The organism is Halobacillus sp. GSS1, assembly GCF_017307035.1.
GTDB classification, from domain to species: Bacteria; Bacillota; Bacilli; order Bacillales; family Halobacillaceae; genus Halobacillus; species Halobacillus litoralis.
The window spans coordinates 1-57,371 of sequence record NZ_JAFLHE010000001.1 but is presented as its reverse complement, the minus strand read 5'-3'; the positions used below and the strand labels follow the sequence as shown (position 1 = coordinate 57,371).

General features: G+C 44.6%; 62 protein-coding genes (1 of these 62 running past the window's edge). 19 read left to right on the top strand and 43 right to left on the bottom strand.

The features are described from left to right. From J0K78_RS00310 to J0K78_RS00290, 5 genes are all read right to left on the bottom strand, one after another. Positions 1-16: the 5' portion of a pyruvate oxidase gene (locus J0K78_RS00310; protein ID WP_206944931.1), read on the bottom strand. 1,706 nt of this gene lie to the left of the window's left edge; the window shows 16 of its 1,722 coding nt (coding positions 1-16); its start codon is at positions 14-16; the stop codon falls past the left edge of the window. 200 nt (positions 17-216) lie between these two features. Further along, positions 217-1,599 (bottom strand): coiled-coil domain-containing protein, encoded by a 1,383-nt coding sequence (locus tag J0K78_RS00305; protein ID WP_206944930.1) that lies wholly within the window; start codon positions 1,597-1,599, stop codon positions 217-219. Positions 1,600-1,626: 27 nt separating this feature from the next. Further along, on the bottom strand, positions 1,627-1,902 hold the full coding sequence (locus tag J0K78_RS00300; protein WP_206944929.1) for a hypothetical protein: 276 nt from the start codon (positions 1,900-1,902) through the stop codon (positions 1,627-1,629). Position 1,903: 1 nt separating this feature from the next. Further along, on the bottom strand, positions 1,904-2,452 hold the full coding sequence (locus J0K78_RS00295) for a hypothetical protein (protein WP_206944928.1): 549 nt from the start codon (positions 2,450-2,452) through the stop codon (positions 1,904-1,906). Positions 2,453-2,577: 125 nt separating this feature from the next. After that, entirely contained in the window at positions 2,578-3,249 is a 672-nt protein-coding gene (locus tag J0K78_RS00290; RefSeq protein ID WP_206944927.1) for a BMQ_0737 family morphogenetic spore coat protein, read from the bottom strand. Between the two features lie 311 nt (positions 3,250-3,560). On the opposite strand from J0K78_RS00290, the gene J0K78_RS00285 reads away from it, so the two are divergent. The 3 genes from J0K78_RS00285 (at position 3,561) to J0K78_RS00275 (ending at position 5,178) form a co-directional block, all read left to right on the top strand. Beyond that, positions 3,561-4,577: a hypothetical protein gene (locus tag J0K78_RS00285; RefSeq protein ID WP_206944926.1), complete on the top strand. Its 1,017-nt coding sequence runs from the start codon at positions 3,561-3,563 to the stop codon at positions 4,575-4,577. A gap of 1 nt (position 4,578) precedes the next feature. Next, the gene (locus tag J0K78_RS00280) at positions 4,579-4,974 is read left to right on the top strand and encodes a M67 family metallopeptidase (protein ID WP_206944925.1); all 396 of its coding nucleotides are present in this window, start codon (positions 4,579-4,581) and stop codon (positions 4,972-4,974) included. Between the two features lie 66 nt (positions 4,975-5,040). Then, positions 5,041-5,178 carry a hypothetical protein gene (locus tag J0K78_RS00275; RefSeq protein ID WP_160912917.1) on the top strand — a complete coding sequence of 46 codons (138 nt, stop codon included), beginning with the start codon at positions 5,041-5,043 and terminating at the stop codon, positions 5,176-5,178. Between the two features lie 226 nt (positions 5,179-5,404). Here J0K78_RS00275 and J0K78_RS00270 read toward each other — a convergent pair whose 3' ends face one another. The 6 genes from J0K78_RS00270 to J0K78_RS00245 all read right to left on the bottom strand — a co-directional run bounded on the left by J0K78_RS00270 (position 5,405) and on the right by J0K78_RS00245 (position 13,480). After that, complete coding sequence (locus J0K78_RS00270) at positions 5,405-6,070, bottom strand: potassium channel family protein (RefSeq protein ID WP_160912914.1); 666 nt, start codon at positions 6,068-6,070, stop codon at positions 5,405-5,407. 138 nt (positions 6,071-6,208) lie between these two features. Then, positions 6,209-6,520, bottom strand: coding sequence for a YesK family protein (locus tag J0K78_RS00265; protein ID WP_206944924.1), 312 nt, complete (start codon positions 6,518-6,520; stop codon positions 6,209-6,211). A 153-nt stretch (positions 6,521-6,673) separates the two neighbouring features. Continuing rightward, on the bottom strand, positions 6,674-7,687 hold the full coding sequence (locus J0K78_RS00260) for a cytochrome d ubiquinol oxidase subunit II (RefSeq protein ID WP_206944923.1): 1,014 nt from the start codon (positions 7,685-7,687) through the stop codon (positions 6,674-6,676). Further along, positions 7,684-9,045: a cytochrome ubiquinol oxidase subunit I gene (locus J0K78_RS00255; RefSeq protein WP_206944922.1), complete on the bottom strand. Its 1,362-nt coding sequence runs from the start codon at positions 9,043-9,045 to the stop codon at positions 7,684-7,686. Before J0K78_RS00255 ends, J0K78_RS00260 begins: the two co-directional genes overlap by 4 nt. Before the next feature lie 831 nt (positions 9,046-9,876). Continuing rightward, positions 9,877-11,709: an ABC transporter ATP-binding protein gene (locus J0K78_RS00250; RefSeq protein ID WP_206944921.1), complete on the bottom strand. Its 1,833-nt coding sequence runs from the start codon at positions 11,707-11,709 to the stop codon at positions 9,877-9,879. A gap of 13 nt (positions 11,710-11,722) precedes the next feature. Beyond that, positions 11,723-13,480: an ABC transporter ATP-binding protein gene (locus J0K78_RS00245; RefSeq protein WP_206944920.1), complete on the bottom strand. Its 1,758-nt coding sequence runs from the start codon at positions 13,478-13,480 to the stop codon at positions 11,723-11,725. Positions 13,481-14,099: 619 nt separating this feature from the next. Here J0K78_RS00245 and J0K78_RS00240 point away from each other — a divergent pair. Next, positions 14,100-14,939 (top strand): mechanosensitive ion channel family protein, encoded by an 840-nt coding sequence (locus J0K78_RS00240; RefSeq protein ID WP_160912902.1) that lies wholly within the window; start codon positions 14,100-14,102, stop codon positions 14,937-14,939. Positions 14,940-14,972: 33 nt separating this feature from the next. On the opposite strand, the gene J0K78_RS00235 is transcribed toward J0K78_RS00240, so the two are convergent. The 5 genes from J0K78_RS00235 to cbpB all read right to left on the bottom strand — a co-directional run bounded on the left by J0K78_RS00235 (position 14,973) and on the right by cbpB (position 20,333). Then, positions 14,973-16,265 (bottom strand): hemolysin family protein, encoded by a 1,293-nt coding sequence (locus J0K78_RS00235; RefSeq protein WP_206944919.1) that lies wholly within the window; start codon positions 16,263-16,265, stop codon positions 14,973-14,975. Between the two features lie 92 nt (positions 16,266-16,357). Next, positions 16,358-17,473, bottom strand: a complete 1,116-nt coding sequence (locus tag J0K78_RS00230) for an N-acetyldiaminopimelate deacetylase (protein WP_206944918.1) — start codon at positions 17,471-17,473, stop codon at positions 16,358-16,360. 72 nt (positions 17,474-17,545) lie between these two features. Further along, positions 17,546-18,265 carry a 2,3,4,5-tetrahydropyridine-2,6-dicarboxylate N-acetyltransferase gene (gene dapD, locus J0K78_RS00225; protein ID WP_160912896.1) on the bottom strand — a complete coding sequence of 240 codons (720 nt, stop codon included), beginning with the start codon at positions 18,263-18,265 and terminating at the stop codon, positions 17,546-17,548. A 60-nt stretch (positions 18,266-18,325) separates the two neighbouring features. Then, complete coding sequence (locus J0K78_RS00220; RefSeq protein ID WP_370550765.1) at positions 18,326-19,834, bottom strand: MDR family MFS transporter; 1,509 nt, start codon at positions 19,832-19,834, stop codon at positions 18,326-18,328. A gap of 31 nt (positions 19,835-19,865) precedes the next feature. After that, a complete protein-coding gene (gene cbpB / locus J0K78_RS00215) occupies positions 19,866-20,333 on the bottom strand; it encodes a cyclic-di-AMP-binding protein CbpB (protein WP_160912893.1) in 468 nt (155 codons plus the stop codon). Between the two features lie 251 nt (positions 20,334-20,584). Here cbpB and trhA point away from each other — a divergent pair, with 251 nt between their 5' ends. Then, positions 20,585-21,223, top strand: coding sequence for a PAQR family membrane homeostasis protein TrhA (gene trhA, locus J0K78_RS00210; RefSeq protein ID WP_206944917.1), 639 nt, complete (start codon positions 20,585-20,587; stop codon positions 21,221-21,223). A gap of 111 nt (positions 21,224-21,334) precedes the next feature. Here trhA and J0K78_RS00205 read toward each other — a convergent pair whose 3' ends face one another. The 4 genes from J0K78_RS00205 to J0K78_RS00190 all read right to left on the bottom strand — a co-directional run bounded on the left by J0K78_RS00205 (position 21,335) and on the right by J0K78_RS00190 (position 25,344). Further along, entirely contained in the window at positions 21,335-22,285 is a 951-nt protein-coding gene (locus tag J0K78_RS00205; protein WP_206944916.1) for a F510_1955 family glycosylhydrolase, read from the bottom strand. A 60-nt stretch (positions 22,286-22,345) separates the two neighbouring features. Continuing rightward, entirely contained in the window at positions 22,346-22,546 is a 201-nt protein-coding gene (locus J0K78_RS00200) for a copper ion binding protein (RefSeq protein WP_206944915.1), read from the bottom strand. 65 nt (positions 22,547-22,611) lie between these two features. Next, positions 22,612-25,014, bottom strand: coding sequence for a heavy metal translocating P-type ATPase (locus J0K78_RS00195; protein ID WP_206944914.1), 2,403 nt, complete (start codon positions 25,012-25,014; stop codon positions 22,612-22,614). A 12-nt stretch (positions 25,015-25,026) separates the two neighbouring features. Beyond that, positions 25,027-25,344 carry a metal-sensing transcriptional repressor gene (locus tag J0K78_RS00190; protein ID WP_206944913.1) on the bottom strand — a complete coding sequence of 106 codons (318 nt, stop codon included), beginning with the start codon at positions 25,342-25,344 and terminating at the stop codon, positions 25,027-25,029. Between the two features lie 152 nt (positions 25,345-25,496). On the opposite strand from J0K78_RS00190, the gene J0K78_RS00185 reads away from it, so the two are divergent. Continuing rightward, positions 25,497-26,153 carry a DUF4396 domain-containing protein gene (locus J0K78_RS00185; protein ID WP_206944912.1) on the top strand — a complete coding sequence of 219 codons (657 nt, stop codon included), beginning with the start codon at positions 25,497-25,499 and terminating at the stop codon, positions 26,151-26,153. Positions 26,154-26,906: 753 nt separating this feature from the next. Beyond that, positions 26,907-28,367 carry a flavin monoamine oxidase family protein gene (locus J0K78_RS00180; RefSeq protein WP_206944911.1) on the top strand — a complete coding sequence of 487 codons (1,461 nt, stop codon included), beginning with the start codon at positions 26,907-26,909 and terminating at the stop codon, positions 28,365-28,367. A gap of 81 nt (positions 28,368-28,448) precedes the next feature. Here the strand turns inward: J0K78_RS00180 and J0K78_RS00175 are convergent, their stop codons facing one another. Both J0K78_RS00175 and fadH read right to left on the bottom strand, forming a co-directional pair. Next, positions 28,449-28,643, bottom strand: coding sequence for a DUF2197 domain-containing protein (locus J0K78_RS00175; RefSeq protein ID WP_206944910.1), 195 nt, complete (start codon positions 28,641-28,643; stop codon positions 28,449-28,451). A gap of 14 nt (positions 28,644-28,657) precedes the next feature. Beyond that, the gene (gene fadH, locus J0K78_RS00170) at positions 28,658-29,425 is read right to left on the bottom strand and encodes a 2,4-dienoyl-CoA reductase (protein ID WP_206944909.1); all 768 of its coding nucleotides are present in this window, start codon (positions 29,423-29,425) and stop codon (positions 28,658-28,660) included. Positions 29,426-29,573: 148 nt separating this feature from the next. On the opposite strand from fadH, the gene J0K78_RS00165 reads away from it, so the two are divergent. The 4 genes from J0K78_RS00165 to J0K78_RS00150 all read left to right on the top strand — a co-directional run bounded on the left by J0K78_RS00165 (position 29,574) and on the right by J0K78_RS00150 (position 31,898). Then, a complete protein-coding gene (locus J0K78_RS00165; RefSeq protein ID WP_206944908.1) occupies positions 29,574-30,431 on the top strand; it encodes a metallophosphoesterase in 858 nt (285 codons plus the stop codon). A gap of 101 nt (positions 30,432-30,532) precedes the next feature. Continuing rightward, complete coding sequence (locus J0K78_RS00160; RefSeq protein ID WP_206944907.1) at positions 30,533-31,093, top strand: SCO family protein; 561 nt, start codon at positions 30,533-30,535, stop codon at positions 31,091-31,093. Positions 31,094-31,155: 62 nt separating this feature from the next. Beyond that, on the top strand, positions 31,156-31,626 hold the full coding sequence (locus J0K78_RS00155; RefSeq protein ID WP_206944906.1) for a YkyB family protein: 471 nt from the start codon (positions 31,156-31,158) through the stop codon (positions 31,624-31,626). A 62-nt stretch (positions 31,627-31,688) separates the two neighbouring features. After that, positions 31,689-31,898: a hypothetical protein gene (locus J0K78_RS00150; protein ID WP_206945927.1), complete on the top strand. Its 210-nt coding sequence runs from the start codon at positions 31,689-31,691 to the stop codon at positions 31,896-31,898. Positions 31,899-32,561: 663 nt separating this feature from the next. Here J0K78_RS00150 and J0K78_RS00145 read toward each other — a convergent pair. The 6 genes from J0K78_RS00145 to J0K78_RS00120 all read right to left on the bottom strand — a co-directional run bounded on the left by J0K78_RS00145 (position 32,562) and on the right by J0K78_RS00120 (position 36,909). Then, on the bottom strand, positions 32,562-33,467 hold the full coding sequence (locus J0K78_RS00145; RefSeq protein ID WP_206944905.1) for a chemotaxis protein: 906 nt from the start codon (positions 33,465-33,467) through the stop codon (positions 32,562-32,564). Between the two features lie 711 nt (positions 33,468-34,178). Continuing rightward, positions 34,179-34,379 carry a PLDc N-terminal domain-containing protein gene (locus J0K78_RS00140; RefSeq protein WP_160912864.1) on the bottom strand — a complete coding sequence of 67 codons (201 nt, stop codon included), beginning with the start codon at positions 34,377-34,379 and terminating at the stop codon, positions 34,179-34,181. A 64-nt stretch (positions 34,380-34,443) separates the two neighbouring features. Continuing rightward, complete coding sequence (locus J0K78_RS00135) at positions 34,444-34,851, bottom strand: hypothetical protein (protein ID WP_160912862.1); 408 nt, start codon at positions 34,849-34,851, stop codon at positions 34,444-34,446. A 59-nt stretch (positions 34,852-34,910) separates the two neighbouring features. Continuing rightward, a complete protein-coding gene (locus tag J0K78_RS00130) occupies positions 34,911-35,615 on the bottom strand; it encodes a DNA alkylation repair protein (protein ID WP_206944904.1) in 705 nt (234 codons plus the stop codon). Between the two features lie 174 nt (positions 35,616-35,789). Further along, complete coding sequence (locus J0K78_RS00125; RefSeq protein ID WP_206944903.1) at positions 35,790-36,644, bottom strand: patatin-like phospholipase family protein; 855 nt, start codon at positions 36,642-36,644, stop codon at positions 35,790-35,792. Between the two features lie 115 nt (positions 36,645-36,759). After that, positions 36,760-36,909 carry an FbpB family small basic protein gene (locus J0K78_RS00120; RefSeq protein ID WP_089654755.1) on the bottom strand — a complete coding sequence of 50 codons (150 nt, stop codon included), beginning with the start codon at positions 36,907-36,909 and terminating at the stop codon, positions 36,760-36,762. 110 nt (positions 36,910-37,019) lie between these two features. Here J0K78_RS00120 and J0K78_RS00115 point away from each other — a divergent pair, with 110 nt between their 5' ends. Further along, positions 37,020-38,192, top strand: coding sequence for an aminotransferase A (locus J0K78_RS00115; protein ID WP_206944902.1), 1,173 nt, complete (start codon positions 37,020-37,022; stop codon positions 38,190-38,192). A 71-nt stretch (positions 38,193-38,263) separates the two neighbouring features. On the opposite strand, the gene J0K78_RS00110 is transcribed toward J0K78_RS00115, so the two are convergent. Beyond that, complete coding sequence (locus J0K78_RS00110) at positions 38,264-38,428, bottom strand: aspartyl-phosphate phosphatase Spo0E family protein (RefSeq protein ID WP_206944901.1); 165 nt, start codon at positions 38,426-38,428, stop codon at positions 38,264-38,266. 297 nt (positions 38,429-38,725) lie between these two features. On the opposite strand from J0K78_RS00110, the gene lepB reads away from it, so the two are divergent. Continuing rightward, positions 38,726-39,247 carry a signal peptidase I gene (gene lepB, locus J0K78_RS00105; RefSeq protein ID WP_206944900.1) on the top strand — a complete coding sequence of 174 codons (522 nt, stop codon included), beginning with the start codon at positions 38,726-38,728 and terminating at the stop codon, positions 39,245-39,247. Positions 39,248-39,308: 61 nt separating this feature from the next. Here the strand turns inward: lepB and J0K78_RS00100 are convergent, their stop codons facing one another. The 3 genes from J0K78_RS00100 to J0K78_RS00090 all read right to left on the bottom strand — a co-directional run bounded on the left by J0K78_RS00100 (position 39,309) and on the right by J0K78_RS00090 (position 40,654). Next, positions 39,309-39,452, bottom strand: coding sequence for a YvrJ family protein (locus tag J0K78_RS00100; protein ID WP_206945870.1), 144 nt, complete (start codon positions 39,450-39,452; stop codon positions 39,309-39,311). Between the two features lie 745 nt (positions 39,453-40,197). Then, positions 40,198-40,410, bottom strand: coding sequence for a DUF2922 domain-containing protein (locus J0K78_RS00095; RefSeq protein WP_206944899.1), 213 nt, complete (start codon positions 40,408-40,410; stop codon positions 40,198-40,200). Positions 40,411-40,429: 19 nt separating this feature from the next. Then, on the bottom strand, positions 40,430-40,654 hold the full coding sequence (locus J0K78_RS00090) for a DUF1659 domain-containing protein (protein ID WP_160912851.1): 225 nt from the start codon (positions 40,652-40,654) through the stop codon (positions 40,430-40,432). A 508-nt stretch (positions 40,655-41,162) separates the two neighbouring features. Between J0K78_RS00090 and J0K78_RS00085 the strand changes: the two genes are divergently transcribed. From J0K78_RS00085 to J0K78_RS00060, 6 genes are all read left to right on the top strand, one after another. After that, the gene (locus tag J0K78_RS00085) at positions 41,163-41,672 is read left to right on the top strand and encodes a DoxX family protein (protein WP_206944898.1); all 510 of its coding nucleotides are present in this window, start codon (positions 41,163-41,165) and stop codon (positions 41,670-41,672) included. Between the two features lie 113 nt (positions 41,673-41,785). After that, entirely contained in the window at positions 41,786-42,559 is a 774-nt protein-coding gene (locus J0K78_RS00080; protein WP_206944897.1) for a carotenoid biosynthesis protein, read from the top strand. Further along, positions 42,540-43,202: a lysophospholipid acyltransferase family protein gene (locus J0K78_RS00075; RefSeq protein ID WP_206944896.1), complete on the top strand. Its 663-nt coding sequence runs from the start codon at positions 42,540-42,542 to the stop codon at positions 43,200-43,202. Before J0K78_RS00080 ends, J0K78_RS00075 begins: the two co-directional genes overlap by 20 nt. Before the next feature lie 18 nt (positions 43,203-43,220). Next, positions 43,221-44,330 carry a glycosyltransferase family 2 protein gene (locus J0K78_RS00070; RefSeq protein WP_206944895.1) on the top strand — a complete coding sequence of 370 codons (1,110 nt, stop codon included), beginning with the start codon at positions 43,221-43,223 and terminating at the stop codon, positions 44,328-44,330. Further along, a complete protein-coding gene (locus J0K78_RS00065) occupies positions 44,327-45,799 on the top strand; it encodes a phytoene desaturase family protein (RefSeq protein WP_206944894.1) in 1,473 nt (490 codons plus the stop codon). Before J0K78_RS00070 ends, J0K78_RS00065 begins: the two co-directional genes overlap by 4 nt. Before the next feature lie 42 nt (positions 45,800-45,841). After that, positions 45,842-46,006, top strand: a complete 165-nt coding sequence (locus tag J0K78_RS00060; RefSeq protein ID WP_242517670.1) for a DUF4021 domain-containing protein — start codon at positions 45,842-45,844, stop codon at positions 46,004-46,006. A gap of 41 nt (positions 46,007-46,047) precedes the next feature. Here J0K78_RS00060 and J0K78_RS00055 read toward each other — a convergent pair whose 3' ends face one another. From J0K78_RS00055 to J0K78_RS00005, 11 genes are all read right to left on the bottom strand, one after another. Continuing rightward, entirely contained in the window at positions 46,048-47,274 is a 1,227-nt protein-coding gene (locus tag J0K78_RS00055) for an MFS transporter (RefSeq protein ID WP_206944893.1), read from the bottom strand. Positions 47,275-47,419: 145 nt separating this feature from the next. Continuing rightward, entirely contained in the window at positions 47,420-48,451 is a 1,032-nt protein-coding gene (locus tag J0K78_RS00050; RefSeq protein ID WP_206944892.1) for an ABC transporter ATP-binding protein, read from the bottom strand. After that, positions 48,448-49,395 carry a C40 family peptidase gene (locus J0K78_RS00045; RefSeq protein ID WP_206944891.1) on the bottom strand — a complete coding sequence of 316 codons (948 nt, stop codon included), beginning with the start codon at positions 49,393-49,395 and terminating at the stop codon, positions 48,448-48,450. The genes J0K78_RS00050 and J0K78_RS00045 overlap by 4 nt, the downstream gene beginning before the upstream one ends. Positions 49,396-49,423: 28 nt before the next feature. Beyond that, the gene (locus tag J0K78_RS00040) at positions 49,424-50,521 is read right to left on the bottom strand and encodes a dipeptide epimerase (protein ID WP_206944890.1); all 1,098 of its coding nucleotides are present in this window, start codon (positions 50,519-50,521) and stop codon (positions 49,424-49,426) included. A gap of 15 nt (positions 50,522-50,536) precedes the next feature. Next, positions 50,537-51,457, bottom strand: a complete 921-nt coding sequence (locus J0K78_RS00035) for a S66 peptidase family protein (RefSeq protein ID WP_206944889.1) — start codon at positions 51,455-51,457, stop codon at positions 50,537-50,539. A gap of 57 nt (positions 51,458-51,514) precedes the next feature. After that, positions 51,515-53,143, bottom strand: a complete 1,629-nt coding sequence (locus J0K78_RS00030; protein WP_206944888.1) for a peptide ABC transporter substrate-binding protein — start codon at positions 53,141-53,143, stop codon at positions 51,515-51,517. A 22-nt stretch (positions 53,144-53,165) separates the two neighbouring features. Next, positions 53,166-54,164, bottom strand: a complete 999-nt coding sequence (locus J0K78_RS00025; protein ID WP_206944887.1) for an ABC transporter ATP-binding protein — start codon at positions 54,162-54,164, stop codon at positions 53,166-53,168. 6 nt (positions 54,165-54,170) lie between these two features. Next, positions 54,171-55,124, bottom strand: coding sequence for an ABC transporter permease (locus tag J0K78_RS00020; protein ID WP_370551069.1), 954 nt, complete (start codon positions 55,122-55,124; stop codon positions 54,171-54,173). Positions 55,125-55,128: 4 nt separating this feature from the next. Beyond that, positions 55,129-56,061, bottom strand: coding sequence for an ABC transporter permease (locus tag J0K78_RS00015; protein WP_206944886.1), 933 nt, complete (start codon positions 56,059-56,061; stop codon positions 55,129-55,131). 11 nt (positions 56,062-56,072) lie between these two features. Then, positions 56,073-56,897, bottom strand: coding sequence for a M55 family metallopeptidase (locus J0K78_RS00010; protein WP_206944885.1), 825 nt, complete (start codon positions 56,895-56,897; stop codon positions 56,073-56,075). A 178-nt stretch (positions 56,898-57,075) separates the two neighbouring features. Then, positions 57,076-57,222, bottom strand: a complete 147-nt coding sequence (locus tag J0K78_RS00005; protein ID WP_167449425.1) for a hypothetical protein — start codon at positions 57,220-57,222, stop codon at positions 57,076-57,078. Between the last annotated feature and the right edge of the window lie 149 nt (positions 57,223-57,371).

Genomic DNA, 57,371 nt, shown 5'->3' with positions numbered 1-57,371 from the left:
TTCGTTTATTGAACATCTAAATCATCCTTTCAAGCTCCATATTATCTTCTATAACCTTTCTTATTTCCTTTTCCCGCTTTTCTTAAACAAAAAGATGGATGCGCAAACCTAATCACCTTTGTGCTGCCTATCTGCTCTTATCGTTTCTCATTTTCGATATATTTACTGATGAAATAAAAAAAGCACTTCGAATAATCATTCGAAGCGCTTTCTGAACTACTTTTTATTCTCCTTATCTTCCAGTTCGAGTATTTCATTTCCCAGCTGATCAATTTTCTCCTCCAGAGACTTCATAAACAGAATTTTCGAATCCAGTTCTTCTTCGTATTCAAAAGTCTGACCAAGGATCTTTTTCATTTGCTCATCTAAAAAGGTTATCATATCTTCGGAAGCATCCCCTGTTTCATTTGAAAAAGCATGCAAGTATTTTTGATTGAGTTTCACCAGTTTTTCATTCTCAGCCTTCCATTGGTGCAAAGAGTGTTCTTTTTGCTCCAGTTCCGAGCGGGCGGCAGATAATTTCTTTTCTAACTGCCCTTTCGTCTGCTCCCATTCTTCCTCCTTCTTCTTCCATTGCTGACATTCCTTTTCGTATACCTGATTGTTCTTCTCGAACTGCTCTTTTTCTTTTTTAAATTGTTGAAGCAATTGGTCATTTGCTTTTTGCTGACCCATTAATTTGTCTTTTTCCTGCTTCAATTTTTGAATCGAATCTTGTAAAGTCGGCAATTTCTGCTCAAACGCTTTACTCGTGGCACTTCGTTTTTCAAGCTCATTTTTTAAATGTCGAATCGTTGCCTGCTGTTCGGACTTTTCTTCTAAAGAATTCTTTAACCTGCTTGCCTGCGATTCATTTTTAGCAAGGAGTTTATTGATTTTTCTATCCTTATCTTCATAGTCAGCTTTCAGTTTTGAATACTCTTCTTTCTGTTTCTCCTGTTTATTCATCAGTTCAGCATAGGTTTCTTCTGCCTGATTTAAGGATTTCTTGTACGTATTCATTTGTTTGTCTCTTTCCACTTGTTGAGACTCTAAATCCTGGACCTTTCCATTTAATTCGTCTTTTTCTTGAAGGATCATTTCCATGCTTTCTTTCAAGGATTGGTTTTCTCCGGATAGATCAGCCAAACGTGCCGCATGTGCAGATGCTTTTTCTTCATACTCCTGGATGGATTTTTTCCACTCTATTTTTATCTCTTCCAGTTCTTTTTCTTTCTTATTGAGCCGATACTCGACTTGAGTGATTTCTTTTTTAGCTGAGGAAAGGTGTTGGGAAATCTCTGAAAAATTTTTTTGATACCGTTCCGCTTTTTCCCTCCACACAGCCGCTTCCTCTTGTAACGCTTCTTGACGCTTCTCGCTATTTGACAATTGGGATTCTATTCCTTGAATCCTGCGATGGGCTTCCTCTGTGGCTACCCCTTTTTCTTTAATCAGTTCTTCATTCTCCTGCAAGAGTTCAGCATTTTCCTTTTTTAATTTACTTAATAGAGCATAATGGTAATTTTCCTGATAATCCTTTACTTTCTCTTTGTATTTGGCGAGTTCTGACTTAAAATGAATGATTTTCTGTTGAAGAACGATTGTGTCTTTCTCCATTTTCATTCCTCCCATCAACAAATCTACTTACTCCTCCAACAAATCAAGAATGTCCTTGAGCTTTTTTTCTTGTTCTTCCATAAGGGACTCCCATTTTTCATCATCTAAAGGAGCGGAAGCCACAGGTTTATTCCAGGAGTGTCCTTGATGGAACATCATCATTATAAATAGCATATGAATGGTCTCCCCATCCAAAAACATGAAACTCTTGTCTGTATCGCCTTCCTTTACTTCTCCCAATTTACGAACCATCCATTGTTTTAGATACTTTTTCATTAAAATTTGGAGTTCCAGGTCATCCACCTCAGCCTTCCCCCTCCCTCACATTCATTCCACTAACATGAATTTGGTTTAAAGAAGGGATGCCATTTTCAAATCCATCCCCATACGTAAAACCTTTCATGCTCTCTGTATAATTCTCTTGAGGTGACCATTTCATTTGGAAATTATTAAACGATAAGAGGTTGCCAGGCTCTATATGATTCACCTCTATTGGCTTCAACCAAAACTCTTCTTTATCGGATTTTTCATTCATCCTTTCCCAGGCTCCCGGCATGCGCATTTTCATGGTTGAGTCCTTGTAAACATATTTTCCGGAAAAGCGAAGGATGGAAGCTTCTTTAAGCTTCAGGCAGATGTAGGGGTTACGGAAGGGTTCCATTTGATGATTATAAATATGAAAACTTCCAATAAGCATGCTTTCTTGAGCTGGGTCGTGGGAAAAATGAATAGAATATGTAAAATAACAGTACGTAGATGGAGCCTGGTGTTTTTTTAGTGATTGAACCTTCGCTTTAATGGATTGAAGATACTGGTCATTCTTCCTCTTCCATTGTGAGATGTTGTCCTCCACTTTGACCACCTCCTCTAGTCTCCATGACTTCCTATTAATGGGGGACCCGCCGTTTGAGGGTTCACCATTTTTTGCAAAAATAAAAAGAGAGGATCAGATCCTCTCTTTTAATCTATGCTTAATACTTAAGCATCATCACCATTGTCGCCATCAACATTTGGGAACAATACAGGGCATTGTGGTGGAATTGTAGGAGTCGGGCAAGGCGGGATAGGAAGAATATCACGCGGTTGGCAGAACTCTGCTACGATTTCAAGTGTGACATCGTATGTGGACTGAATGCTTTGGCATAGACGTACAGTCACATCAACATCAAGCTCGTCGACTTCTGTTCCGTTTTCTACACAAGAAGCTGTGCAAACGAAGCAGCTCAAGTCTGTGTAATCCACATCAATGTCTGTGCCTTCTGGTGCACAAAGAAGAACCTGCTCACAGCGCGTGAATGTAGCGCTTCCAACCTCAACGGTTCCTCCACCTAATTCAGGTGTAAGTTCAACAGAAATGGTCACTTCAAAGTTTTTACGAATGTTGACAAGCTGCAAAGTCAGCAACGTACCATCTACAACAAGTTCCTGATCTACTCGCCCAAGAACCTCGACATCAATAGGTTCCACTTCACATGTTACTGAATCGATGACGATATCATCACATGTCAACTGACCCCCATCTGGACCGACTGGTAGTTCAAGTCCATCGACACTCAAATCGAAAGTCGCTTCATTGATAATCCAATCATAAACTTTTTCTGTGTTGATACATAGGAGCTCCTGGCCCCCAGTAAGATTTTTTGCTTGCATGGTATGCAAACACCTCCGAATAAGATTTTTCTTTCATTCGTAGCATATGAACGGATGTACCGATGGGTCTAGTGCAAATGCTGATATTTCGTACGTTTTAGCATTTTGTGCGAACACCTATAGTAGATTCATGGACATGGATGGCTGTGACTGTCCTTGTAAAAAGAAAAATCTAAAATAATCCTTTTTTCAAGGCATACAATGATTAGTACACGAATACAATTGCGGAATTTACGAAATAACCGGCACATATGTCACGTATTGGAAACACAAAAATAGTATATTAATGTGCTTGAAAAGGGTGATGAGTGATGGATCAAAAACGTCCGAACAACTCAAAAGAACTAGAATCTAAACTGGAAAAATTGTCGCTTTATAAAGAGATGCTGCAATCACTACAGAAAACCAATGTCATCGATGACTACCTTCTTATCAAACAAGAATCACATGATTCTAAGAATCAAACAGAAGGAGTTTTAAAGAAAATGGATGAATACCATTACAACGCCGAGCAGAGATCCCAACAACTCGCTGCTCAAATACAATCCGTGAAGGAAACAGTGAACGGATTGCAAAAAGACATCGACTTTATTAAAGAGAAAATGGACCGTCTTCAAGTCCATGATTTAATGGAGAAAATGAATCGTTTCATGGATAATCAAGGGTCTGCTAAAAAAGCAGAGGAAGTGAACGAGGTCACTCGTTTGACTCAGGAAATCCAGCAGTTGAAGCAGCAAATGCAAACCGTTGAACATCAGAAGGAAATCCCTGTTGCTGAACACCCTGCGAACCAAAAAGGAAAAGTTCAAACATCCGATTTTCGGAAGCTTCAAAATATGCTTCAATCAAAGAGGATCTCACCACAACGAAATGATTACCATCAGCCAATGAGTCACCAACATCCCTATACGTCCTACCAGCAAAACTACTCTGTTAGTACCCAGGGGTTCCAAGGCCCCTCATCGTTTCCTAAACCGACGAGAGCCAAAGCTGGAAAATCAAAAACTTACGTCAACCCTCAGTTCGACTTCAACCAGCAGACAACGATAAAGGCAAACTCAAAAAAAAACGATAAAGAAACCGCCCACGTCGGAATAAACAAAGAGAAGACCACAAGGAAAACGAATATTCAATTTCAATTGATGAAACCAGAATCCGCACAAATGGCCATTTACCATGCAGAAGCAAAGAAACCAAGTATAAAGAGAAATGAATCGAACAGTGAAAATAATCAAATAGAAACCAAAGATCATTCAAATTCCAGTAGTGAATCCATGAAGAAAAAGGAACGTTCCCTGTTTTCTATTTTCCAGCGGTGGAACAGCTGATATGATAATACTGAAGGATTTATATGATCAAATGGTTCGCCAAGGCTCTGAAGCTCTCCCGTATGAAACGTGTGGTCTACTCACTGGTGAAGGTCCCAGCGATATTCAAAAGTTATGGCCGTTAGAAAATGAATGGAAGTCGCCTCATCGCTTTTATGTGAGTAAGAAGGTCGTCGAAGAGACATTAGAGAGAATAACAGCAATCAATCAGACGGTGCTGGGCGTTTATCACTCTCACCCAACCACAGCACCAGTTCCTTCCTTTTATGATCTTAAGAATCATGCGGATGATGAGGTTAAAATGCTGATTATCTCCTATAAAACCAGCCCTCCAACGGTAAAATGTTATTCCATTAAGAATTTTACTTATGACGAACACCCTTTTTCCATAGAATAAACACCTGCCCTTCCCATTCAACCTTTTTTGATTATAATAAACTATCAAGGTTAAGGAGAGGTAAACGTGAAAGCCAGAAATGTGAAAAGACAAGTTCAAAACAAGCCTTTTATGAGAGCTTCCAACCAACCAATTGTCATTAACACATCTTCCAGTAAAACCGTTCGTCCACGTGGCGGATGCTGTGGTAAAAAAAGAACCTAATCCACTCGCCTCCGAATGAGAGGAATTGAGCGTTCTTATTTATGTATCATAATCCAAAGAGACTCTTTCTCATCTCATGGGATTAAGACATCCCTGGGAACAAGAAGTCTATATGAATAATCCAAATGAATTCTCCATATAAGATGATAAAAAAAGGAAGAAGACGCCATCGGTACACTGCGTCCTCTTCCTTTTCTTTGTATATTTTTTTGGCAGGATCCACGGCCTAATCCTCTAATACCAGGTTCTTTTCAAAACGACTGATATCTTTATCGGCACCAATGACGATCAGCACATCACTTTCTTTAATTTCTTCCGTTGCCATTGGGGAGACAATCACATCCTTGTCCCGTTTAATCGCAACGACGTTACATCCATACTCTGCACGGATATCAAGATCTACGAGGGTTTGACCACCCATTTTGCTTCCTGCTTTCACTTCAACGACACTATGGTCATCAGAAAGCTCGATATAATCAAGGATGTTATTCGAGATGATGTTATGAGCGATTCGTTTACCCATATCACGTTCCGGGTGAACGACTTGATCGGCTCCTATTTTATTGAGGATTTTTTCATGGTAATCATTTTGGGCCTTGACCGTAATCATTTTGATGCCCATTTCTTTTAGAATCAATGTCGTCAGCATGCTGGCCTGGATATTGTCCCCTATGGCTACAATGACATGATCGATGTTACGGAACCCGAGCTCTTTCAATACATACTCATCGGTTGAATCAGCTATGACGGCATGTGATGCAATATCCCGGTATTCGTTTACTTTATCTTCATCAAGGTCAAGAGCAAGTACTTCCATGCCCTCACGGCTCAATTCACGGCAGATGCTGCCCCCGAACCGGCCGAGACCGATGACGGCGAATTCTTTTTTCATACGTCTACCCCCAACTGTCTCGCAAATTCTATGCTTTATTTTATCACATTCACCCTATCACAACATATGAAATCTCTATATTCATATGAGATCATCCAAGGATGCCTCTATTCCTGAAAGCTCAATTCCTGCCCTTTCTCATGAGGACCTGAAATCGATGGGGTCTCTCGTTCTTTTTTCTTTAGCAGAGCTCTTCATTTTTGCTCCTATTATAAAAGAAAGGAGAGAAAAAATGATGAAAAAGAAACCTGGAATGCCATAGGCTGCGCCTTCAAAGCCCCTTATGTTAACATAACCGTGATAAAAAAGTATGGCAGCAGCAATTGTTAACAAGCATCCGGGTAACATCCTGATCCATAGGGAAAAGTCTTTTTTACTGAACCACCATGAGAGTGTTAATCCTATGATTCCTGGTACTAAAGATACGAGGAAAGGTCCATAAAGCATCATAAGAGTATCTCCTTTTCATTAGGATTTGAGTTCTCTACTAAAACCGATTATAGAAACCTTATACGATACGAAATCGATTTTGTTTCAACAGAGCACTTTTTTTCAAACAAAAAGCATAGAGTCCATAGACTCTATGCTTTTCAGATCGTGCGTTTATTTTTTCCCTTTTACATAGTCTGCGTCGAATAGGAAGAGTCTCATTAACAGGAAGAGTGATGGTATCAACAATAACAGTCCTGCAATAAAAACGATCACTAAAGCGATAGCCATAGAATCGTTGGTCACACCACTGGTAATGGTAACGTAAGGGTAAAGCAAATACGGTAAATGAGAGGCTCCATATCCGAAGAAGGCGATGAAAAATTGAATCATGACAGCAATAAAGGCCCATCCATAATACTTCCCTTGATAGACGAGAAAGACAGCAATCATGAAAAAGGCTACCGAGATTCCGAATACCCACCATAATTCAATGGCTCTTTGAAAATGATCCATATTCTGCTGACTGAGTGCTATGAATGTCGTAAGACTGGCAATGATCGTGGGAGAACTCCAGAATAACGCGTATTTTCTAAGGATTTCAAGCGCCGGTTGATCTCCTGCCCGGTTGGCATAGTAGGCAAGAAACATGGCGCTGATATAAAGGACACTGACGATCGCTAGAAAAACAACACTCCATGAATATGGACTTGAGATTAATTCTCCGTAAAGGAGTTGGACACCGTTAGCCGTCTCTTCAATATATCCACCTTCGGATATCGTTAACGCCGTAGAAAGAGAAGCCGGGATGAGCAGACCTGTCGCTCCATACAGGAACATATAAAGAGAATTATCTTTCGATCCATAGTTTTCAAATGCATAAAAGGACCCTCTGATTGCGAGCAGGACAATAGCGATGCTTCCAGGAATCAAAAGCGTTTGTCCAAAATAGTAGGCCATATCCGGAAAAAACCCAACGAGTCCTACAAAAAAGAAGACAAAGAAGACGTTGGTCACTTCCCAGACAGGGGATAAATACCGGGAAATCAGCTGATTGATCAAATGGTCTTTCTTCGTCAATCGTGCATAATAGGCAAAGAAACCAGCACCGAAGTCAACGGAAGCAACGATCAAATATCCATAAAGAAAGAGCCAGAGAACGGTAATTCCTATCAATTCATAACTCATGAGTCACCCTCCCTGCTTGCAGCGGCTGTCTGAGGATAACGGTGTTCCAATTCCAATTCAGCCGGTTTTCCTTTGAATATTTTCCGTAATGTCATAAGACATCCCATAGCGAGCACGAGGTACACTGCCGCAAAAAGAATGAACATCGAGAATACATACGGAGAGGTTGTCGCACCTTCTGCAACGGTCATGAATCCACGTAAAATCCACGGTTGGCGTCCTACTTCTGCGTAAATCCAGCCAAACTCGATCGCAAACATGGTCAGAGGACCTGTAGCTACAATGCCCCATAACAGAAGCGGGTTGTATTCGTTCCATCTTTTAATCTTCCAAAAAATGAGGAATAGAAGTGAAATGCCGAGTGTGTAGAATCCGATGCTGACCATAAGGTCGAACATGTAGTGGATCCATAGAGGTGGCCGTTCCTCTTCCGGAGTTTCATTTAACCCTTCAACCTCTGCATTAAAATCGCCGTGTGCAAGAAAACTCAACGCATTCGGGATCCGAATCGCATTCTCTACTTCATTGTTTTCATTCAACGTACCAAATACAACAAGGTCCGCCCCTTCCTCTGTTTCAAAATGCCACTCCCCTGCCGCCAATTTTTCCGGCTGGTATTCAGCAAGGAATTTAGCAGAAAAGTCGCCGGCAACAGCTGTCAGAATCGCAAATAGAAACGTCATCGTAACCGTAAGCTTCAACGCTTTTTTATGATATAACGACCCTTTTTTCACGAGAATAATGAAGGCCGCAATACCTGCAAGTACCGCAGCGGCTGTTAAATAGGAAGAGGAAATCACATGAAACACTTTGGTCGGGGTTGCAGGGTTGAACATTGCCGCTATTGGGTCAACCGCTGTAAAGCGTCCATCCTCCATTTCGAAACCCTGAGGTGTGTTCATAAAAGAATTGACTGTGGTAATGAAAAAAGCGGACAACGTCCCCCCGATGACCACAGGTATGGATAAGATCCAGTGATAGATTGGTTTCTTAAACCTGTCCCATGTATATAAATAAATGCCAAGGAAAATCGCTTCAAAGAAAAACGCGAACGTTTCCATGAAAAGCGGCAACGCAATGACATTCCCTGCCAACTGCATAAAACTTGGCCAAATTAATGATAACTGCAGGCCGATCGCCGTACCTGTTACTACTCCGACAGCTACAGTAATCGTATAGCCGCGTGTCCACCTGCGGGCAAGCAATGTATAGTGTGGATCTTTTTTCTTAATTCCGATGAGCTCGGCAATCGATACGAGTACAGGAACGCCGACACCAAGCGTCGCAAAAATCGCATGGAAAAGCAGTGTCATAGCTGTAAGCGCCCGGCTCAATTCAACGGTTTCAAAACCAAACATCTTTCTTCCCCCTAACTAAAATCGGTCATACTACCGTTAGTATAAAGCTTGAAAACGGTTCATGGTCAGATGGTTGTTGACGATTTTGTGACATCCTTCACAAAGTGTCTATTATATGAAAATATTACCCCAACATCTTCCTAGTGTCGAACATTATGCCTATTTCTCCTCTTCCCCATTGCTACATCCATGTAACTTAAGAATAGCAATTACAAACACACTCCTTCTTACTATAGCTCCCTTTAGTGGAAGACTCAGTTTCGAGACTTTTGTTGAGTGGATGGGGGCTACGGGGAATAGCTCGCTTTCCGCGGGAGCGCGGTGAGCCTCCTCGGACTGCGTCCTGTGGGGTCTCACTAAGCACTCTTTTCCCGCAGGAGTCTCGCCATTCCCCTCCGCCCCTTTGCTATATAACTATCCCGAAACCACTTTCCAATCTTCAGCTTTTCAGTTTGATGGGAGTATAAGCATGAAACTCCCATGCCGGGGTGATTGAACCCTAAAAGCTTGATACAGAGCGTTTTATGCTTACAACAATCGGGATAGAGGAAGACCTTCCAACTTGGCAAAGGGGTTCGTTATCCCCTTTATCGAATGGGGTGGCTGGGAAGCTGCGAGACTCCCGTGGGAGAAAGGAGATCGGCGAGATCCCGCAGGGCGTAGCCCGAGGAAGCTCGGCACTCCCCCACAGGAAAGCGAGTAGCTTCCCAGCCACCCCTGACTCCAAATATGGCAAACGAAGCCCCCAAACATCTCGAAACTGAGTCTTCAAGAAAACTGCCATTTAGTTGAACAAAAAAAGACACCGCTAACCGGTGTCTTTTTGAAGCATTATATAGCATCAAGCATTTGGAACTGGGCTTTTACAAGGTCGTAGTACTCGCCTTCCTGATCCATCAGTTCATCATGTGAACCTTGTTCCAGGATGCGTCCATTTTCAAGGACGAAAATGTTGTCTGCTTCTCGTATCGTGGACAAGCGGTGGGCAATCATGATCGCTGTCCGTCCTTTCAGCAGTTTACGAAGCGCCTGCTGGATTTTAAGTTCGGTTTCTGTATCGATACTTGCCGTTGCCTCATCCAAAATGAGAATTCTTGGGTTGGCAAGGAGCGCACGGGCGAAGGACAGGAGCTGTCGCTCACCGGCAGAAAGGATATTTCCCCGCTCTTCGACTTCTGTTTCATAACCGTTATTAAGACGCTGGATAAAATCATCTGCTCCAACGACTTTTGCCGCTTCGATGACATCTTCATCGGAAGCATCCGGGCGTCCGAAACGGATGTTTTCCATAATTGTACCTGAGAAGATGAACGTATCCTGCAGGACCACACTAATCTGCTGACGGACACTATCAATCGTGGCATTCTTCAGGTCTACCCCATCAATTTTGACTGCTCCCTTGGTCGGATCGTAGAAACGACTGATTAAGTTCGCGATTGTCGACTTTCCGGACCCTGTATGACCGACAAGAGCGACGGTCTCCCCTTCCTTCATTTCAAGGTTGATGTCGTGAAGGGCGATGCGCTTAGAATCGTAGGCGAATTGGACATGATCAAATTCAATATGTCCCCTCATGTCTTTCAGCTCAATGGCATCTTTCTTCTCCTCCACGTTTGGTTCCTCATCCAGGAATTCAAAAATCCTCTCAGAAGCAGCCATAGCCATCAGGAGCTGGTTATACATCTGTCCTAAACGGGAAATCGGCTCCCAGAACATACCAAGGAAGAAAGCGAACATGACGAAGTCCCCTACCAGGATACTGGACTCCAGGATTAAGTGAGCACCATACGCGACTAGGATGACCGTTCCAACCGCATTGCTCATCTCAACAAATGGACGGAACATGGCACTTTTCCTTGAAGCTGTGTTCCAGGATTCGAAGTTATCCGTATTCACACCATTGAAGTACTCTATATTTTCTTTTTCCTGAGAAAAAGATTGAGTAATGCGAATCCCCTGGAGGCTTTCATTCAAATGCGAATTCAGCCTCGATTGTTGAATCCGTACGTTCTGCCAGGAGCGGCGAATATTACGGCGCAGCTTCGTTGATATATAAAACATGATCGGCAGAATGACTAGAATCGCCAGGGCAAGTTTTGGACTGAAGACTAAAAGAATGACGACAATTCCTGTCAACATGACCACGTCCATCAGCAGGTTGATGATCCCATTCGTGAACAATTCCTGCAGGGAGTTAATGTCGTTCATGATCCGGACGAGGATAGAACCCGCGGACCTTGAGTCAAAAAACTTATGCGAAAGTCGTTGGACGTGGGAAAATAAATGCTGCCTCAAGTCATAGATCACATTCTGACCGAGAATGTTCACATATTTAATTCTAAGTGCATTGCCGATATAGCTGAGTAAATACATGATGGCAATTCCAACCACAAGTTGGATCAATAGATTGGTGTTCCCATCAGCAATCGCCATGTTGATGGCTACTTGACCAATTAAAACGGGAACAACCAGTCTCACGATCGTGGATACGAGCATCGCAATGATCGCAACAGGCAGCAATGTTTTGGCATAGGGCTTCAAGTACTTGAGCAGCCGCCACATTTGAGCCCAGTTGAACGGCTTCTCAATCGCCTGGTCCTGCGTATATTTAAATCGATTCAAATGGGTGCTCGTTTCTGGTTCATGCTTGGGTTTGCGAGCCATGGTCTCCCTCCTTTTATGAAATATTAGATGTCTTTAAAATTTTCTCTTTGTCCTGATATTGAATATCGTAGATTCGTTGATAAGGTCCTCCATTTGTAAGAAGGTCCTCATGCACGCCACGTTCCTTGACGGCACCGTCTTCAAGTACGATGATTTCATCGGCATGTTTCAATGAAGAAATACGGTGGGCAATGATGAATGTCGTACGACCTCTCATCACTTCCTGCAATGCTTTTTGAATCTTGAACTCTGTTTCCATATCAACAGCAGACGTTGCGTCATCCAACACGAGAATTGCTGGATCAATAAGAATCGCACGTGCTATGGCAATCCGTTGCTTTTGACCTCCGGAAAGACCCATGCCCCGCTCCCCTAAAAGGGTGTCATAGCCGTCAGGCATCTCCATGATAAATTCATGAGCCTGGGCTCTTTTGGCGGCATCTATGACATCTTCAATCGTCGCGTCGGGATTTCCATAAGCGATGTTTTCTTTAATGGTCGTTGAGAAAAGGAAAGACTCCTGTAAAACAAAGCCGATATTCTTGCGCAGACTTTTCAAGCCATACTCCTGGACCGGACGACCATCGACGAGAACTTCCCCTTTTTCCGGTTCGTAAAATCGGGTGATCAATTGAGTGATACTCGTTTTTCCTGACCCTGTAGCTCCAATCAGTCCGATCGTTTTGCCAGGAGGTGCATCAAAGCTTATATCTTTCAATGCAGAATCGTCATCTTCAACGTACGTGAGGGTGACATCATTGAATGTCACATGACCTTGCAAACGATCTTGATGAATCGCTTCATCCTTCTCACTAATTTCTTCGTCTGCCTCTAAAATTTCAAGCAACCGTTCACCAGAAGCTTTCGCCTGTGAGAAAAGGTTAATGACGAAACCTAAGTTCATCAAAGGCCCAAGGATATACCAAACGAGACTAAAGAAGGCGACCAGTTCACCTAACTGCATCGTATTGTTCATAACCATGGAGCCCCCGTAAGCCAGCAGAGCTACAACGGATACGTTGCCGATAAACTCCATCAGTGGAAAGTAACGGGCCCATATGTTGGAGGTTGTAATGAACTTGGTTCGGTAATCTTCACTTCTGTTCGAAAATCGTCCGATCTCAAACTCCTCTCTCGAAAGAGATTTAACAGTATTCATCCCGCTGATATTTTCCTGTACTCTTGTATTCAGCTTCCCGAATGATTTCCGAATCTTCCGGAAAGCCGGGTGGACCTTACGATCGAAACGGTACACCACAAGGGCCAAAAACGGCATCGCAGCCATTGTGACAAGGGCGAGGGGGACGGAGAAATAAAACATCACGCTCAAGCTGATTACAATCAAAAGGAAGATGCGGATAAGTTCCGAAAATCCAAAGGAGAGGAAGAAACGAAATCCTTCCACATCTGCTGTAAGTCTCGACATCAAATCTCCTGTCTTCGCATTGTCATAATAGCGGAAAGGAAGGCGTTGGAGCTTTTTGTACAACTCATCACGCATCGTAAATACGGAACGGATTCCGAAGAAGTCCCCTAAATACTGGTGGTAATATGTAGCGAACCCTTTGATGATCATGAGTGCGATAAATGCGGTACATATATAGGGAATGAGACTGTACTCTTCAGCGAGAACGACATCATCGATGGTCACCTTCAACACGATTGGATAGACGACGGTAATGATGGTCACAAAGAATAATGAAAACAAGGACCAAAAGAAATAATTTCGATACGGCCAGTAAAAGGCCTTTAGTTTTTTAAACGTATCCAAAGGTTTCCCTCCTTCTTATTTTTTAACGTAATATTAAATATATCGGGTTCCGAAATAAATATCTACCCATTTGCAATAATTTTTAAAATTTTCTATCTAGAGGATGATTTTCCCTCCTTCTAAAGTTGTAGAGCTTGATGTAATGAAATAGTGTAAGACCAAACGTCACTCTAAGTACGAATATTCAGGGGGGTCTATAATGAAGGTGAATCGCGTCCTCTAAAGAGGATGACCAGGATAGCTCCCAGCCAGGAATTCTTGAGCACAGTATTTCATGGATAACTCTGATTTATTTATCCGTGGTTTTTAATCTTTTATCGGTTTCTTTCGTCGTTTTATCAGTGACTTTCACATTTTTTTCAGTAAGAGAAAGAATTTTGATTAGGAAAGCTATGGATTTCCCCTGAGTTTTCTCAATACTAATACACAACTCTTCCATTCTTATGGAGATGAATTGCCTTCTATACCTTCTTCATATTTGTGTTCCTTGCCTCATCTTCCCTTACTTTGCTATATAGCCGGATTAAAATTTTGTGTCTTTAAATGTAAAACGTTGAATTTTAATGTCGGATTCCGATATTCTATTAGAGGAGACCGGAAGAAGGAAAGGAGTTTATTCATGAACTTATTTGAAGAAGGATTAAGTTTTAATTTTGATGTACTTATCGAATGGCTGATCACAGGAGGTCTGAAAATCGCGGTCATTCTCATTGCCTTTGCGATTATCAAACCTGTAGGTACGAAAGCGATTGAGGCAGCGATCAATCGCATGAGTCAGCAGCGTAATATTGCAGAAGGAAGAAATAAGACGTTACAGAAGATTTCTGTGAACCTGTTTTCTTATACGTTGCTTTTTATATTGGTGATGATGCTTCTCAGTGCCGTGAATATTGAAATTGGTCCATTGCTTGCCGGAGCTGGAATTCTTGGTTTAGCGATCGGGTTCGGAGCACAAGGTCTTGTTTCTGATATCGTTACTGGATTCTTCCTGCTGATCGAACGCCAGATTGAGGTGGATGATTACGTAACTGCCGGTGGTTATGACGGAGTGGTGGAAGAAGTGGGTATTCGTACGACGAAGATCCGCAGCTTTGATGGGACATTGAACTTTGTTCCGAACCGCAACATCGTCGGTGTCGCCAATCATTCCCGCGGCAATATGCGCGCCCTTGTGGACATTGGCATCGGTTATGATGAAAATATCGATGAAGCGCTGGCTGTTCTTCAAAAAGTCGCCGATCAATTCGCAGAGGACGAGCGTTTTGTGGAAGGTCCGAACGTACTCGGTGTTCAGAGTCTTGGGTCATCCGATGTCGTGATTCGCATTCTCGGTAAAACGGAAAATATGGAACAATGGGCCGTTGAACGTGATATGAGAAAAGCCATGAAAGAAGCCTTGGATGCTGCGGATATTGAAATTCCATTCCCACACCAAGTATTTGTTCAAAAAGAATCCTAAATACAAAAAATAACCCGACCATGAGAGGTCGGGTTATTTTGATTCTTCTTTCCACATTTCCACTTTCTTAATTTGTCCTTTCACTAGATCAACAATCTTAAATCGATACCCTTCTCCTTCGACAATGGTCCCCTCTTTAGCTTCAAAGTCTTTCGTGTACATCCATCCTGAGATCGTATCAATATCCATATGATCCAATTGAATATCAAAGAAATCATTGATGTCCTGGATGGCCGTTTTCCCTTCGATTAGAAAGTGTCCGTTTTTCAGCCGCTTAATATCCCGTTCTTCTTCTGCATCGAATTCATCCCTTATTTCCCCTACAATTTCCTCAAGGATATCTTCCACAGTCACAATGCCGGATGTCCCCCCATACTCATCAATAAGCACGGCCATATGTGTGTGGTCTTTCTGCATTTTGACAAGCAGATCGTGGATGGGGATATTTTCAAAGACTTTCATGACCGGCCGTAAAAACGGACGGAGCGTACTCTGATTTTCTGCATCATCATAGAGCAGTTCTTTCATATGAATGATGCCGATGATTTCATCTTTGCTTCTTTCAATTACCGGATAGCGGGTATAGCGGTTATGCTTCACTTCCCTTACAGCGTTCGTCACCGACTGTCTGGCATCGAGGACGGCCATTTCTGTACGCGGGATCATGATTTCTTTCGCTGTACGATTATCGAATTCAAAGATGCGATCGACATACGTGTACTCGGAGCGGTTGATTTCCCCTTTTTGATAGCTTTTCGTAAGGATGTGTCTCAATTCTTCTTCTGAATGAACTTCATCGGATTCCCGAGCGGTCTGAAACCCGAACATGCGTACAAAAATATTGGCAGATCCGTTCAACAGCCAAATGAGCGGATACATCAATTTGCTGTATAGCATGAGCGGTCTCGATAAAAGCAGAGTGATACTTTCTGCCTTCTGAATCGCCATCGTTTTAGGTGCAAGCTCTCCGAGGACGACGTGTAAGAAGGTAATGACAAAGAAGGCGATCGCAAAGGAAAGCGTGTGGGTGATGCCCTCCGGTAAAGCGATTCTATCAAACAAAGGTCTTAACAAAACTTCCAGTGTGGGCTCACCCAACCAACCAAGCCCAAGCGCAGTAATCGTAATGCCTAGTTGACAAGCACTGAGGTAATAGTCGAGGTCACTGACAACACGTATCGCGTTCTCGGCTTTTTTGTGACCTTCCGCTGCCTTTGCTTCCAGCCTTGTTTTTCTAACCTTTACGATGGCAAATTCACTGGCTACAAAAAAAGCAGTGAGTAGAATCAAAATGGCTACGGCGGTCAATTTAATCGTTGTTTCCATCAGGGCCACTCCTTATAAAAAAGAAGGAGGAATTCTCCTCCTTCTCTCATCTACCTTCTATTGTTAACTGGAATGGCCAACCTATGCGCGATTTAAAGTTCCCGCAGGGTTTTTTCAACGATATGAACACCTACAGGAAGTGCTTCTTCCTTAGGTTTCAATGTCGATTGATGAAGACCTGCTTTAGATTCGACGCCAAGCCAGAACATAAACCCTGGAATCTCTTTAACCATATAACCGAAATCTTCACCGGTCATCGCCATGTTGGCTTCCTTGTACTGATATTCCGTCTCTTTCACCAGCTGCTCAAACCGATGCACTTGCTCCGCATCGTTGAACACCTGGTGATAATTGGCTCCGTAATCGATGTGGATACTACAGTCATTAGCGATCTCAAAACCGCGGGCTACCTTCTCGATCTCCCCTTTAACCTTTTGCATAGCTTCTGGAGACAAAGTCCGGATCGTGCCTTCTAAACGGGCAGCCTGTGCAATAATATTCTGTACCGTTCCCGCTTCAATTTTTCCGATAGTGATGACTGCACTATCCAACGGATCGACTCGGCGAGCGATGATTTGCTGCAAGTGGGAAACGAATGAACTGGCTGTGACGACCATATCGTGAGTCAGATGAGGAAAGGCTGCGTGCCCTCCTACACCTTTGAAATCGATGAACAGTTCACTCGTATTCGCAAACAATAATCCTGGCTTTGAAGAAACAGAACCGACCGGAAGATCCGGCGCCACGTGCAATCCGAAGATCACGTCAGGCCGGTACCTTTCCATGGCTTCCGACTGCAGCATCGGTTCGGCTCCGCCCGGACCTTCTTCTGCGGGTTGAAATAAGAAGATGATATCATCATCGGCCGGATTACAAGCGAGCTTCGTCAAAGCTCCAAGCGCGATGGTCATGTGAAAATCATGGCCACAGGCATGCATACGTCCATCATGGGTCGATTGGAACTCATACCCTGTCTCTTCCGTCAGGGGAAGTCCATCGATGTCAGCACGGTAGCCAATCGTTTTTGTGCCGACTTTCCCTTTGACCCGTACAAAAATTCCTGTACGCCACGTTTCGATCGTCAAAGCTTTTTGAGGTAACTTGTTGATATAATCCAATAAATACTGCTGGGTTTTGTATTCTCTAAAGCCGAGTTCAGGAATCTGATGCAGCTCTCTCCGGATTTCACTCAATGCTTCCTGATTCAAAAAAATCCCTCCCTATACGAAGGGCCCTGCTCCAGGAGCAAGGCCCTTCCTTCTATTGTTCGATTGAGAAAATTAGTTATCCAGTTTACGAAGGGCCTGCATGATTTCAGTCTTCGACTTCGTCTGATCGTCGATTTTTTTGATCTGTTTCGCAGGTGTTCCGGCAACAAGAGTGTTGGCTGGAACATCTTCTGTTACAATCGCTCCAGCAGCGACGACTGCTCCTTCACCGACGGTTACCCCTTCAAGAACGACAGCGTTCGCACCGATGACGACACCATCCTCAATCACAACCGGCTTTGCGGAAGGTGGCTCGATGACTCCTGCAAGGACTGCGCCTGCTCCGATGTGGCAGTTCTTTCCGACCGTTGCACGGCCGCCAAGGACAACGTTCATATCGATCATCGTTCCTTCACCGACGACAGAACCGATGTTGATCATCGCTCCGAGCATGATCACCGCTCCGTCTCCGATTTCAACCTGATCACGAATGACAGCACCCGGCTCAATGCGGGCATTGACTTTTTTCAAGTCAAGCAAAGGAATGGCCGAATTACGACGGTCGTTCTCAAGCACATAGTCTTCGATTTCATTTTCATATTTTTCGAGAATCGGCTGGATCACTTTCCATTCCCCGAAGATAACACCAGATTGGCCTGTGATGAAATCCTGCACTTGTTCACCAAATTCGATTTTTTCTAAATTTTCACCTTTCAAGTAAACTTTGACAGGTGTTGATTTTTCACTATTTGAAATGAATGAAATGATTTCATTTGCGTCCATCTGTTTCATGAGTAATTCCTCCTTTATGTATCTTTCATCCTTTACTTTATCAAAGGGTCCATGACTTTTTCAATCTTCTTTTTTTGGAATTCTGAGAATTAGTAGAAAACTAATGACCGCAAGTATGAGCAATCCCATGTAGACGAAGTGTAACCCTGAAGTCAGGCCATCCTGCAAAACAAGAAGAGCTTCCTCGCTCAGCTGCTCCCTCGTTTCCTCTCTAAGCAGCGAATTGGCTGAATCAACACTGAAAGAAGCAGGAAGACTTGAATTCTCAATCGCGTCTGCCACCTGACTGTTCAATATTCCTCCAAGCAAAGCCGCTCCAACAGCACTCCCAATCGTACGCATGAACATATTGGTGGCTGTCGCAATGCCTCGTTTTTTCCAATCGACACTGTTCTGAATCGATACGATAAAAGAGGTCGAGGATAACCCCATGCCAATCCCGATGAATAACGATCCCATGGCGGCAAACCAGGGTCCTTTCTCCGGACTGAGCAGGGAGAAGATGACCCCTCCGACGATGAGCGATACTCCACCAAGGATCGAGGTTGGGCGAAAGCCGATTTTCAAGATCAAGCGCCCCGCGACGGTTGCTGCGATCGGCCACCCGATCGACATTGTCGTCAACGTAAAGCCGGCAACGGTCGCCGATTGCTCCATCACCCCCTGTACGAAGGCTGGTAAATAGCTGCTCACCCCAATAAGGATCATTCCGGTCGTAAGTGAGGTGAGGTTGGCATAGCGGATGGACCGAATGTGCCATAAATCCATCGGCATCATAGGATCATCCGTTTTTCTTTCATGAAAGAAAAACGCCAGTGCTCCAATTGACGCAACGACAATCATGGAGAGCATCGTCCAGGACTTCCAATCAATTCCTACCCCGCCTTCTACAAGGATGATCATCAATGTACTAACCGTGAGTACCACCCACATAGAACCCGCCACATCCACATTCCTCTTTTCTTTAGAAACCTCTTCCTTAAAGAAAAAGAGAATACCGAAAAGGGCAAGGAGACCGAGCGGGACGTTCATCCAGAACACATACGGCCAGAAGAGAAAATCCACAAAGAATCCGCCCAGCGCAGGTCCTGTTACCGCTGATATGCCCCAGACGCTCGATAAATACCCCTGGATCTTTGCACGCTCTTCCTTTGTATAAATATCACCGACAATCGTTGTCGCAATCGGCATCAAAGCTCCAGCCCCGAGCCCCTGAACGAGTCTTGCTCCGATCAGAACATTCATAGAAGGAGCAAGAGCGCAAAGAACAGCCCCACATAGAAACAGGCTGATTCCGAGCATGAAGATCGGTTTCCGACCGAAGACATCTGCTAATCGTCCGAAAAGCAGGACGGTCGCAGCATTTGTTAGAAGATAGGCAGAAAACACCCAGCTGTATAAGCTGAACCCTCCAAGATCTGCTACGATACTTGGCATCGCCGTTGAAACGATGGTCGCTTCAATGGCTGCGAGGAACATGGCAAGCATGATCGATGCGAGCACCAGACCCCGATTTTGTTTATCTTTCTTCATATGTACAATCACCTTCAATACAAAAATAGATGACATCTCAGATGCCACCTATTCTATCATAATCGTTTTATTTACCTGCTTCTACCATTGTATGTTTAAAGGTTTCATGATAGTGCTTGCTGAATTGTTTAAGGATTGTCCGACGTGTCACAATCCCATCGAATTCCCCCTGAGGGTTCGTCACACAGACAAAAGGATAGTCAATAAGCTTGTGCATTGCATCAATCATATTGTCACTAAGCTGCAGACAAGGCACTTCATCATCCATCACTTCACTGACAGTCATTTCAGATAATCGGTTTAATTCAAATTGTTCAATTCCCAACGTTTCTTCCAAGATTTTTGTTTTGCTGATGACTCCTTGAAATTTAAAGGTAGGATCCAGTACAGGCACCGCAGAATAACCAGACTTTACTAAGACCAAAAGCGCATGTTCAAGCGGGTTACCAATCTGCACATGAGCTACTTTCTCAGCTGGAATCATAAGTTCTGAAACGAGTGGGATCCTCAATGCTTCTTTTTCTAAACTAACCATGTTCTTGTTCACTCCTCTTTTTCCTGAACATTGAAGGAGCAGAAAGAGACGCTCTTAAGACCATTACATATTCTAACACAATTTCTCCCAAAGCACGAACGCAATATCCGACAATTCTCTCTCTAGCATTCTTCCGACTATCTAGTACCCCCAATTCTATTCTGTATAAACCTGTTTAAGCGTCCAGTCTTTATAAAAAAATGAAACCGTCGTATAATGAAGACAGTTCACTAAATTGGAGTTGAAAAAATTTGCTCACACACACTTTTACAAAGCGTGAAGAAATCGCGAATGCCATCACCCATGGCATCGGCGCCATCTTAAGCATCGCGATGCTCGTCCTGCTCATCGTGTTCGCAAGTATCGGCGGTAATGCCTGGCATATCACCAGTGTGACGATCTACGGGGTCACGATGCTCATCTTGTACGTGTCGTCCACCCTCGTCCACAGTTTTCCACCGGGCCGTGCCAAGGATTTGTTTGAGATCTTCGACCATTCCGCCATCTATCTCTTTATTGCCGGAACATACACACCGATAATGCTCGTCCCGTTACGAAGCACGCTCGGATGGACATTATTCGGTATCGTTTGGGGAATGGCCATTCTTGGAATCATTTTCAAGGTGTTTTTTGTCAAAAGGTTTGTCGTGATGTCCACGGTCTTCTATGTACTGATGGGCTGGTTGATTGTTCTTGCCTGGGGTCCATTGACAGCGGAAGTCCCTGCAGCAGGAATCACTTATCTCGTCGTCGGGGGCGTCATGTATTCCATCGGATCGATTTTTTACGTCTGGCGAAGCTTTAAATATCATCACATGGTCTGGCATTTGTTCGTACTCGGCGGTTCGATCCTACACTTTTTCTCAATTTTCTTCTATATTATCGGCTGATTCAAGACTCGCAAGGTCCCTCCTGCGAGTCTTTTTTTTGCAGAAACCCTCGCTTTCACCCTCTTACAAGCAATAAAAAAACTCCAATGGGTTCCCATTGGAGTTCTATTCTTACGAAACGGTTTCCCCTTCTTCTACAATCTTCTTCCAGTTCTCTCCTCCATCTTCAGAGACAAAGGCAGAGCCATTAAAGGTATAAAAGGCCATTTTATTTTCCGTCTTTGTAAAATACATGACCGCATCTTCTTTCATGTCTGGAAGTGGAACTTCTGATGTGCCGGATTCACCTATTAAATAAGAGGTCATTGTCGCTTCTCCATTACCGTTGTATAACCCATAAAATAATTCGTCTTCGTTAAAGTACAAGCCGCCACCTTGTCCAGCCTCAGAAATCTTTTCAAAGCTCTTTCCACCATTTCCACTTAGGAAGACCCCAGAATCTGTGGCAATGGCGACGGTTTCACCATTCGTGGGATGGACGGCCATTTGGAAAACACCGCCCTCGATGCCTTCCGCTAGAATAGACTCCCATGTCGCGCCAAGATCTGTACTCCTGTAAAATCCTTGATCCAACTGAGAATTCGGCTGCTCATTAAACACGTAAACCGTCTCATTGGCAAATCCTGCTCCCATTACATGAAAGTCACTTTCTCCATCAAAAGCAAGAGCTTCTAAACTCTCTTCCGAAACTTTTCCTTTTTGAAGCCCCAGTGGATTTTTAATATCACTGGAAGGGATCGGGTGTCCGGAAGAAAGGAATCCGTCCTCTCTCACCTGAAAGCCCATGTAATCATGAGGATGATAAACCGCTTCTTTCCATTCCCCCTGCTGATAGATCTTGATGCCTGTGTGTGCCGCAAATGCGAATCCTTCTTCCATCACACCAAGGCCGTGGACATGGCCGAGGTTTCCTTGAAAGGATTGTAAGTATTCCAGTTTCTCTACTTTATCTTCTTTGCTATTTTTAGGGTCTGCAGCTTCCTCTTCCACTTCCTGACTGCAGGCACCAAGAAAAGTGGAAGCTAAAAGTAAACTCAGTGCTGTTTTTTTAACGTTTCCCATGTTCGCTCACCTCTTTTTAAAACCCCCCCCAGGCAGCTTCATACCTGGGGGTGGAATGTGCTATACCACATCATAGCCTTGTTCTTCGACAGCTTCTCTCATTTCCACTTTATTAGCGGTTTCTGAATGAGATACTTTTACATTTCCTGTCTCAAGATCGACGTCGACACCACTTACGCCATCCACTTCTTTCAACGCTCCTTCAACCGCACTCTTGCAGTGTCCACATGTCATTCCTTCTACTTTCAATGTTGTTTCCATCTTCAACACCCTTTCATTTTTTTAAGCTTACCTGCTTGGAAATTAGAATAAAGCCCTGATTCATCTTATATTTTAGCCCGCTTCAGTCTTAGTGAGTTCGTGACGACACTTACAGAGCTGAAGGCCATAGCTGCCCCGGCTACCCATGGAGCGAGAAGACCGATGGCAGCGACAGGGATACCTGCAGAGTTGTATGCAAGTGCCCAGAAAAGGTTTTGACGGATGTTGCGCATCGTCTTTCTGCTCAATCGGATGGCCTGACTCAAATGAGCAAGGTCTCCACCGACAAGGGTAATATCTGCTGTTTCAATCGCAACATCCGATCCAGTCCCGATTGCGATTCCGATATCAGCCGTAGCGAGGGAAGGAGCATCATTGATCCCGTCTCCAACCATGGCAACCTTTTCTCCCTGTTTCTGCAGCTCTTTCACTTTTTCAGCCTTCTGCTCAGGAAGAACCTCTGCAAAGACTCCATCGATTCCGACTTCTTTAGCAATCGCGTCGGCCGTACGTTTATTGTCTCCTGTGACCATATAAACGGTCAGACCAATATCTTTCAAATCAGCAATCGCTTGTCTGGAGGTTTCTTTGACTGTATCTGCGACAGCGATGTAGCCTTTCAATTCACCTTCGACAGCAATGAACATCGCGGTTTTCCCTTGTTGTTCCAGTGTAACCAGGGGCTCTTCATACAAACCATAATCGATGTTTTCACGCTGCATTAATTTTCTTGTTCCAATATAGACCCGGTCGTCATCCACTACAGCTTTAATTCCATGCCCGGGAATCGCTTCGAACTCGACAGCGGCTGACTTATTCACACCCTGTTCCTCTCCGTAATGGACAATGGCTTCTGCCAATGGGTGTTCAGAAGATTTTTCTGCAGCCACGACTAGAGGCAGTAACGTTTCCTCCTCCTCAAAAGCTACAAAGTCGGTCACTTCCGGCTTCCCTTTTGTGACCGTGCCTGTTTTATCTAATAAAATCGTCGTCAAGCGGTGGGTGCCTTCGAGATATTCCCCGCCCTTGAACAAAATCCCCTGTTCGGCTCCTTTTCCTGTACCGACCATGATCGAAGTCGGAGTAGCCAGACCAAGCGCACATGGGCAGGCAATGACTAGCACGGCAATGGCAGCTTCCAAGGCGGGCGGCCATTCTCCTGGAGAGACGATCAGGAACCACACAAGGAATGTCAGTATTGCAATACCGACGACAATCGGTACGAAAATCCCGGATATCTGATCGGCGGTTCTTTGAATCGGCGCTTTCGATCCTTGCGCCTCTTCTACAATTTTAACGATGCCGGATAGAGCCGTATCTTTTCCTACCTTTTCTGCTTTCATTGTGATGGTTCCATTTTTGTTGATCGTTGAACCAATGACAGGTTCGCCTTCTTGTTTATCGACAGGGATGGATTCTCCTGTGATCATCGATTCATCAACAGAGGTAATGCCGTTGACAACCGTACCGTCGACGGGGATTTTCTCCCCAGGTTTGACGAGGATGTCATCGCCGACCTGTACCTCATCAACAGGAACTTTTTCTTCTTTCCCTTCGCGAATGACGGTCGCTTCTTTTGCCTGAAGATTTAACAATTTTGTCAGTGCAGCTGTCGTCCGGCCTTTAGCGAGTGCTTCAAAAAGTTTCCCTACGAGGATGAGGGTGATCAGGACGGCACTTGTTTCAAAATAAAGCTCAGGCGTAATCGATGGATTCAACTGCCACCGGACCGCTTCAACCAAACTGTAAAAATAGGCGGCTGAAGTTCCAAGCGCAACAAGGACATCCATGTTGGCACTTTTATTAGAGAGTGCCCGGTAAGCTCCTTTATAAAACTGGCCGCCGATATAAAATTGGACAGGTGTGGCAAGCAGGAATTGGAACCACGGATTCATCAGCCACATGGGCACAGGAAGACCAATATCCCACGGTAGGTGACCAATCATCGTGTAAAGGAGAGGAAAAGATAACAGAGCTGATATCCAAAGCTTCCGTTTTTTCGCTTGGATTTCTTCTTCCTTCTGCTCTTTTTGTTCTTCCCGGTTCTGCTTCGTCACCGCATGGTAGCCTAGCTTCTCTACTTTCCCAATAATGTCATCGACGGTGAGGGTATTTGGGTTGTATTCGATAACCCCTGCTTCTGTTGCTAAATTAATATTCGCTTCACTTACCCCACTTGTTTTGGACAACACTTTCTGGATCCTTGTAGAACAGGCAGAACAGGTCATCCCTTGAATATCCAGCTCTACACGTTCTTTCTGAACGCCATAGCCAAGTTTTTCGATCTTGGCTTCGATATCCTCCGGCTGTACTTTTGAATCATCATAGTGTACATTCGCCTTTTCCATCGCAAGATTGACGTTGGCTTCCACTCCATCCATTTTGTTGAGGACTTTTTCAATTCGGGTGGAGCAGGCAGAACAGGTCATTCCAGTGACTCCTATATTCATCTGCTTCTGATCAGCCATCTTTACACCCCCTTATTTCGAAAACTGTTGGACGACTTTCATCAATTCATCAATCGCTTCATCGCCATTGCCTTTTTGAATAGCATCTTTGACGCAATGATGGGTATGACGCTCCAGCAAGTTGTATCCGACTTTATTCAAAGCGTTATTGATCGCTGATATCTGTACAAGAATGTCTACACAGTAACGATCATCTTCCACCATTTTCTGAATACCGCGAACCTGGCCTTCGATTCGTTTCAAACGATTCAAAACGGCCACCTTTTCATCTTCTGTTCTCGGCTTTGCCGGCTGTTTACCGCTATCTTCGGGGAGAATACCCTCTGACATATCCACCGCCTCCTTTGGTTAATATTATATACCGGGTATGGGTATAATAGTCAACAAATTAAGCTTATTAATTCTATATATTTTTCGCGTTTATTTATTTACTACCTGAGGGTATAGATATTTAAACGTAAAAAAGTACAGAGGTGATTGGAATGTTGTCTACGATTTCTGTGATCGCTCTTGCGTTTGGGCTTTTATGTTCTCTTATTATTACCATCGATGTCCTGAGACACCCTCAAATGATGAAGATCATGAATGTCGTCTGGCCGATCAATGGATGGTTCATGGGCCCTTTAGCCTTATGGACATACTTTAAGTGGGGACGTTTGAAAAGTAAGGATAATGATAAAGAGGATCGCCGCGGCAGACCTGCCAAAGTGTTCGTCTCCACGAGCCACTGTTCAGCAGGCTGTACCCTCGGTGATGCGGTCGGTGTACCCATTGTCGCTTTGACGGGCATGATGATTGCGGGGTCCACGCTATTTGCCCACTACACGGTTGAATTTATCCTGGCATACTTATTCGGCATCCTTTTTCAGTTTTATGCGATTTATCCGATGAATGAAGATCTCGGAAAAAAAGGCGCCGTCTGGGCTGCCATTAAAGCCGACTCGTTATCATTGATCGCTTTTGAAGTGGGGATGTTCGGGTGGATGGCTATCGTCCACTTCTTCCTTTTCCAGGAGCCGCCCAAGCCTAATGAAGCTACCTATTGGTTCATGATGCAGATTGCAATGATTCTCGGCTTCCTTACTAGTTACCCGGCAAACTGGGTATTGGTGAGAAAAGGAATAAAGGAAGAAATGTAATAAAAGTAAGAAAGGCTGAGGAATAATTTTCCTCAGCCTTTCTTACACATTGTTCAGAAACCCAACCCTTTGAAACGGTTACCTATACACTTTTCTGTACAAGTAGGCGGCTGGGTTTGAAAGCTTTTGATCTTTTATGGACCTTTAAAATCTTTTATTTGTGTGTCAGCAAAATAAAGACCTGAAACATACCAAAGAGTAACGAAAAAAACGATCCACACGTCTTTTCTTACTTCTCTCCAAATGACCTCAAATGATATTGTCGTGCGTACGACATCTTCAACTGGCTTGAAAGGTATTCTCAGCAGTAAACTCATCAAAAATAAGAAGAAATTTTTCATACCTTTGTGAGGGGAGATCATCGCGATCTTATAAAAAATATGAAAGACTAATGCCGAAACACAAAATAGATAAACCATTGTAGCAATGAAAGTATAAAAATTCACTTGAGCCACACTTTCTGCCTCCGGAAAAATCCTACCCCTACTTTCTATGTAAGAATACTCCATTCTTTAAATCAGCTTAACAGCAAGCCCGGAGTAACTATAGAGGTAATTTTCACCAGGCACAGAAACACGTCCACTCATTTTTATGAATGCTTAGGAATTGAACTCTCACTCCCATTATTATGAATGAGGGTTATCCTATCTCTTCCACTCTCCCCGCTCCCCATGCAAGTCCTTAATAGATTCTACTATTCTGGAATTTCCTTACTTCCTCCATCGTAAGATATACGATGAGGGGGAGGTTAGAATGAGTAAACGCGTAGATATTCACAGTTACGGAGAGTTAAGTTACCCGAAGGACATGCTTTCCATCATTCAGGATGGATTGCCTGTTTTGAATGGTCCACCGAAAAAAGTGGTCATCGTCGGAGCAGGCATGGCCGGCTTGGTTTCTGCTTCCTTATTGAAACAAGCGGGACATACGGTAAAGATCATCGAAGGCAATGATCGGGTCGGTGGAAGAATCTACACGCTAAGAAAACCTTTTTCAGAAGGGCAGTACCTGGATGTCGGGGCTATGCGATTTCCGAACATCCATGAGCTGATCTTCGCCTACATTCGAAAGTTCGATTTACCCATCAATCAATTCAATAACGAAAATGACCTCTATTTCGTCAATGGTGTCCAGAGCACAAGTACGACATACACCCAAAACCCCAATGTGCTTAAATTTCCATTGGCGCCTGAAGAGCAAGGAAAAACGGCGAAAGAATTGCTCTCGCTCGCTGTTCAGCCTTACCTGGATTTATATGAGAACGCCTCCCCCGCAGAAAAAGAGCGCTTAAGAAGAAAGTTTGACCGGTATTCATTTGAAGGATTTCTCCGCTTTAATCCCTTAGGGGTTTCCTTATCTGAAGGAGCGATAAGAAAGGTCAAAGTATTGTTGGGAATTGAAGGTTTTCCTGAACTGTCCTTTGTCGATATCTTGTTGGATATTGTACGGACCGTGTTTAATCCAGACCTAAAATTCTATGAAATTACAGGAGGAAATGATTTGCTGCCGGAAGCGTTCCTTCCTGATTTAAGCCCCAACATCTTATACAAAAGGAAAGTACAGCAAATCTTCCAGGAAAACGATGGAGTCAGAGTTGTCGCCATCAACCGGAACACCTATGAATACGAATATTTCAAAGGAGATTATGTGATTGTCACCGTCCCTTATTCTGTCATGCAGTTCATTGATATCATTCCTTACGATTCCATTTCTTTTGAGAAGTGGAAAGCAATCAAGGAGTTATCGTACGTTTCATCAGTAAAAATCGGCCTTGAATTCAAATCAAGATTTTGGGAGGAATTGAAGATTGGAAATGTCTTAACAGATATTCCTTTAAGGTACACCTACTCGCCCAGCCCAGGCCGTCAGGTGATGCTTGGAAGCTATAGTTGGGGTGCAAATGCAAATTTGTGGAACAGTTTGCCTGAGAGAGAAAGGATTAATGAAGCTCTCTATGGTTTATCAAAAATTTTCGGAAAAAGAGTGTACGAGGAGTTCACGAAAGGGGCTTCGTACAGTTGGAGTCAAAATGAATTCTCAGCCGGATGTTTTACTTTATTTGCTCCAAACCAAGCGACTGACTTTGCCGATCGCCTTTATACACCAGAAGGACGAATCCATTTCGCAGGTGAACATACATCCACGTTCCATGGATGGGTAGAAGGTGCCATTGAGTCTGCCATTCGGGCTGCGAATGAAGTAAACAAAAGATGAAAGTATATCTCCTCATAAAAAGGTTCCTGCCTATGCATATAGAGTCTGCGGCAGGAACCCATTTCAAAATACCAGGGCGGTCTATCTCAAAAACTTATCGTGAGAATCGATCATATCCGGATTGAGTCCGGTGCTTGTCTGCGCGTCTTTCTGCATCGATTGATTACAAGACTTGCACACATAGGACGCTTGAGGGTTTTTACTAATTTTCATATATTGTGGATCAGAGCGGTCTAATTTGTACGTCTTTTTACAAAAGAAACACTTCTTTTCCATGCGCTCTCCCCTTTTTAAAAAGGAAATTTGTTCAGCCACTGGCCTCCATCAAGGGTGACGACTTCTCCATTCATATAAGACCCTTCTTCTGAGAGAATGAACTTCGCAAGTCCCGCGATTTCCTCCGGCTTTCCTAAGCGGCCGAGAGGTACGGAAGCAAGCGTACGCTGCGCCGCTTTTTCCGATTGAAACAGTTTCTCTGCTCCACCCGTTCGTTCGATTGGTCCGGGGGCGATGGCATTCGCACGGATGCCGTATTTTGTTCCCCATTCCACTGCGAGTGTACGTGTCATTGTAAGCACGCCAGACTTAGCAGAAGCGGAATGGATGACACCCGCACCGGCATTCCAAGCGTAGGTGGCCACGATATTCAGAATCGATCCTTTGATTTCATTTTCAATCCAATACTTCCCAACGGCCTGACTGCAGTAAAAGGTGCCATTCAAAACGATGTTGATGACGGAATTCCATCCGTTCGGAGACAACTCTTCTGCGGGTGCAATGAAGTTGCCCGCGGCGTTATTGACGAGATGATCGATCCTCCCGAAAGCCTCCACGGTTTCTTTGACCATCCGCTCGGTATCTTCAACTTCACGGACGTCCATCTGCACGGTTAGGACATGGTCTTCTTTTCCGGCTGCAATCTGCTTCTTCGCTTCTTCCAGCCTTTCCACATTGCGACCGGTAATCGCTACCTTCGCCCCTTCCTGTACAAACCTTTTTGCCATATGCAGTCCCATTCCACTGGAACCACCTGTAACGATGACGACTTGATTTTCCATATGTACAAACCTCCTCTTCTTGACTACTTATGTAATTCAACAAGAACAAACTGAATACCTGTTCATTTTCAAAAGAAAGTATAAAAATTCGACGTTATCTTTCCGTCACGCATGTTATAATGGCGGAAGAATTCAGAGGAGAGACGTCATGAAAATAACGAGAAGAACCTTCATTAAACGTACGTTAGCAGGTGCTGCAGCTTTGATCGGCCTCAATGCGTTCGGTTATACGTATGCCCGTTACATGGAACCGAATATGCTCGCCATCCGCAGGCACGAAATCGAGCACGGGAAAATCCCCCGTCATTTTCATAATTTCAAAGTCCTCCAGTTTTCGGATACGCATGTCGGCTTTCATTATGAATTGGATGATTTAGAGCGCCTTGTTGAAAAAATTAATAAAGAGCAAGCGGACCTCATCTTATTTACAGGAGATCTCGTAGACGAACCACACACCTACTCTTTTCCACCACGCCTGATTCAAATACTGAAGAAACTGGAAGCGAAGCACGGAAAGTATTGGATCTATGGAAATCATGATCATGGCGGTTATGGAACAGAAAAAATCCGTGAAGTAATGGACCAGAGCGGTTTTCAACTTTTACAAAACGAACATACCCTCATTGGAAATGGATCTGCCTCCTTTGCGCTTGCCGGAGTCGACGACATCATGCTCGGTCAGCCTGACTTAGAACGGACACTTGAAAATGTCCCTGTCGATTCGTTTACCTTATTAATGGTTCATGAGCCGGATGTGGCGCTTGAATACCAACACTACCCCGTAGATGTCCAATTGTCCGGTCACAGTCACGGAGGGCAGGTACAAGTGCCTTTTCTCGGCTACCTTGTCACTCCTCCTTTTGCTGAACATTTCGTCGAAGGTCACTATCCATTAGTGAACGGTTTCAACCTTTATGTGAGCCGTGGCATCGGTACGACAAGACTTCCTTACCGCTTCATGTGCCGGCCAGAATTTTCAGTGTTTCGTTTAATATCTACGCAATGAATGAAGTAGAACTCTTACATTTCTGTGACAGATGGAAAACATGTCTGTCCTTTTTTATTTGGAGTGATACACTAAAGACATTTAGAAAGTTGGAGGATCTTATGAAACTAAGATTATGGATCAGCATCATTTTTCTTCTATCCATTACGGTGGGCTGTGCGTCAAAGGATGTCGGAGAATTATCAGCCGTCAATCAAAGCGGAAAAGAAATATCCGTACCACAAGCCTATGACGGAGAATACTGGGTCGTGGATTTCATTTTCACCAATTGTGAAACCGTCTGTCCTCCGATGACAGGAAATATGTCCAGACTTCAAGCACAGTTGGAACAGAATAATTTAGACGTTCAGCTCGTCTCGGTCAGTGTAGACCCTGAAAATGATACCCAGGAAGAACTGCTTTCTTTTGCCGAAAACTATCAGCCGAATTACGAGCAATGGGACTTTCTTACAGGTTATTCCTTTCAGGAAGTGAAAGAATGGTCGATTAAATCATTCCAGTCACCCGTCAAAAAAATGGAAGATTCCAACCAGGTCGCCCATGGAACAAGCTTTTTCCTCGTCGATCCTGATGGAAACATCTCAGAAACTTACAGTGGAACAAAAGCCGAGTCTGTCGAGAAAATCGTCGAAGATTTAAAAAAATATAAAAACGAATCCTGATATTGTAAAATGTTGTAAATAGACAAAAAGAGAGCTATACTTGGATGGAAAGGAGATCACAGATGAAAGACAACCAAATATCCAACCGTGAATTAGCCGAATCCCTATTCATCGTTAATCGTCATGCCAAAACAGCACCCGAACCGAGGCATCTGTATGACATTAAGAAACATACGATTGACAAACTCCTAAATGAAAACCGCGCCAAAAAGGTCGGACTCCATTTCTCCGACCATCCGAAATTCAGCCAGCAGCACTCGACCCTCCTCATTGAAGTTGGTGGTTACTATTTCCATGTTCCTGCAACAAAAAAAGACTTTCAAGATTTGGAGCATTTAGGAAAAGTCGACCAGTCCTACCGGAATCCAAAACCCAAATTATCGCTGTCGAGAGCCAAACGAACACTGTATCATTACTTGGATTGGAAGCAGCCAAAAAAGCCAGCGTATTCCTTACAAACGACCTCTCAACCGAGTATGCTCGGCCAGCCTACAGGCACTCCTTGGAACCAGCGCAGGCGAAGGCGCCCGTAAACTCTTTTCGAGGTTTCATTTCTTGAAAAATAAGGAATGGACAAGAAGAGGAGGATGATACAGTGGCTGTAAGTGAAGTCGAAGATTTTTTATATCATTTAAAGAAGTATATGGAATACACAACAGAAATGCGTGCCTCCTATGAGCACCTTTCAGATCACCACAAAAATATCGTTGTAGAGTCATCACCAACAAAAGCGGGACCGGAAACATTGTCCAAGCATGCGTATGATTGGCATGATGAGTTGTTCGAGCGATTAAAAAACGAATAAAAAAATCCGCCCAGGAGCGGATTTTTTTTATTCCTTCTTTTATCTACATACCTTTCACTCATGTGCAACAAAGACTGGCTATTCTTGAAGACTCTTGAGATGTGTTTCGGGCTTCGTTTGCCATAATGGAAATGAGGGGTGGCAGGGAAGCTACTCGCTTTCCTGTGGGGGAGCGGCGAGCTTCCTCGGACTACGTCCTGCGGGATCTCGCCTATCTCCTTCTCCCACGGGAGTCTCGCAGCTTCCCAACCACCCTCTCTGTTGAGAAGATAAACGAACCCACATACAGAGAATGAGTGTATTTTACTCATCTCTCCTAAGTAGGTATAAAGCGCTCTATATCAAGCTTTAAGTTCTGGCTGTCCGTAATGGTAAAAGTTTATATGGTTCATTCGCTTCATCATTCAAGCTGATCTTTTAGAAGTGGTTTCGAGCATCTTCCTTGGTATAGGGGCGGAGGGGAATGGCGAGACTCCTGCGGGAAAAGAGTGCTAGGTGAGACCCCGCAAGGCGTTAGCCTGAGGAGGCTCATCGCGCTCCCGCGGAAAGCGAGTTATTCCCCGTAGCCCCATCCACTCAACAAACGTATAGAAACTGAGTCTTCAACAATACTGCCATTTACTTTAATAACAGGACACAGGTTTATTAATAGAACCTGGTTCTTTAGAGAATATGATGATCAATAATTTTTACAAGTTCCACGATTTCTGGTTTGGACACTTGGGCATCGGCTCCAACGATTTCGCCTTTGTGACGTAGGTCATCTGTGATCAGTGAAGAGAAAATAACGACAGGAAGTCTGTTCATATCGCTATGATTCTTCAATAGGCGAGTAAAATGATGGCCGTCCATGCGTGGCATTTCAATATCAGTGATGATCAACTGATATTCTTCTTCGATCGTTTTCCCTTCCTCCAATAAATCTTCCAAATGTTCATAGGCTTCTTTTCCATCCTCAAAGCTGATCGTATTTTCATAACCTGCTTCACTTAACGTTTCCTGAAGCATGGCACGAAGCATACCGGAATCTTCAGCAATCAGAATTTTCTTTTGTGAACGTTCCCTTTGGCCAAGTTCGCGCAACTGATCAGCGTGAATACTGGATTCTGGATTGATATCAGCGACCACTTTTTCAAAATCAAGCAGCAACAGCATGTCTTCATTCATTTTAATGACTCCTGTAATCTGCGTTTCCAGCCCCTGGTACATTTTATTCGGCTTTTCAATCTGCTCCCATGATATCCGGTGAATCTGCGTGACGGTGTGCACGTGGAAAACGATTTTCGTCTTATTGAACTCCGTCAAAATAAACTTATCCTGCTTAGGATTTTCGGATGGTGAAAATCCGAGGGCATGTGCTACATCGACGACTGGGACGACTTCCCCACGGATTTCAATAATTCCTTCCACCGATTTATGGGAATGAGGAATTTTTGTGACAGGTTGAGGGTTCAGAATTTCTTTTACTTTTATAACGTTTATGCCGAAACGGTTATTTCCGATTCCGAATTCGACGATTTCTAATTCGTTGGTGCCGCTTTCAAGTAATATGCCTTGGTCCTGGTTCATGAAGCATCGTCCTTCCTTTGATAGAATCCACTCTTTATATCGTCTATCAAAGACTAAATATAAAGCAGTTGCCCTATATTACTGAATGCCTCTCACTTGTTCCATATAAGCTCCCTATTCTTGACGACTCGGTTTCGAGACTTTTGTTGTGTGGATGGGGCTACGGGGAATAGCTCGCTTTCCGCGGGAGCGCGGTGAGCCTCCTCGGACTGCGTCCTGCGGGGTCTCACCAAGCACTTTTCCCCCGCAGGAGTCTCGCCATTCCCCTTCGCCCCTTTGCTATTTCAGTGTCTCGAATCCACTTCCGGAATAAGTTACTTTCTCACGTTGTAATTCGAACGGAACGAACTCCTAAGGATGCTATTCTGCATGCTAAATGCTTGTCATAGAGCGCTTTTACTAATCACACCATAATAATAGAAGTCCATCCAAATTGGTACAGGGGTTCATTTATCCCTTACCTCGAATGGGGTGGTTGGGAAGCTGCGAGACTCCCGCGGGAATGGAATGGATTGGCTGGCAAGACCCCACAGTGCGTAGCACGAGGAGGCTTGCCGTCATCCCCGCTGGAAAGCGAGTAGCTTCCCAGCCACCCCTAACGCCCAACACAGCAACGAACCCCGAAAATTCTCGAAACTGAGTCTTCCACAATTCTGCCAATATCATTAATTACGAAGAGCACAAAAAAAGAGCGGGTGGCCCGCTCTTTTTTCAGTCATTTCTTATGATAAGATAAACAATCAGCCCGACTAAGGGGAAGAATAATGTTGCGATAAGGACAACGAGGCTGTAAGCAGTGCTTCTTCCTTTGCGGACAGAATCACGATACGCCCATACACTCGTTAGAATATTCAATACCAACAACCCGCCCCCAAAGATCAGAAAAATGAGAAATAAGATGCCGATTTCCATGATGTTCCTCCTCTATTCCCGTTTCTCACTTATTCTACGATTCAGGAAAGAGAAAGTTTCAAAATCAAGCTGCTTTTCTTTTGCTTCGTTTCGATAAACGTACGTAAAGCTTACGCATCCACGTAATGGTAACGTAAACCAAACCGAAGCTGCTGATGGCGAGCAGGCAGACTGACCAGTAGGAAGCAGGCAGCGTGGAAGTCGTATCCGACATGGCGTATCGATCGACAAGCTGAAGGAAGACCACTGCGAGAAGACTACTGGTCACATAGCTGGATAGGGTCTTCCAATGATTCAGCATCATCCATTCGATGACCGGCTTGACCACCCACATCAGGGACAGCATGAACAGAAAGACGAGCGAGAATTGAACATACTCAGGCTTCAGCCCGAAAACACCCAATAGATCATGATCAAGCCAGCTAATGGTCTCTTTTAAGAAAGAGGGATCGAACCAATCCATAATATTCATCTTCTTCCGCTCCTTGTTCTTTTTGTACCATTATGAACAAGGTTCGAAAGGATTAAACTTCACCTTTCTAAAAGCTCTGGATGTTTGCTTTTCAGCCATTTCAAGCCTTCTCTTCGGCTCAAAGGCCGTACTTCATTCCGTTCGAGGTAATCCATAACCGCCCGCGCATCCGTTTTGCTGTATTCACGAAGGGCCCATCCAATCGCTTTTTCAATAAAAAACTCCTTTTCATGCTTGAGGGCATCGATCGTTTCGAAAAGGAGTGGAGCATCTGTCTTTTCCTTATATTTCAACTGATGCAGGACGCTGGAACGTCTGACCCATAGGTGATCGGACTGTCTCCACTCTTCTGTGTATGGGTGCAGTTTATCTTCGTATCGAAGGAAGTAGCCCCCGCACAAAGTGGAAGCGATCATATCGACCGTGTCCCACCACGGTTTCGTCATAAGCAGTTGCTTGTATGTATCAATGCTGTGTTCCGGTGCTTTTTTGATCCCTTTTTCAAGTAAAGCGAGAGCCGCGTAGTGACATTCTCTTTCCGGCTTCTCAAAAAGCAGAACCGCTGTTTCCAGACGCTCCTCTTCCGTGATATCTTTGTAGTTTTTCAACAATGGTGCGAGGATTTGTTTTCGCTCGGGGGCTTTAATTCCGAAGAAAGGGTAGTGATTCTTCATGTAGTTCTCCATAGGGATTCGTTGAACTTCATCTTTATGTTTTTCTAATTCTAACGTGACACTTTCACATATTTCAACAGGTCTGTTCATTCCCTCTCCTCCGTTTCTTTAAAAAGGTGCATGCTGACGAGCAAGCAATGAATCGCTACACCCCATCCAAAAGGGCGCATGTCTTTTCCCCTCATCCATAAAATGATGAGGGGAAAGTAACGGCAAACATGCCTATCAGCATCGTTCCCGCCTCCCGTTCAAACCATAAAGCAATCATCGTACTTGCAGGAAACGTTCCATTCTTGCAGCATGGGCTTCCGCTTCTTCATACCCTTGAGCATAAAGGTTATGCAGACGATCACGGTTCCTTTCGATCCTGCCCACTTTCAAAGGCTTTAACGGTCGTATGACAAACGCCTCTCCGTTTTGTTCTGCTTCCTTTACTTTCTGCAGCTGCTGGTTATAACGAATATGCCTTTCCAGTAAAGCTTTGGCAAACAAAGGGAATTGCTTATACTTACGGTTGAAGTACCAGCCGGCTTTCATCCTTCCCTTAATGTATCCATCGTTTCGCGTAAGAACGACGACATGCTTTTTGTTCCCGTCCCGTTTGGAAGCCTCCATGGGGATGGGGTCGGCAATACCTCCATCCATTAATTCCCGACCGTCATACTGAATGCTTGGGGCAACCATCGGTAAGGAGCTTGAAGCGCGTATGACTTTGAGAAGGCTGTCCCTGTCAGGGAATTGGTCGTAAAAGACAGGTTCTCCTGTTTTCATATCTGTCGTCCCGACCACAAAACGCGTTTCTTGTTGAAGGAACGTGTCATAATCGAACGGGACCAGTTGATTCGGAAGTTTGTCAAATATGAAATCCATCCCAAACAACTGTCGTTTCGTAATCATCCTTTTGTACGATATGTATTCTGGATGCGCCCCGTATTCGACAATCACTTCATAATTCCTTCCCCTCTGTTTGGCAACATAAGAGCTGCCATTGCATGCGCCGGCAGATGCTCCGACCACATAGGGAATATGAATGTCTTCATCAAGGAAGAAATCGAGCACGCCAGCCGTGTATGCGCCTCTCATCCCTCCGCCTTCAAGTACTAAACCGACATCATCCATCGGATATAAACACCTTCCTTTTTTCATTTTTTCCTTTCTCTATATTCTGCCATTTTCTATATGAAAAGTAAAAAAAGCAACCCGTTCTATGCGGTTGCTTTTTGGTGTGATATCATCAGTTTACATAAGCATCGGAATCGTTTTTTCTTGTATGTTTTTCATCTATTTGACGTTCGATTTTTTCGATTGCTTCCTGATCGTTCAGCAATTGGCGCTTGTTACGATCCACTAAGTCTTCAAAGGAAATTCGTTTGTGACTTCTCATTATACAACTCCTTTCATGGGCTTATTTTAAATTATAACAAAATTCAACAAATTACACGCGATAATTGTTTGAACATTTTGTTAACTTTATGTAAAGAAGGAGAATACGTATTGGAAAACTTCATCAATCCCACAGTGAAGCAAATTGAAATATCAGGAATCCGCCGTTTTTTTAATATGGTATCCCACTATGAAGACATTGTGTCATTAACTATTGGACAGCCTGACTTCCCTACACCTCCCGCAGTGAAAGAAGCAGGGATTCAGGCTATCAAAGATAATCGAACAACCTATACGCATAATGCCGGAATGCTTCCACTTAGAGAAGCCATCCAGCAGCACGTGAAAAATTCTTATGGACTCGATTATGAAGCAGAAAATGAAATCATCGTCACCATAGGGGCTTCCCAGGCTCTGGATATTTCCCTTAGGACCATCATCCAGCCTGGAGATGAAGTGCTGTTGCCCGGGCCGGTTTATCCGGGATATGAGCCGCTCATCCGCCTGGCCGGCGGAACACCTGTGTTCATCGATACAAGTGAGAGCAACTTCAAATTGACAGGAGATCAGATTAAAGAAAAGATCAGTCCAAAAACAAAGGCTGTTATTCTGCCTTATCCATCCAATCCAACGGGAGTTTCTTTGACAAAAGCAGAGCTTGCCGGAATTGCGGAGGTGATCAAAGAGCACCAACTCTTTTTGTTAGCCGATGAAATTTACAGTGAACTTGTATATGATCGTCCGCACACATCGATTGCAAGCTTTTCCGATGTTCGCGACCAGGTGATTGTGATAAACGGGGTTTCGAAATCCCACAGTATGACAGGATGGAGAATCGGGTACCTCCTCGCCCCATCCTGGTTGGGCCGTCACTTATTGAAAGTTCATCAATACAACGTCTCCTGTGCAACTTCGATCAGCCAGTACGCGGCCCTTGAGGCTTTGACAAATGGAAAGAAAGAGGCTGAATCGATGCGTGATGCATATAAGGAAAGAAGAGCATTCGTCATCAGCCGTCTCAAAGAAATGAACCTCTCATTTGCTGAGCCTGACGGAGCTTTCTATGTTTTCCTCGACTTTCCGCTGAATGGAAAATCCACGTTCGAGCGTGCCGTGCAGCTCGTGGAGGAAGCAGGAGTAGCCCTGGTACCAGGGGACGCTTTTTCAGAACAAGGGAAAGGTTATATGCGCATGTCCTACGCCTACAGCATGGCTACATTGGAAGAAGGGCTGAAACGTTTGGAAGACTTCATCTCAAATGAGAGATTTAAAAGGGAAACGTAATCAGCTTTCCATAAGGGTCCTTGAAATACACCCATAAAAAGAACTCATGGATGCAGGTCCCATGAGTTCTTTTAATTCGGCTTATTTTTTTGTACTTCATTCAAAAGGGCATCGAGTTGTTGACTGACCTCGACAGACTCGGGACTGGATAACCCTTTTTCAAACGCCACTCTTGTCATTTTCTTTCGCAAATACTCTAATTCAGCAATACGAGGATCCTTGTCGGCCACTTGCATTATCGACTACCTCCTGACTTATTCTTCCTTCTTATTGTACACGATTTATAACAAATGGAAAAGAATGTGTGTTCGTATCCAAATCTTGCACGGAAGAAATTATCTCAATTTTCTATACTTTTGTAAAGATAATCGGGAAAGGTTCTAATATTTCGACAGAGAGGGATAAAATATGAGAAAGCCTATAAAGAAAGTTTACAATTTCGTAAAAGCCTCCCCTCGTACCTTTTCTTTCCGTAGCGATATGGTAAAATTAAGGATGAGATATTCTATGTTCATCTAGAAAGGAAGATGAGTTTGTCTGAGCAATCCAAAAAAGAATGGTTGGAATGGTTGAAAGCCATCGCTGTTGCCATTACTCTCGCATTTATATTACGAACATTTTTCTTTGCCACATCCATTGTTGAAGGCGCCAGCATGGACCCGACTTTGAAAAACGGGGAACGCGTCATGTTTAATAAGATCATCTATTATGTAGATGAACCTGAACGCGGGGATATCGTCATCATTGAAAGACCAGTAAAAAGTTATGTGAAACGAGTCATCGGCCAGCCGGGAGACACGGTGGAGATCAGTAATCATGAATTGTATGTAAACGGTGAGGAGCAGACCCAGGAGTACTTGACGGAAGACGCTGCGTCAGCCACGAGAGATTTCGGACCCATCGAAGTTCCAAAAGGGAAATATTTCGTTATGGGAGATAACCGTTCCATCAGTAAAGACAGCCGGAATGGACTCGGTTTTGTCGAAGAAGAAGAAATCATCGGACGTACCGAATTAATCATCTATCCATTCAATGAATGGGGACTAACAAAATAAACACACCAATGCCCCGCCAGTCATGACCGGCGGGGCGTTGTATATTCTTCTCTTATAAGATTCATTTGGTCGTCACGATTTTATCTGGCAGCTGATGTAGTGTTTCAATCAGTTGATCCAGCTTCCCTTCTACCCGGTGCAGCAAGTAAAACGTCACGGCTACAGGGAAACCAACATCCGCTAAAATCGAAATCCACGCATCCATCCCCATCCTTTCACCTCTTCTCCTGTATTTTTGATAAGTTCCTTTTCTTGAAGACTCAGCTTCGAGACGATTGTGTGGTTCTAGGGGCTCCGGGAAAAGGTTCGTCTTGCTCCATCGTCCAGACACTCGCGTCATAAGCAGAACAGCAAAGGAATGAAAAGCACATTCCGTTGCTGTTCTGCTTATGCCAGTCGTGTCTACCAGGACGATTCCGCATTTGAACACTTTCCATGGGGCGGGCGGTGAGCCTCCTCAGGCTACGCCTTCCGGGGTCTCACCTGTCCCACACGTCCCATAGGAGTCTCACCGTTTCCCTCCGCCCCTTTGCCTTGAGGAATTCTCGAAACCACTACTAAAAGTCAGCTCGTTTGATAATGGAAAGTGGATAATTACAACACCTCCACACTACGTAATAGCTTGAATGCAGAGCGTTTTACACCTCTAACAGTGGTATAGTGGAAAGCCACCCAACTTGGTACAGGTCTTCGTTTCCCCCTTCCATCGAAAGGGGTGCTTGGGAAGCTGCGAGACTCTCGTGGGAGATAGGACGGTGAGACCCCACAGGACGTAGTCCGAGAATGCTCACCGCACCCCCGCTGAAAGCGAGTTATCCCCCTCAGCCCCCCTCCACTCCATAAAAGTCTCGAAACGGAGTCTCCCAAAATCCTGCCACCTATTTGAATAACTGATCATGATTGTTTTTGCTAAAAAGAGCCGCTACTTTTGGATAGCGGCTCTTTCGTTTTTAGAAGGTAATATCAAAGACGTCGCGTTCGACGATACGTGCTTCTTTCTTCTCAACAAGGTCTCCCCCGTTGGAATAGAAGCAATTCTGGGCAAGAATGGCGTCCATCGCTGCATTGACCTGGGCAGGATCGACAGGATCGACAGGATCATCCAGGCTGATCGTTACTGTTTTGCCTTCTTCATTTAAAAATTTCAACTCCAGCTTTTTCATTTATTCTCCTCCTTCGAAATTATGATTCCGTCAAAACTGAGCGGTCATCACGAGCGATATCAACTAAAATGTGCTGCTGTAACGGAGATACAGCGATCGATACTTCATGCAATTGTTCGTCAGTAGCATCTGTTTTAATGTTGTTAAAAGATTTTCGTTTGAGCATCATGTTTCCGTCTTCATCTGTTCCTGTTGAAAAGACAAGCTGCAAGCGACTATCTACTTTTAAAGTATTTACGGCCATCTGCTTCACCTCCTCTCACTTCTATAATCGAAGGAGAAGAGAAAAAAGTGTCAATGGTTCGCGTTTTTTTATAATAGAAGTCTCTCATTAAAAAAAGCGTCAGGGGAAGGAACCTGAAGTGGCTCCTTCCCCTGACGCTTTTTCATTAAGTATCAACCGTTATCAAAAATCGTTAATCCTATGAGTCCTAACATTACAATAATACTTACAAAAAACATGACCATCTCCATCTCTGTTCCACCCCTCTTTCCTCTCTATCATAGCAAATATTTAAAGCGTTTGCTTTGGTAGTTCCCTAATCCTTGAATATTTTTATCTTTCCCTGAAAAGTAAATAGAAACACTCCACTTTTCACATTCCTGACATAACAAATTGAACAGATTGTGAAATAGTGAACAATGTATGGATAAACTTACCTCATACACTTATACTTGAATTGTAAGAAAGAAACCTTCTTACATGACATCATGTGAAATGGTGAACAATCTTTTAATAAGGAGTGATTGACATGTTGAATGAATTATTACGAAACAACAAGATCGTTGCAATGATCCTGACCGTCTTTCGCGTTTATCTGGGGTACACCTGGCTGACCGCCGGCATAGGAAAAATCACAGGCGGATTTGAAGTGAGTGGTTTTCTGAATGGAGCAATTGCGAAAGCAGAAGGAGCACATCCGGCTGTCCAGGGCTGGTGGGCCGCCTTCCTAGAACAATTTGCCTTACCAAACCATGAGTTTTTCGCTTTCCTTGTCATGTGGGGAGAAGTTCTCATAGGGATTGCACTTATCTTAGGATTATTCACGAACGTAGCTGCTTTCGGTGGCATTCTCATGAATTTCGCTTTCTTATTCAGTGGAACAGTCAGCACAAACCCGCAAATGGTTCTGCTCACGATCTTCATCCTCGTTGCCGGGGCCAATGCCGGTCGCTATGGATTAGACCGCTGGGTTGTACCAATGCTTAAAAAACAAGGAACCAAACTCCCTCACAGAAGAAGAAGACTTGCCCATCAATAATACACCAAGCCCTATGTATTGCTCATAGGGCTTTTTTCGTTTATTTTACTTTGGGATGAGGTATGATGATTTTATACATAAGTTTCAAAGATCGTATTGGAAAGAGGTGTCCTATGGCAACGTATATCTTCCGCTTTTTTATTTTTTGGTACATATGCGGAGTGTTTTTAGTAACGTTCGACTGGCTTCCTCCTTGGCTTGAATGGGCGAACAGTGTTTTTTTGATAACCGCCGGGGTCGTAGCTGGGATGTATTTTATGAAGATGTACGGCGTTTGGCGCGGAATCATCTACAACCTGATCATTATTGTCGTTAGTATCTATGTGGAACACTTGGGAGTGAAATACAATTTCTTATTCGGAGCCTACCATTATACAGAAAACTTCGGATTAAAAATTGCGGATACACCGATTACCATCGGATTCGCCTGGCTTTTAATCATCGGATGTTCCCATGAGTTGGCAAGAGTGTTGTCGAGTGGGTGGAATCCTTGGACAAGCCGGTTCATTTTCGTTGTTACCGGTGCGTTAGCTGCGGTGACCATGGACCTTATTCTCGATCCAGTTTCTTTCAAAGTGAAAGAATATTGGATTTGGGAAGATCCTGGCTTTTATTACGATATCCCGTTTTCCAACTTCTTTGGCTGGTTTGTCCTGGCTGCCCTGTTTCACCTCATTTTCCTGTTCATGCATCGGGACATGGAAAATCGAAACGTTCCCCCTTGGCCTGGGAGGATGATCCTGACGTTCGGTCTAATCATCTTCCTGTTTCTGTGCATTGCGTTTACCGGCCGATTATATGGGGCGATTATGTTCGTGAGTGCTCTTACCCTCTTATGGTATGGCTTGTATTTTTGGAGGAGATCAAATGTTTCAACCCGCACGTAAAACGTCATGGATCGAGTGGGGATTCACCCGCTTCAATCGGTTGTTTTTAAACTATCATTTCAACCACATTAAAATTCAACATCCTTCTACTGTACCTGATGAGAAGACCCTGTTTCTTATCAATCATTCAACATGGTGGGATCCCCTTTTCATCTTTTATATCAACGATCGACTTGTGAAATCAGACGGCTATGGAATGATGCATGAAGAAGGCATCGAGCGCTTTCCATTTTTCAGGAGAATTGGAGCATTTTCTGTAAATGGCGAGGATCGCCGTCACCTCGTGCAATCCTTGCAATACAGTACCCGTTTGCTTGAAGAGGGAAGAACGGTGTGGATTTTTCCTCAGGGGAATGAACAGCCCCTCGAGAAAAGACCGCTTGAATTTTTTTCAGGAGTCAGTTATCTCACCCAGCGTTGCCCGGACATCAATGTCGTGCCTGTTTCCCTGTACTATGCCCTTGAGCATACGAAAAAGCCGAATGCCTACATAGTTCTGGGGGAAGCTCTCCCTAGAGAGGACTACGAGACACTCTCCAGAAAAGAAAGAACACGGTATTTTGAAAACAAGGCTACCCAACAGCTGGATGAATTACGCCAGAACGTCATAGAAGAAAATCTTCACGCCTTTAAAAAGTTATAAGGGAAAGGAGGAAACGTCATGTCATTCTTTTTTATCGTCTTCATCATCACGATCGTTTTGAATGTGTGGACCATTATTAACATCTTCTTCCTCTACCCATTATCAGCCAATAGAGAGCTCGGAAAAACGCCATCCGTTTCGCTGCTCGTACCGTTAAGAAACGAAGCAGACAATGTAGAAGGATTGATCCATTCCCTCCGCTCGCTTACTTATCCTGATGTGGAAGTGATCCTGCTAGATGATCATTCGGAAGATGGCACCTTCGAAAAACTGAACGAACAGGTCAGAGATGATGGACGCTTCACGATCATTCAGGGTAAGGAGCTTCCTGAAGATTGGAATGGCAAAGTCCATGCCTGTCACCAGCTCTCTCAGGCTGCCAATGGTGAGTATTATTTATTCCTGGATGCTGATGCGCGTGTCGCCCCTGGCATCATTCAACAAACGCTCGCCATGATGCAGGAGAAAAAGGCGAGCATGTTAAGTGGATTTCCGAATTACCCGAATGCCAACTTCCTCAGTCATATGCTCGTCCCGCTTCAGCATATGGTTGTGCTGCTCCACCTTCCTCTGTTCGTCGCGAACCGGACGACGAAGCCGATGTTTACCGCTGCGTGCGGGATTTTTATTATGATTGATCGAAAAGCATATGAAGCTATTGGAGGTCATGCATCTGTCAAAAGCTCTCTTGTCGAAGACGTACATATTGCTAGAGAAGTGAAAAAACACGGATACAAGATGATTCTCGCTAATATTACAGAATCGGTCCTTTCCTACATGTACGATTCAGGTAAAGAGACATGGGAAGGCTTTAAAAAGAATGTGTACACAGGGATCGGTCGATCTGCTGGCATGGTCGTATTTTTGACCATATTCTATGTGGTTGTGTTCTTAACTCCCGCCGCATTCGCGATCGTTGGACTCGTCACCGGAGATTATGCCTTGGTTCTCCCCTATCTTTTGACGGTTGCATTCAAAATGTATGTGGATGCAAGGACGGGGCATCCCTTGTGGCTGTCCTTCCTTTTACCAGTAGCTGTTGTGCTGTTGATTGCCATCATGGTGGCATCGATGTTCGTTCATAAACGAGGAGAAAAATACCAATGGAAAGGGAGGTTCTATCAATGAAAGTGGCCATCATCGGAGGTGGACTCGGCGGCTTATCGGCTGCGGTCACCCTCGCTAAGCACGGAGCTGATGTACGGCTGTTTGAAAAAAATGATCACTTTGGCGGAAAAATGATGAGCGTCGACGAAGGTGGATTTCATTTTGATTTTGGTCCCAATACGATTACGATGCCTGAAGTATTTCAGGACGTCATCCGGCAGGGAGGACTCAATCCGCGGGAAGAGCTTCCTTTTGCGAAAATCGTCACACATACGAGAAATGAGTTTCACGATGGGACGACCTTTGATTTTTCCACAGACCAGGGATATATGAAACAGCAGCTTGGACAGGTAGATCCCAAAGGGCATGTGATGTATGAAGACTTTCTTATAGAAATCGAACGCTTGTACAACCTGTCTCAAAAGCACTTTTTACACAGGACCTTCAATGGGTGGACCGACTACCTTTCCCCCGCCCTTGCGAAAAGCATGACGAAGGTACGTCCGCTTGAATCGATGGATCACTTTTTCAGGCGGTATTTTTCAAACCCGAAAGTGATTCAGGCCTTGAACCGCTATTCTACCTATATCGGCTCCAATCCTTATCAAGCACCAGCCACGTTCAGTATGATCGCCCATCTTGAGTGGAATGATGGCGTTTACTTTGTACGTGGGGGCAACACAAGGATTGCGGATCGGTTCGTTAAAGCTGCTGAGAATGTCGGGGTAAGGCTGTACAGTGGAACCAAAGTCACTCGTATCCTTCACGAAAATCAAAGAGTGACGGGTGTGGAAACGGGTGACGGCGAGCGCTTCGAGGCGGACCATGTGATCTTGAATGGCGACCTGCTCCATGCTGTACCGGAGTTGGTCGATCCAGAAGCGAGACGGTCGATGAGCGATCGGAAGCTGAAAGGCTACGACCCGTCCATTTCAGCATTTGTCATTATGGCAGGCCTGAATACGAAACTCAGCCGTTTGAAGCACCATCATTTGTTTTTCTCAAGCGACTATAAAAAAGAATTCCGTGTGCTAAAGAACGGTTATTACGCCGATGATCCGACGATTTATATCTGCACTTCTTCCAAATCCGATTACTCTGTCTCCAATCAAGGGGATAACTGTTTCATCCTCGTCAACGCTCCCGCTCTCAAGGAAAAAGGCGGGTATGACAAGCACGCCTATAAAAACCACATCTATGATCGGCTCGAGGACGCGGGCGTAACCGTCAAAAGTCATATCCAGGTCGAAAAAGTGTGGGATCCCGCTGACATCCAGAATCATTTCGGCGCCTATCGCGGGTCCCTGTATGGACCTTCTTCCAACCGAAGGTCCCAAGCCTTCATGAGGCCGTTCAACAAATCCCAGGATCTTGATGGCCTCTGGTTTTGCGGAGGTAGTACACACCCGGGCGGTGGTTCTCCGATGGTCGTCCTGAGCGGACAGAACGTGGCCAACGAAATTCTCGGAAAGATTGTCCAAGTCGAATAACACCTCCCCTTTTCAGGCAAGCTAAAACAGGAGGTGTCCGGAATGGAGAAGAATACCAAACGCAACAAACCGCTGAAAGAAGAGAAGCACCCGATGAATCCCATTACGAACGACCTGGGTGTCGATCAGGATGAACAAGCGATGAACGGCGATTACGGGATGCTTGAAACGGAAGAAGAAGATCGCCAGCACGACCGTAAAAAATAAAAAAGAGGAAAGCATAGCGTCGCGTCTATGCTTTCCTCTTTTTATTCCTTCAGATTTAAAGTTTCATCCATTCTGAATAGGGATAGGATTCCAGATAAAACCGGAAGCGTACCCACCACTCCGATGGCCCACGGAACAGATAAGACATCCGCAAAGACTCCTGCAAGAATCGCTCCGAACGCATACCCGCTGTCACGCCAAAAGCGATAGATCCCCAGGGAAGTGGCCCTCCATTCCGGACGCGCAACATCACTGATCGAAGCAAGGATCGTTGGATAAACCATCGCCGTACCGATGCCTAAGAAAAGAGCACCGGCCAGCCACATGGCGTACGTTTGGACGATGAGAATAAACCATAGAGAAAGCCCTTGAAGGAACATTCCTGAAACAATCAGTTTCTTCCTGCCGATTTTGTCACTCCAAATGCCTGTGAACAGTTGAAAGAATCCCCAGGCCGCCGGATAAATGGCGACCACTGTTCCTACCTGCCCGACACTGAGACCACCAGCACTAAAGAAAATAGGAAACAGTCCCCACGCCATGCCATCCTTTAAGTTCGTCGTAAGACCAGCAAGACTGTTGCTGGATAAGTTTTTATTCTTCCAAGTCGTTTGCTGGAAGACTTCTTTTGTAGATAAATCATCCGTTGTGATTTTCTTCATTCTTTGGCGTTGGACATATTTGTCTGTATCTTCTGCGAACCATGATAAGCAAAAACCTGCGATAACGATGAGAATTCCCATATAAAAAGGCTCCGGGGTGAGGGAATATTGAGAAGCCACGTACCCTGAAACAGCAGCCATGACAGCGACACCAATGTATCCGGCGAATTCATTAAAACCGACAGCCAAACCTCTTTGTTCAGGATTTGCAAGGTCTATTTTCATATTGACAGTCATCGACCACGTCAGGGCCTGGTTCACCCCAAGAAAGATGTTTGCCATGACGATCATCCACCAGGCTTCCGCGAAGATGACAAGCAGAGGGACAACCAGACCGATCGCCCAACCACCTAATAGCACGCGTTTCCTCCCCCATCGGTCTGCCATGGTTCCGGCGAAAAAGTTCATGATTGCTTTCGAAAAACCGAAGCTGACGATAAAAGATAGCGCGGCACTTGTAGAAGCTATTTCATAAACTTCTTCCCCAATAGTGGGCAGGATCGTGCGTTCTAATCCGACCATGGAGCCCACAAAGAAATTCACGAGTACGAGGAGGGAAAAAGAAAGGATATTTTCCTTTACGCCTGCCTTTATGATTGGTTTCATTTTATTCACCTGCTCACTTCTCTACTGATTCCACTATGTTACCATACGGGGTATTAATATGAAAACATGCATGATTTTGAAGGGGTTTCGATTTTTCTATTCTCTTTTCAAAGGAAAAAAAGCATGCCTCTTGAGGAGCATGCTTTTAGAACGACCGAATATTCACTTTCATTTGTTCCTTCTTCTTTTTTCTTTCGGAAGGGTCGACGACTGTATCATCATACAAGTGACAGGCGACTTGATGACCTTCCCCGACTTCCTGCCATACAGGAGCTTGATCGCTGCAAACATCCATCGCGAAAGGACAGCGCGTCCGGAATACACAGCCACTAGGAGGATCGATCGGGCTTGGTATTTCTCCCTCAATAATCACTTGTTCCCTTTGATCTTCGATATCCGGGTCCGGAATAGGAATGGCGGATAGAAGAGCTTGGGTATAGGGATGAAGAGGATGATCATATAACCGGTCACTGCTCGTTAACTCGACTAAGTGACCGAGGTACATGACACCAATCCGATCCGAGATATGCTGCACCATAGAAAGATCATGGGCAATGAACAGATACGTCAGGCCTTTTTCTTCCTGAAGACGTTCCAGTAAGTTGACTACCTGCGCTTGTACTGATACATCCAGGGCAGAAATCGGCTCATCTGCGATAATGATTTCAGGGTCGAGTGCCAATGCGCGTGCGATGCCAATCCGCTGTCGCTGTCCCCCACTGAATTCGTGAGGATAACGGTTGGCATGGTCACGATTCAATCCCACTTCTTCAAGCAGCTCGTAAACACGTTCCATTCTTTCTTTATCAGAGGACAAGAGACCGTGAATTTCCATCGGTTCAAGGATGATTTCGGATACGGTTGAACGTGGGTTCAAGGATGCATAAGGGTCTTGGAAAATCATTTGCATCTGTCGTTTTAAGTGAAATTGTTCTTTCGGTGTACGATCGTGGACACTCTTCCCTTCAAAAAGGACTTCTCCACTTGTTTTTTCGTAGAGGTTCATGATTGTGCGCCCTGTTGTCGACTTCCCACAGCCGGATTCTCCGACAAGTCCGAGCGTCTCTCCTTTGTACAAGTCAAAACTGACACCATCGACAGCTTTCAATGATTTTCCTTTCCCCATCTTAAAATGCTTTTTCAGATCTTTCACTTCAAGGGTCTTGTGCAGGCTCATGAGGTTCCCTCCGTCTCGCTCCAGTATCTTCTTGCGACACATAACTCTTTTTCGTATACGGTTCCTTCCAAATCAATGATTTCAATACTCTTTCCAACGTTGGGTGAATGAAGCATCTTGTTGTCCCCGTAGTAAAAACCGACGTGATGGATGCTCCCTTTTCCTTCTTCGTAAGCAAAGAACAGGAGATCGCCCATTTGAAGATCGTTCAAGGGCACGTGCTTTCCACTTTTGGCCTGATCTGTCGCATCTCTCGGAATTGCGTAGTGAAAGGCTTTATGGATATTATAGGCAAAGCCTGAGCAATCGTATCCGAAAGCACTCATTCCTCCCCAAAAATAAGGAAGACCGACGAATGCTTCTCCTGAACGGATGAGGTCTTTCCCGCTTCCTTTTGCTTTTGTATCCTCTTTCTTTTCTACCAGGACGTCTTCTGAAACAAAATACCCGACCCCATCCGGATAAAGAACTTTGACTAAGGTATCGTTTTCCTCGATGACAGGAAGGGACGTTAGATAACTGACTTCCATAAGCGCTTCTTCTGCTCCATTGTAAAGCCACGCTTGCTTCTTATGTACAACCGCCCACTTTTCAGGATGCCAGTCCGCTTCATTTGGTTTGACCAGCTGACGTATAGGAATATATCCAGGATAGCCCCGTTTGTCTTTCTTGGAAGCCTGCGAGGGAACGACGACTTTTGCCCAGTCAGCCGCCCACTCGTCGATCCAGACTTCTTCGCCTAACAGCAGTTGGGATTGGACAAGGTTCTCATCACACAGTTCCCGCTTTTGATCGTCATCCAAAACCTTCAGCCAATCTTTCATAGAAGCTGATGCCTGGAGTGAGATTTGATCCACCTCCCTGGGAGAATCAGGAGCTGTCCAAAGAGTGGCTACAGGAACGCGCACCACTCTCTTCTCATGGTTTTGATTTGTCTGTGTCATCCATTGACCTCCTTTAATAGAGTTATTTTTATATGTTCACCGTCTGTTCGGTATTTACGTTGACCAGCCCCAACCCGTCACCTTCCGGAAACGTAAGCCGGGCTTTTTCATACTGGACTCCGCCTTCAATCGGGTCTTCTGTCAGCATCAACGGGGCATCAAAGTCTATCCTCGTGACATTGCTTTGACTTGCTGCAAAATGAGCGGCTGCCGTGATTCCGAGTTTAGTCTCAATCATGCTGCCGACCATGCATTCCACTCCATTGGCTTCAGCCAGATGATTGATTTTCACGGCTTCATGAATACCACCGGATTTCATTAGCTTGATATTAATCAGATCCGCGCTCCGTGTTTCCAATATCCGCTTTGCATCTATTGGACTAAAAACACTCTCATCAGCCATGATCGGTGTGTACGTATGATCGGTGACTTGTTTCAAACCTTCGGTGTCATTAGCATGGACAGGCTGTTCCACCAACTCTATGGGAAGGTGACAGTCTTCCATTTTACGGATGGCGTAGATGGCTTCTTTCGGCGACCACCCTTGATTCGCATCCAGCCTGATCCGCACCCCTTCGCCAACCCGCTCGTGAATGGTCTGAATCCGTTCGACATCTTTTTCAATCGTATCTTTTCCAACTTTCACCTTTAAGACCTTAAACCCGTTGCTGACATATCGGGCAGCGTCGTCCGCCATTTCTTCGGGCTCATTGACACTGACCGTATAATCGGTTTCCAACTCGCGCTTCGATCCACCAAGCAATTGATAGAGTGGGAGTTGATAGATTTTGCCTAAAAGGTCATGGATAGCTATATCCACCGCAGCTTTAGCACTTGTATTCCCAATACAGCAGCCGTGGAGTTTTTTGAAAATATCCTCTCTATACGTGATGTCCTCACCCAGAAGAGCCGGTGTGATGATTTTATTTATCGTGTGATCGATGCTTGTTAAACTCTCTCCGGTAATGACAACCGTTGGCGGAGCTTCTCCCCACCCTGTAGTCCCATCTTCCCCCGTCACTTTCACGTAAATGGACTCTGCTACGGTGACCGTGCGTAAAGCCGTTTTGAACGGGGTATGTAAAGGAACCGCTACCGGATACGTTTCGATCGACTGTATTCTCATGCTCCTCCACCTTTCTTAGTAGACACCGGATTGTATCATCAGGGATTTCTTATGACTGGATAACACGGCATCTGTTCCTAATGGAATACTGTAATGGGGCAGACAGTGGCCAATCTTAAAACCGGCCAGCACCGGTTTATTCAATCTGGAAAAGTAGTCCTCATAAACCTGCACCAAAGATAAACTGTCATTTGTTTCATCTGTCTCCGTCCCACTAAAGTCTCCAAGGATGATTCCGGCCGCATCTTCGAATTTCCCTGCCAACTCCAATTGATTGAAAAAAGAATCCAAACGATAGAGTGGCTCCCCAATATCCTCCATAAACAGTAATTTCCCTTTTGTATCAATCTCGTAAGGGGTGCCCATTGTATTGACAAGTAAAGAAAGGTTTCCACCCACCACTTCGCCTGATGCTTCCCCTTCTGTAATCATCTCTAAAGGAGAAAGACGCTCGTTGTAATGAATCATTTCAGGTTCAAACAACTGCTGAAACATTTCTTCTGAATCTCCATCAAAATCTTCTTTTCCAACATCCGAACAAAGCATAGGCCCATGAAAAGTGACCAGTCCTGTCTCCTGTCGAATAGCGGTATGTAAACATGTGATATCACTATAGCCCCAGAAAATTTTAGGGTTAGCTTTTACCAGTGCGTAATCAATCGTTGAAACAATCCTTCCTGTTCCGTAACCGCCACCTGCACAAAAGATGGCGGAAACCTCCGGGTCTTGAAACATGTGATGGAGGTCTTCCAACCTTTCTTGATCATTTCCTGCTAGATAGCCATGTTTCTTCTTCATATGAGCTCCCAGTTTCACTTTCAAGCCTAAGCTTTCCAGAAAAGAAAGGGCTTTGTCTAAGTTGTTAAGATCCGGGGGACTTGCCGGGGCTATGACCCCGACCGTGTCCCCCGGGTTCAACCGTTCAGGTTTTATCATCTTCATTCCTCCAATGAAGGAAAAGAGGCGAAAGAATCGCCTCTTTTCAAAGAAAGTCTATTGCTTATCCGCCCACTTCAACTCAAGGTACCCTACAGGGTGACGAATGATATCAGATACGTTGTCTTTCTCAAGAACGACCTGGTTATAGAAATGAACAGGGAAAATCGGCATCTCTTCAAAAAGAAGCTTCTCTGCTTCATACATCAATTCCCAGCGCTGTTCTTCATCCGCTTCATTTTTAGCATCGTCAATCAGCTGATCGTACTCTTGATTGGACCAGCCTGTACGGTTCATGGAAGAATCCGTCGTGAAGCTCTCAAGGAAGTTGATGGGATCGGCATAATCAGCTAAGAAAGAACTTCTGGAAAGTTGGTGTTCCAATGCTTTTTGCGCTTCAAGGAAGACGTTCCATTCCGCATTCTCAAGCGTAACTTCCACCCCAAGATTTTCCTTGAACATTTGCTGGATGGCTTCTGCAATTTTCTTGTTGTCTTCGCTCGTGTTATAGGAAAGGGTGATGGCCGGAAGTTCGTCATACCCTTCTTCCTCCATGCCCTCCTCAAGCCATTGTTTCGCTTCTTCTACATTCGTTTCCACAAGCTTACCATTGTGTTCACGGAAATCTTCCCCTGATGGACTCTCAAATCCATAGGAGACAAAGCCATACGCGGGTTCTTCTTTATTCTTCGTCACATAATCAACGATTTCCTGTTGATTCACACTCATAGCCAGAGCTTTTCTGATCTTCTTATTCTGAAAAGGCTCTTCATTCACGTTAAAACGGTAAAAAGCTGTACCTGCCTGATCTTGGATCGATAACTCTTCACTATCTAACAGCTGCTCAGCCATGTCAGACGGTATATTGGAAGTATCAAGCTCGCCGCTTTCATACATTTGGTATTCCGTATTGGTATCATTCACCATCGCCCAGTGAACTTCATCCAGCTTCACCGTCTCGTGATCCCAGTATTCTTCATTCTTTTTCATAAGCATTTCACTGTCATGCTTCCATTCTGCCAAGGCGAATGGTCCGTTTCCTACAAAGCTGTCCGCTTCCGCAAACCACTCCGGGTTTTCTGTGGCTACAGACTCATTGATCGGGAAAAACGCCGGGTTGGAAATGATATTCAGGAAATATCCTGTCGGTGCACTCAAGGTCACTTTCAACTCTTTATCACTGACCGCTTCCACCATCACATCATCAGCAGAGCCTTCTCCATTGTTGAAGGCTTCTCCCCCTTCAATGAAATAACCGAGGAAAGCGGCTGGTGAGGCCGTTTCAGGATCGAGCAGACGTTTCCAGGCAAACGCGTAGTCCCCTGCTGTCACGTCATCTCCATTCGACCATTTGGCATTTTCCCGGATGAAGAAGGTATATTCCTTCCCATCTTCAGAGATTTCCCATTTCTCGGCAGTGGCCGGTTCTGGCGTGTGGTCTTTACCAAGACGCGTCAGACCTTCCATTAAATTGTTCAGCGCATTCCAGGAAACCGCATCAAACCCCTGCGAGGGATCGAAGGATGTCGGCTCCTCTCCGTTATTCAATAGCAAGGTGTTTGATCCGGAGTCACTTTCCCCTTCAGAATCTCCCTCATCACTTTCTCCTGCACTTTCGGACGCTGTACATGCAGCTAACACTAAGACAAGTAAAACCCCCATAAAGATTGTCCACCATTTTTTCATACTCGTTCTCCTCTCTATATGTTTAATAAGTTGACGCCATATATTTCTTTGCCCGCTCATCCTGCAGCCAGCAGTCCACCTCATGTGTTCTGCTCAACTCCGACTGAAACGGATACACCTTTGTGCATACCTCCATGACCATTGGACACCTGGCAGCAAATGGACAGCCTTCCGGTGGTGAAAACAAATCCGGAGGAGTCCCATCTATAGGTACTAATTTCTCTCCTTTTTGATCCATCCGCGGCACCGAGTGTAGCAGTCCTCTTGTGTAAGGGTGCTGCGGTGTATAAAAGATTTCTTTCCGTGTCCCTGTTTCAATGACTTTGCCCGCATACATGACCGCAATGCGATCAGCGATTTTAGCCACAACCCCTAAATCATGTGTGATGAGGATGATGGAAACGCCGGTCTGTTTCTGTATTTTTTGAAACAGCTGAAGGATTTGGGCCTGAATGGTTACATCCAAAGCTGTTGTCGGTTCATCGGCAATCAGAAGTTCAGGATCACAAATCAGCGCCATCGCAATTACAATTCGCTGCCGCATGCCCCCACTGAATTCGTGAGGATACTGTTTCATACGTTCGACAGGATTGGGGATACCGACAAGGGTGAGCATGTCCATCGCCTGCTTATCCGCTTCCTTTCTTGAAATGGACCGATGCTGACGGAGTCCTTCCGTCAATTGGTCCCCAACAGTCAAGGTGGGGTTCAAGGCTGTCATTGGATCCTGGAAAATCATCGAAATATCCACCCCGCGGATTTTCCTTACTTCCTTGTCCGAAAGCTGAGTCATGTCCTGTCCTTTGAAAAGTATCGATCCGTCTTTGATCTCCCCTGGAGGTGTTGGAATGAGACGCATTATGCTGTTCGCCGTAACGCTCTTCCCACAACCGGACTCACCGACAATGGCAAGAGTTTCCCCGCGATATAGTTCTAAATTTACGCCGCGCACTGCCTGTACCTCTCCCCCGAAAGTTTTGAAAGACACATGCAGGTCACGGATGTCCAAGATTTTTTCCATTGATGTTTACCTCCTGAGCTTAGGATCGAGCGCATCCTGGAGACCATCTCCAAGCACGTTAAATGCGAACATGGTGGCTGAAATGAAAAAGCCTGGAAAGAAAAGCCGCCACCAGTCGCCGGATAAAATGACACCCAACGCATCATTGGCCATCATGCCCCAGCTTGCATAGGGAGACTGAATGCCTAACCCCAAAAAGCTTAGAAAAGCTTCGGCAAATATCGCTGTTGGAACGGTGAGAGTCATCTGTACGATGATCGGCCCCATCGTATTCGGCAGCAGATTTTTTTGTATGATCCGCTTCGTTTTCGCACCGAACGACTGGGAAGCCATGACAAATTCATTGTGTTTCAGCTGAAGAACCTGCCCTCTGACAATTCGCGCCATACCCACCCAGCCGGTAACTGTTAAAGCTATGATAATCGTTAAAAGACTTGGCCCCATGACTACGAGCAGCAGGATGACGACAAGAAGGTAAGGCAGGCCGTAGAGAATTTCGATGATCCGCATCATGATATTATCGGTTCTTCCACCCTTATATCCGGACAGCCCTCCATAAGCGACTCCTATAAAAAAGTCGATCAAAGCCGCCATCAATCCTACAAACAAGGAGATTCTAGCCCCGTACCAAGTTCTCGTGAACACATCTCGTCCTAATTCATCTGTACCGAACCAATGGGTGAAGGACGGGGCCTGGTTTTGGTTTGGCAGGTTTTGAGTATCGACATCGTGCGGGGAAATCCAAGGTCCGATGACAGCCATGACTCCTAAAAGAATAAGAAAAATCAGACCGAACATGGCCAACTTATTCTGGCGGAGTCTTCTCCAAGCATCTTCCCAGTAGGAAAGAGAAGGACGAACAACCGATTCGGCATCTTCGGTATTCTGCTCTTTTGGTTTGAACCATTCGTCTGGAATGGATGAATGAGGCGTTTGTTCCTTCTGTTTTTTTGCTGGAATCACTTTACCTGCCCCCTTCTTTATGCAGCTTGATTCTAGGATCGAGTATTCCATAAGCAATATCCACCAGGAACAGCATCAATACAAGGAAAGCACTATAAAAAACGGTGGTTCCCATAATGACCGGGTAGTCCCGCTGGTTGATCCCTTCAACGAAATACTTACCCATACCGGGGATGGCGAAGATCTTTTCGATGACAAACGTCCCTGTTAAGACCCCTGCAATCAACGTACCTAAAATGGTGACCACTGGCATGAGTGCATTCTTCAAGGCATGCTTCACAATGATTTTGGCTGGGGATAGTCCTTTGGCCCGCGCCGTTTTTATGTAATCCTGTGTTAACGTCTCAAGCATACTTGATCTTGTTAAACGGGCAATTATGGCCATCGGACCGGTGGCCAGCGCAATAATCGGAAGCACCATATGTTGCGGGCTGCTCCATGTCGCAGCAGGGAGCACCCCTAGGTTGACGGCCAGCTGCTGAATCAACAAGGTAGCTAATACAAAGTTAGGAATCGATATTCCGAGTACGGCAATGGTCATCGCTATGTAATCTATGATTCCATTGTGCTTCAATGCCGCGAATACACCGAGAGCAACTCCAGATATGAGAGCAATAAGGATCGTCCATATGCCCAACTCCGCGGATATAGGAAAACCTCTGCCTAATAAACCATTGACCGTTTCTGTTGGTTGTTTAATCGAAGGACCGAAATCCAAGGTCACAATGGATTTCAAATACAACACATACTGCACAACTAACGGTTCGTCCAGGTGATAGTGAGCCTCTAAATTCTTCTGTACGGCTTCGTTGGTTGTCCGCTCTTCATTAAACGGAGAACCCGGTAGTAGATTCATTAAGAAAAACGTAAGCGTGGCAATGATAAAAACAGTAACAATCATGTAAATGAAGCGTTTCAATATGTATTTTGCCATGACTCTTCCCCCTAGCTGGATGTTGTCTGCATGGCAAGCTCTGTCATGACAAGCATGGCTTGGTATGCTTCCACTATGTTTTTGGCTTGAAACCTTACCGTCGTTGAATTTGGTTCGATTTCCGTACCAGGCATGAGACTTGCCCATTCGGCCTGGCCATAATTCATAAATTCTATCCTCAGAGTGGGGTGTTCTGGAGGTACGAGGGGCTCCATTCGATCTCGATTATGTATCGCTTCCTCCGTTCTTTTTTGCAAAAGCTCCCCAGCTTTTTTCGGTGTTAAACTTTTCACAGCGGATCGAGAAATCGTTTCTTTCACCGGGGCTGTAATGATGTTCGGAATGAGCGATTCTGCTTCCATCGCCGCACAGTCATCTCCAGCAACCATCAATACAGGGACACCGTAATAACCGGCCACATACGCATTAAACCCAAGCTCTCCCACCGCCACATCATTTATGTAGAAATTACGCACCCCAAAAATCATCGAGTGTGAGAGCACGCCTCTTTGAGCTGCCCTGGCATGGTACCCTACAAAGATCGATCCAGCATACGATTCATCCAACCCTTGAATCATAGATAATGGTTTGACACTTCCTGTAATCAATGTGGCATCCGGATGAATCTCATCAATCAGTAAATTGTTCATCTTCGAATGGCTGTCATTGACCAATACTTCTTCCGCATGGTTTTGAAACGCGGCTTCGATGACATGGTTCGTTTCCTGTGTCATAATTCTCCTCGCCCGTTCATAATTGTGCTCCGAAGAATCCACAAAGGTGTAATCAGGTACTCCCGTTATTCCCTCCATGTCAACGGAGAGGTACAACTTCATGAAAACCATCTCCTTTTTTGGTAATTTTGTTAATTTTCATAAAATTTTACCAGTAGATGACAAATTTTTCAATAGGACTCTTACTCTACTTCTGTTTAACGCACAAAAGCACAACTAGGAGAAAGGATTACGGAAAATAAAAAAGACAGCTGCCGTGCGGGCGCTGTCTTTTCTTTTCTTATAATAAACGAATATGCGTGATTTTTGCCTGTGGGTTACTTTTCAGGTGACTCTCCCGCGCTTTTTCTTTATGCGATGCATACACAGGTACCTGTTTCACGACGCCTGATTTTGCCTGGTAATAGATTAAATATTTTTCTGCCATTGTAATCTACCTTTCCTTATTCATGGTTGCTACAAGTATTCGCCCGATTCGATCGTAATATACATGATGTTGGGTCTTGGTCTTGGGCTCGGTCCTGGCGTTCTTGCGCGCGTTCCAACGTTCTTGCGCGCGTTCCAACGTTCTTGCGC

Bases quoted from the DNA above. Each gene is read 5' to 3' on its own strand.
- J0K78_RS00305 (WP_206944930.1), bottom strand. From the start codon at position 1,599: ATGGAGAAAGACACAATCGTTCTTCAACAGAAAATCATTCATTTTAAG.
- J0K78_RS00290 (WP_206944927.1), bottom strand. From the start codon at position 3,249: ATGCAAGCAAAAAATCTTACTGGGGGCCAGGAGCTCCTATGTATCAAC.
- J0K78_RS00285 (WP_206944926.1), top strand. From the start codon at position 3,561: ATGGATCAAAAACGTCCGAACAACTCAAAAGAACTAGAATCTAAACTG.
- J0K78_RS00280 (WP_206944925.1), top strand. From the start codon at position 4,579: ATGATAATACTGAAGGATTTATATGATCAAATGGTTCGCCAAGGCTCT.
- J0K78_RS00270 (WP_160912914.1), bottom strand. From the start codon at position 6,070: ATGAAAAAAGAATTCGCCGTCATCGGTCTCGGCCGGTTCGGGGGCAGC.
- J0K78_RS00265 (WP_206944924.1), bottom strand. From the start codon at position 6,520: ATGATGCTTTATGGACCTTTCCTCGTATCTTTAGTACCAGGAATCATA.
- J0K78_RS00260 (WP_206944923.1), bottom strand. From the start codon at position 7,687: ATGAGTTATGAATTGATAGGAATTACCGTTCTCTGGCTCTTTCTTTAT.
- J0K78_RS00255 (WP_206944922.1), bottom strand. From the start codon at position 9,045: ATGTTTGGTTTTGAAACCGTTGAATTGAGCCGGGCGCTTACAGCTATG.
- J0K78_RS00250 (WP_206944921.1), bottom strand. From the start codon at position 11,709: ATGGCTCGCAAACCCAAGCATGAACCAGAAACGAGCACCCATTTGAAT.
- J0K78_RS00240 (WP_160912902.1), top strand. From the start codon at position 14,100: ATGAACTTATTTGAAGAAGGATTAAGTTTTAATTTTGATGTACTTATC.
- J0K78_RS00235 (WP_206944919.1), bottom strand. From the start codon at position 16,265: ATGGAAACAACGATTAAATTGACCGCCGTAGCCATTTTGATTCTACTC.
- dapD (WP_160912896.1), bottom strand. From the start codon at position 18,265: ATGAAACAGATGGACGCAAATGAAATCATTTCATTCATTTCAAATAGT.
- J0K78_RS00220 (WP_370550765.1), bottom strand. From the start codon at position 19,834: ATGTCATCTATTTTTGTATTGAAGGTGATTGTACATATGAAGAAAGAT.
- cbpB (WP_160912893.1), bottom strand. From the start codon at position 20,333: ATGGTTAGTTTAGAAAAAGAAGCATTGAGGATCCCACTCGTTTCAGAA.
- J0K78_RS00205 (WP_206944916.1), bottom strand. From the start codon at position 22,285: ATGGGAAACGTTAAAAAAACAGCACTGAGTTTACTTTTAGCTTCCACT.
- J0K78_RS00200 (WP_206944915.1), bottom strand. From the start codon at position 22,546: ATGGAAACAACATTGAAAGTAGAAGGAATGACATGTGGACACTGCAAG.
- J0K78_RS00195 (WP_206944914.1), bottom strand. From the start codon at position 25,014: ATGGCTGATCAGAAGCAGATGAATATAGGAGTCACTGGAATGACCTGT.
- J0K78_RS00190 (WP_206944913.1), bottom strand. From the start codon at position 25,344: ATGTCAGAGGGTATTCTCCCCGAAGATAGCGGTAAACAGCCGGCAAAG.
- J0K78_RS00185 (WP_206944912.1), top strand. From the start codon at position 25,497: ATGTTGTCTACGATTTCTGTGATCGCTCTTGCGTTTGGGCTTTTATGT.
- J0K78_RS00180 (WP_206944911.1), top strand. From the start codon at position 26,907: ATGAGTAAACGCGTAGATATTCACAGTTACGGAGAGTTAAGTTACCCG.
- J0K78_RS00175 (WP_206944910.1), bottom strand. From the start codon at position 28,643: ATGGAAAAGAAGTGTTTCTTTTGTAAAAAGACGTACAAATTAGACCGC.
- fadH (WP_206944909.1), bottom strand. From the start codon at position 29,425: ATGGAAAATCAAGTCGTCATCGTTACAGGTGGTTCCAGTGGAATGGGA.
- J0K78_RS00165 (WP_206944908.1), top strand. From the start codon at position 29,574: ATGAAAATAACGAGAAGAACCTTCATTAAACGTACGTTAGCAGGTGCT.
- J0K78_RS00160 (WP_206944907.1), top strand. From the start codon at position 30,533: ATGAAACTAAGATTATGGATCAGCATCATTTTTCTTCTATCCATTACG.
- J0K78_RS00155 (WP_206944906.1), top strand. From the start codon at position 31,156: ATGAAAGACAACCAAATATCCAACCGTGAATTAGCCGAATCCCTATTC.
- J0K78_RS00145 (WP_206944905.1), bottom strand. From the start codon at position 33,467: ATGAACCAGGACCAAGGCATATTACTTGAAAGCGGCACCAACGAATTA.
- J0K78_RS00140 (WP_160912864.1), bottom strand. From the start codon at position 34,379: ATGGAAATCGGCATCTTATTTCTCATTTTTCTGATCTTTGGGGGCGGG.
- J0K78_RS00135 (WP_160912862.1), bottom strand. From the start codon at position 34,851: ATGAATATTATGGATTGGTTCGATCCCTCTTTCTTAAAAGAGACCATT.
- J0K78_RS00130 (WP_206944904.1), bottom strand. From the start codon at position 35,615: ATGAACAGACCTGTTGAAATATGTGAAAGTGTCACGTTAGAATTAGAA.
- J0K78_RS00125 (WP_206944903.1), bottom strand. From the start codon at position 36,644: ATGGATGATGTCGGTTTAGTACTTGAAGGCGGAGGGATGAGAGGCGCA.
- J0K78_RS00120 (WP_089654755.1), bottom strand. From the start codon at position 36,909: ATGAGAAGTCACAAACGAATTTCCTTTGAAGACTTAGTGGATCGTAAC.
- J0K78_RS00110 (WP_206944901.1), bottom strand. From the start codon at position 38,428: ATGCAAGTGGCCGACAAGGATCCTCGTATTGCTGAATTAGAGTATTTG.
- J0K78_RS00100 (WP_206945870.1), bottom strand. From the start codon at position 39,452: ATGGATGCGTGGATTTCGATTTTAGCGGATGTTGGTTTCCCTGTAGCC.
- J0K78_RS00095 (WP_206944899.1), bottom strand. From the start codon at position 40,410: ATGAAAAAGCTGGAGTTGAAATTTTTAAATGAAGAAGGCAAAACAGTA.
- J0K78_RS00090 (WP_160912851.1), bottom strand. From the start codon at position 40,654: ATGGCCGTAAATACTTTAAAAGTAGATAGTCGCTTGCAGCTTGTCTTT.
- J0K78_RS00085 (WP_206944898.1), top strand. From the start codon at position 41,163: ATGTTGAATGAATTATTACGAAACAACAAGATCGTTGCAATGATCCTG.
- J0K78_RS00080 (WP_206944897.1), top strand. From the start codon at position 41,786: ATGGCAACGTATATCTTCCGCTTTTTTATTTTTTGGTACATATGCGGA.
- J0K78_RS00075 (WP_206944896.1), top strand. From the start codon at position 42,540: ATGTTTCAACCCGCACGTAAAACGTCATGGATCGAGTGGGGATTCACC.
- J0K78_RS00070 (WP_206944895.1), top strand. From the start codon at position 43,221: ATGTCATTCTTTTTTATCGTCTTCATCATCACGATCGTTTTGAATGTG.
- J0K78_RS00065 (WP_206944894.1), top strand. From the start codon at position 44,327: ATGAAAGTGGCCATCATCGGAGGTGGACTCGGCGGCTTATCGGCTGCG.
- J0K78_RS00060 (WP_242517670.1), top strand. From the start codon at position 45,842: ATGGAGAAGAATACCAAACGCAACAAACCGCTGAAAGAAGAGAAGCAC.
- J0K78_RS00055 (WP_206944893.1), bottom strand. From the start codon at position 47,274: ATGAAACCAATCATAAAGGCAGGCGTAAAGGAAAATATCCTTTCTTTT.
- J0K78_RS00050 (WP_206944892.1), bottom strand. From the start codon at position 48,451: ATGAGCCTGCACAAGACCCTTGAAGTGAAAGATCTGAAAAAGCATTTT.
- J0K78_RS00045 (WP_206944891.1), bottom strand. From the start codon at position 49,395: ATGACACAGACAAATCAAAACCATGAGAAGAGAGTGGTGCGCGTTCCT.
- J0K78_RS00040 (WP_206944890.1), bottom strand. From the start codon at position 50,521: ATGAGAATACAGTCGATCGAAACGTATCCGGTAGCGGTTCCTTTACAT.
- J0K78_RS00035 (WP_206944889.1), bottom strand. From the start codon at position 51,457: ATGATAAAACCTGAACGGTTGAACCCGGGGGACACGGTCGGGGTCATA.
- J0K78_RS00030 (WP_206944888.1), bottom strand. From the start codon at position 53,143: ATGAAAAAATGGTGGACAATCTTTATGGGGGTTTTACTTGTCTTAGTG.
- J0K78_RS00025 (WP_206944887.1), bottom strand. From the start codon at position 54,164: ATGGAAAAAATCTTGGACATCCGTGACCTGCATGTGTCTTTCAAAACT.
- J0K78_RS00015 (WP_206944886.1), bottom strand. From the start codon at position 56,061: ATGGCAAAATACATATTGAAACGCTTCATTTACATGATTGTTACTGTT.
- J0K78_RS00010 (WP_206944885.1), bottom strand. From the start codon at position 56,897: ATGAAGTTGTACCTCTCCGTTGACATGGAGGGAATAACGGGAGTACCT.
- J0K78_RS00005 (WP_167449425.1), bottom strand. From the start codon at position 57,222: ATGGCAGAAAAATATTTAATCTATTACCAGGCAAAATCAGGCGTCGTG.